The following is a 57,671-nucleotide window of genomic DNA, read 5'->3' as shown; positions in this document are numbered from 1 at the left end:
TCGCACAGATCGATCAGAAATTCTGCTCCGGTCATTTCGCGTCTTTTGACACTTTGGATCTCATCTTTGGCATCTTCTTCCAGTTCTTCAGATAATAAATTGTTGTTGATACACCACGTTAGAAACATACCGATATGGGTAGCTGCATTTTCATTGGATAAATTTTCCGGATATTCTCCGCCATAGTGCCAGGAAGCATCATCATATTTTGCCATCGCCGAATAATTATAGTTTTAAACAGTATCAGCCAAAGATAGAAAAAATCATTTTATGTTGTCGCAGCCGTAGATTTTTACGTCATTTGCAGGACATTTTCTTTCAAGAATTTATATATGGAAAAAGCTGTTCTGATTACTATCGGGGATGAAATCCTTTCCGGAAATACCGTTGATACCAATTCTAATTTTATTGCCACGGAACTTAAAAATATTGGCATACAGGTGACACAGATCTTCACCATATCCGATGAGATCGATATCATTAAAAATACTCTAAAAGCAGCTTTTGAGCTGGGTGATCTGATCATAACGACCGGAGGTTTAGGCCCGACAAGAGATGATAAAACAAAAAAAGCACTGGCTGATTATTTCAATGATGAAATTGCTTTGGACGAGGTGACTTTCAACCATCTTAAAAACTATATGGAAAGACGCGGCCGCGCGGATATCCTTGAAAGAAACAGAGAACAGGCTTTCGTCCCTACAAAATCTGTTGTTTTTCAAAACCACTTTGGAACGGCACCATGCATGATGATGGAGCAGGATGGTAAATTATGTTTCAGCCTTCCGGGTGTTCCTTATGAAGTGAAACCATTGATCAGAGGCCAGATCGTTCCTTATTTAAAAGAAAAATTCAATCTGTATTATATTCATACCAGAATTGTTTCCGTGGTGGGAATTCCTGAGAGTATTCTCGCGGATACCATTGAAGACTGGGAACTGGCACTTCCTGAAAATCTGGCGTTGTCTTATCTTCCGGTAGGAACCCGTGTCAAATTAAGACTAACTGCTTCAGGAGACAATGAAACAGCCCTGAAACAGCAGGCAGAAGAGGAGATCCAGAAACTTCTTCCTTTGGTCAAAGATCATGTGATTGCAGTCACCGAAGATAAAATTGAAAAGATCCTGGCTGAAATTCTTACGGAAAGACAACTGACGATTTCCACGGCAGAAAGCTGTACGGGCGGTGAGCTGGCCAAAATGATTACATCCATTTCCGGAAGTTCAGCCTATTTCCTGGGCGGAATTGTGCCATACGCTACGGAAAAGAAAATTGAGATTTTAAAGGTTTCTAAAGAGACGGTGGATGAGTTCACCGTGGTAAGTGAGCAGGTAGCAAGTGAAATGGCGGAAGGTTGTCAGAAACTGTTTGGAACGGATATTTCCCTTTCTACAACAGGGGTTGCAGGTCCGGGTAAAGGAGAGGATGGTAAAGAAATAGGAACTGTTTTTTACACAATCAGGATTAATGATCAGGAAGTTACTTCAAAATTATATATGCCTCATTTAGACCGACTTGATTTTATGAATTTTGTTTCTCAGAAGATTATTCAGGATCTGGTAGGGCTGCTTATAAATGCTTAGAAATCAGTTGGTTTTTTTAATTTTATTTTAATAAAAATAATTGAGTTTTTCACGCTTTTTGGAATCCATCATATAAATTTCATTACGTGGAAAACTCAAAACAGATTTTTCAGACTGACAATAAAAAACGCTGGAGAAGCGTACAGTGGGGAAGTCGTATCTTTATTTTCGTGGCCGTATTACTCATTCTGGCTTTAGGGCTTATGATGAAGCTGGAAAAAAGTCCGAAAATTCCTTTCAAAGAAGATTATAAAGCGGTTATTACAGCCAGTAAACCTTATCTTCAGGAAAATAAAATATCCAAAGAATACAAAGGTTTCAGGAATTTTATTTCTGAAAAAACCATGCATACCAGCCTTGCGAAAATTCAGCAGGCAAGAGCAGAAAGACTTAAAAATCAAAACCGAAGCTGGTCCATGTTTCCCGGCGGGATCCGTTCTGCATTCTATGTGGCTTGGGATCCGCAGTCGCTGATGTCTCTGAAAAGAAATATCAGACACATCAACCTCGTTTTCCCGGAATGGTTTTTCCTCGATCCCAAAACAGGGGATTTAAAGACCAATATAGATCCGGAAGGCTATAAAATCATCAAAAGAACCGGAGTGGCTGCGATGCCGATTTTAAGTAATAATTCCGATCGCGAGTTCCGTTCCGAAGGACTTGGAAAGGTTTTAAAAGATCCACAGAGAAGAACAAAACTGATTCAAAAGCTTACGCAGCAGTGTCAGAAATTTCACTTTAAAGGAATCAATATTGACTTTGAAGATATGAACCTGGATTCTGATGAATACCTGATTGCTTTTATGAAGGAACTTTCAGACACATTCAAACAGAATAAACTGCTGGTGACCATGGATATCATGACGGATAATGACGATTACAATATCCAGAAACTGAATCCTTATGTAGATTACTTCATCCTGATGGCGTATGATGAATATGCCGCAGATAGTGATGCTGGACCGGTTTCTTCACAAAAATGGATCGAAGCTCAGACTGAGAAAATCCTTAAAAAAACAACGCCTGAAAAGATAATTCTGGGGTTGGGAGCATACGGCTACGACTGGAGTACCAACAAAGAAGATAATACCTCCGTTACTTATATGCAGGCTATTACAAAGGCCAGTGCGAGCAAAGCGGTCATTAATTATGATGACAATACATTCAATTTAAATTACTCCTACACAGATTCTAAAAAAAATACCCACACGGTATTCTTCAACGATGCAGCTTCCATTTTCAACACGATGCGTTTTTCTTCCGAATATCCGCTGGCGGGAACTGCCGTTTGGAGACTGGGAAGTGAAGACAGCAGAATCTGGAATTTTTATGATAAAGATTTGACAACTGCAGGTATGTCAAAGCTTAATTTGAAAATGCTGGAGAATGTAAAAGGGCAAACGATGGTCGATTACATCGGGGACGGGGAAGTTCTGGATGTTTTGAATACGCCTCATGACGGAAAAATAGCTTTGGAAATAGATCCCAAAGAAAAAATAATTACCGATGAGAACTATATCACCTATCCAAGTTCTTATGAAGTTAAAAAATATGGGGAAGCTCCGCAAAAAGAGCTGGTACTAACCTTTGACGATGGTCCGGATGAAACGTATACACCACAGATTTTAGATATCCTTTCAAAATATCACGTTCCTGCCGCATTCTTTCTTGTTGGATTGAATGCTGAAAGAAACCTTCCGCTGGTGAAAAGAATTTACCGGGAGGGTCACGAGATCGGAAACCACACGTTTACGCATGAAAATGTAGCGAAAGTAAGTCCTGAAAGAGCATTAATGGAAATGAAACTGACAAGACTGCTGATCGAATGTATCACAGGGCACAGCACCATTCTCTTCAGAGCACCTTACAACGCAGATTCGGAACCGACCAGTTCTGAGGAAATTATTCCGGTAGCACTGGCGAGACAGCAAAATTATCTCGACATCGGAGAAAGCATTGACCCGGAAGACTGGCAGCCGGGAATCAAATCAGATGAAATTATCAAACGTGTTATGGCAGGCATTAAGCTGCAACGGGGAAATATCATCCTTCTGCACGATGCAGGCGGAGATACGAGAGAAGAAACCGTGAAGGCTCTTAAAATCCTGATCCCGACACTTCAGAAACAAGGCTATCATTTTACGAATCTTGCCAGTATTCTGCACAAAAGCAAAAGCGTGCTGATGCCGGAAGTTCCGAAAACAAGATCCTATTATATCATGCAGCTCAATCTGGTGCTGGCAACCGCGATTTATGGAATCAGTCATTTTCTGGTAGCGCTTTTCACTATATTTATCGGGCTTGGACTGATAAGATTAATACTGATGATGTACTGGGCTTTTAAAGAAAGAAAAAAAGAAAAACGATTGGGTGAGCTTCCGGTTTTGGAAACCTATCCGAAAGTATCCATCATTGTTCCTGCTTATAATGAAGAAGTGAATATTATTTCTTCTCTGAATAATTTATTAAAACAGACTTATCCCAACTTCGATATCATTATGGTAGATGACGGAAGTAAGGATTCAACCTATAAAAAAACCAGTGAAGCATTTCCCAACCACCCGAAACTGAAAATTTTCACAAAATCAAATGGTGGAAAAGCGACTGCACTGAACTTCGGGATTTCCCAGACCGATGCAGAATATGTTGTGTGTATTGACGCAGATACTCAGCTTGAGCATAACGCTGTAAAATATCTGATTGCAAGATTTTTAAACTCAGATCCGGAGGAAAAGATCGTCGCTGTAGCTGGGAATGTGAAAGTAGGAAACACCGTGAACTGGCTTACCAGATGGCAGTCTATAGAATATACAACGAGTCAGAATTTTGATAGATTGGCCTATGCTTATATTAATGCTGTGACGGTAATTCCCGGAGCAATCGGGGCATTTAAAAAGTCCGTGATCATCGAAGCAGGAGGATATTCTACCGATACCTTGGCAGAAGACTGTGATATTACCGTGAAGATTTTAAGAGCAGGATATACAGTGGCCAATGAAAACAGAGCCGTTGCTGTGACCGAAGCTCCCGAAAGTGTAAAACAGTTTTTAAAACAACGTTTCCGCTGGACTTACGGAATCATGCAGATGTTCTGGAAACAGCGTCAGACTTTCCTGAATCCAAAATACAAAGGGCTTGGACTTTGGGCGATGCCGAATATTTTACTGTTTCAGTATATCATTCCGTTCTTTTCGCCAATGGCAGATCTGATTATGTTTTTTGGAATTTTATCTGGAAACGGCGGGAAAATATTCACGTATTATCTGATCTTCCTGTTGGTAGATGCTTCTCTGGCTCTTGCCGCATTTATTATGCAAAGGGAAAAACTAACCGGTTTATTTTATGTGATTCCGCAGCGTTTCGGTTACAGATGGCTGATGTATATTGTATTATTCAGAAGTTTAAGAAAAGCATTGAAAGGAGAAATGCAGTCCTGGGGATTTTTAAAAAGAACAGGAAATGTAAAAGAGATCGTGACTACCTAATATTTGTTTAAATTTGTTTATTGTAACAAAACTTAAAAAAAACAGACTTATCATCTAAAATTTGCTATCATAATGAAAAAACTAACGCTTTCTTTGTTTTTATTGGCAGGTGTTTGCTCACTTAATACAGTGAACGGACAGGCAAAAGCCGTAAAAACAGCAGTTAACAGCACAGATAAAGGCTTGGATATTAGCCTTATGGATACTTCAGTACGTCCGCAGGATGATTTTTATAACTACGTAAGCGGAACTTGGATGAAAACAGCCAAAATTCCGTCCGATAAACCAACTTGGGGTAGTTTCAATAAACTGGCTGAAGATACAGACAACAACTCAATGACTATTTTGAACTCTCTTCTGAAAGACAAATTTGCAGACGGAAGCGAGGGTAAAAAAATTCAGGATCTGTATGCTTCTTACATGAATATGCAGAAGAGAAATGCAGACGGAATCAAGCCTATTCAGGATAATCTGAATAAAATTGACGCGATCAAAAACCTTACTGACCTTCAGAATTATCTGATCTCTGTAACTAAAGACGGCGAAAATACATTGTACGGATGGGGTGTAGATGCAGATCTTAAAGACTCTAAAATGAATGCTGTTTACTTAGGAGATGCTTCTCTAGGGTTAGGAAGAGATTACTATCAGAAAGTAAACGAAAAAAATACGGAAGCTATCGCTGAATATCAGAAATATGTAGCTTCTATGCTTAAAGAATTAGGCTACAAAAATGCTGATGCAGCTGCAAAAGGTATCGTAGACTACGAAAAAAGCATTGCACAGACTTACCTTACCAACGAGCAAAGCCGTGACAACACGCTTCAGTACAACCCAAGAACAATGGCTGAGCTTTCAACATTGGTAAAAGGCGTTGATATTCCTGCTTATCTTAAAAAAGTAGGGGTGAATACAGATAAAGTAATCATCGGGGAAATCGGGTATTATAAGAACTTTGATAAATTGGTGAATGCTCAGAACCTTCCTGTGATCAAGGATTATTTAAAATTCCACATGATCCACGGAAGTGCTTCTTACCTAAGTGAAAAGTTAGGAGATATGAGATTCGGTTTCTATGGCAAATACTTAAGAGGCCAGCAGGAGCAGAGAGCATTGAACAAAAGAGGATTTGAGTTAATCAACGGTTCTCTGGGTGAAGCTTTCGGTAAATTATATGTTGAAAAATATTTCCCGGCTGAAGCAAAAGCTCAGATGGTAGAATTGATCGATTATTTAAAGAAAAGCTTCGCAGTTCACATCAACAACCTGGCGTGGATGTCTTCTACAACGAAGGAAAAAGCAATGACCAAACTGAACAAGTTTACAGTGAAAGTGGCTTATCCGGACAAATGGAAAGACTATTCAAAATTAGAAATTCTTCCGGAAGCTAAAGGCGGAACTTTATACAAGAACCTTCAGAATGTAGCGGCTTGGCAGTATAATAAAGATTTAGCAAAAATCGGTAAAGCTGTAGATAAAACAGAATGGGGTATGACACCACAAACGGTGAATGCTTACTACAACCCGGTAAACAACGAAATCGTATTCCCGGCTGCCATCCTTCAGCCTCCTTTCTTCAATCCTAAAGCTGATGCTGCCGTGAATTTCGGAGGAATCGGTGCCGTTATCGGTCACGAAATGAGCCACGGATTTGATGATTCAGGTGCTCAGTTCGATGCAGACGGAAACCTTGTAGACTGGTGGACTCCTGAAGATAAAGCCAACTTCGAAAAAGCAACAAAAGCTCTTGCTGCTCAGTATGACAAATACGAGCCGGTAAAAGGTACTTTCGTGAACGGTACTTTCACAAACGGTGAAAATATTGCTGACTTAGGTGGAGTAAATATCGCTTACGATGCACTTCAGATGTATTTAAAAGATAAAGGAAATCCAGGGAAAATCAGCGGATTCTCTCAGGATCAGAGATTCTTCCTAAGCTGGGCAACCGTTTGGAGAACTCTTTCCAGTGAAAAATATATGGTAAACCAAGTGAAAACTGACCCGCATTCTCCGGGATATTTCAGAAGCTTTGGTCCATTGATCAACGTTGACGCTTTCTACAAAGCATTCGATGTGAAAAAAGGAGACAAACTATACAAAACGCCGGAAGAAAGAATCAAAATCTGGTAACAATAAACAAACCGTTCAGCAATGAGCGGTTTTTGTTTTTTTAGGTGGCAGGTGGCAGATTTTAGGTGGCAGGTAGCAGGTAGCAGGTGCGGGATACAGGTTCCGGGTTGCCAGCAGCCAATAGCCAGCAGCTAATTCATAGACGTATTTCTTGTTACCCTAAGACTCAAAAACTCTCAAACCCTACAACCCTCAAACTCTCAAACGCTACAACCCTCAAACCCTCAAACTCTAAAACCCTCATACTCTCAAACTCCGCAACTCACTACAAAGTCTTCATCATTTCTCAATTATCATTAATCACTTATCATCAAAGTTCGTATATTTGGTAAGTTTGTATACAATCAAAATTTTTTTTTAATGAAAAAGCTAAATATTGGAATACTTGCCCTTTCAGGCATTGTATTTTTAAACTCATGCGGAACGGCTAAAACTGCTGGTACAGAAAAGAAAACTGAAACTATGGTTGCCGTTGCAGAACCTGTGAAAGAAGAAGCAAAAGAAGAGGGGATCAATTTATCTTATATGGATAAAAGCGTTCGCCCGCAGGATGACTTTTTTAGCTATGTGAACGGAAATTGGGTGAAAACCACTCAGATTCCTTCAGATAAAGCGAGCTGGGGGTCTTTCAATGCTTTGAGAGAAAATGTAGATGATGCTTCTTTGGATATTCTGAACAAGATTTTATCCGAAACATATGCTGAAGGATCAGAAGGACAGAAAATCCAGAATCTGTATGCATCTTTCATGGATGTGAATAAGAGAAATGCAGATGGATTGGCTCCTGTCAAAGGAGATCTGGCAAAAATTGATGCGATCAAAAACCTTAATGATCTGCAGAAATACCTTCTTGAAGCAACCAAATTAGGCGACAATTCTTTCTACGGATGGAGAGTAAGCGCAGATATGAAGAATTCTAAAATGAATGCGGTATATCTGGGCGGTCCGGACCTTGGATTAGGAAGAGACTACTATCAGAAAGTAAATGAAGCCAATACCAAAACTTTAGCAGAATACCAGACTTATGTAGGGAAAATGTTTGGAGTTTTAGGAAATAAAAATGCAGGACAGGCCGCACAGAATGTAGTAACATTTGAAAAACAGCTTGCCAATTATCTTCTGACTCTTGAGCAGAACAGAGATGCCAATTTAAGATACAATCCAAAAAATGTAACTGAACTTTCAGGATTGGTTAAAAACGTTAATCTGGCTAAATACCTTAAGGAGGCAGGAATAAATACAGATAAAGTAATCATCGGCGAACTGAAATATTACCAGAATATGGATCAGTTCATCACGGAAAAGAACCTTCCGCTTCTGAAAGATTATCTGAAATATCATTTGATTAACGGTAACGCCAGCAACCTGAATGACAGTCTGGAGGCGATCAGATTTGATTTCTATTCCAAATATCTTCAGGGACAGAAAGAGCAGCGTCCAATGGACAAAAGAGGACTTGCCCTTGTGAATGGAGTTTTGGGTGAAGCTTTCGGTAAATTATACGTTGAGAAATATTTCACACCTGAAGCAAAAGCTCAGATGGAGACCTATATTGATTATCTCTTAAAATCATTTAAGACCCACATCAATGATATGGACTGGATGTCTCCGGCTACCAAAGTGAAAGCTCAGGAAAAGCTGTCTAAATTTACAGTGAAAATCGCATATCCGGACAAATGGAAAGATTACAGCCAGTTAAAAGTGGGATCTCCAAAACAGGGATCAACATTATATTCCAATCTTCAGAATGTGTCTGCGTGGCAGTACCAGAGAAGTCTTGATAAAGTAGGGAAACCAGTAGACAAAACAGAATGGGGAATGTCTCCACAGACTGTCAATGCTTATTATAACGGTTCAAATAACGAAATCGTTTTCCCTGCAGCCATTCTTCAGCCTCCTTTCTACAACCCTAAAGCTGATGCAGCTGTTAACTTCGGAGGTATCGGAGCCGTTATCGGTCACGAAATCTCTCACGGATTTGATGACAGCGGTTCACGTTTTGATGGGGACGGAAACCTGAACAACTGGTGGACAGACGAAGACCGTAAGAATTTTGACGCCAAAGTAGGACAGCTGGCTGCTCAGTACAGTGCCTACGAACCGGTAAAAGGAAGTTTTGTCAATGGTAAATTTACAAGCGGTGAAAACATCGGTGACCTCGGTGGAGTAGCCGTGGCTTATGACGCCCTTCAGATGTATTTGAAAGATAAAGGAAATCCGGGGAAAATCAGTGGGTTTACTCAGGATCAGAGATTCTTTATGAGCTGGGCAACGGTTTGGAGAACCAAAGCTACCGACCAGTATATGATCAACCAGGTGAAGACAGATCCGCACTCTCCGGGAGTGTTCAGGGCTTTCGGTCCACTGGTGAATCAGGATGCATTCAGCAAAGCATTTGATATAAAGCCTGGAGACAAAATGTATAAAGCTCCTCAGGACAGAATAAAAATTTGGTAAAAACAACCAAAAATTGTTAGAAAAGAAAGAATCCGTCTCCATTCAATGGGAGATGGATTCTCTTTTTAATAGGCTTTTTTATAATTCCGCAGAACGAAATTGATTCCAGTTTCTATAATGTCTCCCATGGTTTTACAATACTTGAAATTGATATCATAAGTGAGTTTCTGCAAAGCTGTTTTAAGCTCTGTAACATTGGCTTCCGGGGCAATATTGTCTTTTTTCATAATAGAAATGAGTTCATCGAATCTGTTTTGGCTGCTGGTCACTCTTTTTACAATTTGTGAACGCACTTCTTTACGATACTGTTCTATAGAATTGGGTTTCAGTTTTTCCAAAACCATATTCACCATGATATTGTTTTCTTTGAAATACTGGGGAAGATACACTTTCAGATTCCCTTCATAACTTTGCTGATCAAAATCGATAGGGCGGATTCTATAAATCACCTGATCGAAATCGTGGATAGGAATAATAACATAATTATAAGAGCGCATATCCCCAAGCAGCCCGATGAGGCAGCGTTCATTGAATTTTACAAATTCCTTGGAAATCTGTGCCTTTTCCGGTTCTGAACAATTGTGTAAATGTTTCTGAATAAAAACATCTCCGGGAATTCCTAAGATATGCTCTTCTATCAGGGTGTTTTTGTAAATCAGAAAGTTGATCCGGTTGGGAGAAAGCAGGTCTTCTATTTCCAGTCCGTAGATCCTTGAAGCATCAGCCTGTTTAATATAAAAATTGGTATAATTGTCATTCAGAATATTTCTTACCCGGATTCGGAAAGGTTTAGAGTTTCCGAAGGTACAGAAGTCGATGGTGTCCACTTTCAGATAAGGCAAAGTCGCCTCATCTCCGTCGGAATGAAGAAGGGTGTAAATCTTATTTAAATTAGCTTCAATTTCTTTAAACTCATACTCAGGATACAGGACACCGAGCCATAAAGTATCCTTGCCTTCCTTATCCAGAATATTCACACTGTCGCTGAATCTTAGCAGGTCTTCATACAGAAACTGAATCTGGGTCGTTCTGTTATGTTTTTCCAGATACTGCTGTAATGCTTCCGAAACAGGATATATGGGTTTTCTGAATGCGATCTTTACATCTTTCATGACTCTTTTACTTTAATTAAATATAGAGAATATTTTTTCCTCATGACCGAGGAATTCCGATTTTAACATGTGTTCGATGCTTTTTTATCAATTCAAAATGCACCCGGATTTTATTTTATCTGTCTTTCACTTTTTTTATTTATTTTTTCATAGTTTAGTGATATCGTAAAGCGATGATTTTACGACATATATATTATGGGTTAAATTAAATATTTCAAGAAAAATCTTGACAAAATTTTGTATGTTACAGTTTTTTTTTAAATTTAAACATTGGATTGGTAATTTATTTGATTCATCGGTAAATTACTCAAAGACAGATCCAAACCAAAATCAAAAATCTCAAAATAATAATAATATGGCAATGTTTAATTATGGTGTTGGCGGTAACGAAGTAAAAGTAGACGCTAATGAAGCTATTCAGGAAATACAGGAAAATAAATCACTGATAGTAAGCCAGCTTACAACTGACGAATCTTATACCCCTGAAATCGTAACAGGATTAAAAACAGTGGATGACGTTTTCAGACATTTTCAACCTTCCGTAGCAGTACAGCACGAAACAGAAGAAGGAAGTGTCGTAGAAGAGGAATTCCGTTTTCAGAATCTTGCAGACTTCACACCCAAAAATCTTACTCAGAAATCCGACTATTTACAACAGCTTAGCATGGAACAGGAGCAGTACAATAAAATCGTACGCCAGCTGAAAACAAATAAGATTCTGCGTAACATGCTTGAGAATGAGCAGACCAGAGCAGCATTCATCGAAGTATTGAAAGATGTGGCACAAGAACTTGAAAAATAATTATTTACACTAAATCAAATCATGGATAGCAAATTACAGGCACAAGAAAGCCAACAGCAGGGTCAGCAGCAACACTCAGGGCAGCCGAAAGGCAACCCGCTTGCAGAACTTAATAAAATAGGAGGGTTTGGCTTTGTTGAATCCGTTGTAGACGGTATCGCCAATATGAACCCTACAAGAAAAGCAAGGAAAGAAATTTTCCTGACAGACAGCAATAAAACCGACGAAAGAAAAGAACTAGCTCAAAAATTAAACCTTTGGGTAAGCCTTTTGGAAGGTAACGAATCTGCAGATAAAATGGCAGATACCTGCAAATCTAAAGCGCAGGCGGCAGACCAAAACTTAAAAACAAACTTAAAAAATACACTTGACGCAGTACGTCTGTTGGAAACCAACTACAGAACTGTAGCCCAATTCTATAAAAATACAGAACTGGATAAAGTGGACAACGTAAGCATCGTAAACGCAAGTCTTGAACAGGTTTCAGATCTTGACAATCCTTTATTTATTGATGCTATTTCCAACGAATTCAAAAACTATTACGACCGTTTGGATCTTAGAGACAACTATTCTATCCTGGCGATACCTGGATACTTAGGCTCGAACAAAGTCATTGAAAAATGGGCAAAGATCTGTAACGAAAACAAAGTAATGATGGTAACCGACTTCGCCAATCTGGATAAGCCGGATGACGTAGTAGACTTATTCCATTCTGCCAACCTTACCGGGGGCGAGCTTCACAGAAGTAACGTTATTATGACGTGTAACTGGCTTGTAGGTAGAGGAAGAGCTGAAGAAGTAGGTGAAGAAGACAACGTAGAACTTCCTCCTTCCACTTCATTGGCAGGAAAAATCCATAAAACACTGATGTCTCAGGTAGCAGCAGGTAAAAAACACGGTAACATCAACGAAGTAGACGCGGTAAAATTCGAATTGAAGAAAAGTGAAATTTCTCAGTTGGAAAAAATGGGTCTTGTTCCAATGGTGAACGAATATGGTAAGATCATGGCATTCTCTGCTAAAACATTGTTTACAGGAGATAACATCGGTCTTCAGACCTATTCCGTAGTACGTGTATTCGACTATGTAACTAAAGTTTTACTTGACTTCCTGAACAGAAGAGCGTTCGAAAACTGGAATGCCAAGAATGAGGACGATTTGAGAAGACAGATTGTAACGTTCCTTGACAATATCAAAGGACCGGATAAATTGATTGAAAAGTTCAAAATTGTTCGTTTCGAGCAGGACAGAGTCAATAAAGACAGAGTATGGCTGGATATCCGTATGACACCTTATTTCCCTACAAAAAGTTTCGTTATTAAACTGGACGGACACAAAGGAGATGATGGCAACGAATGGGATGCACAGTATACTCAGGAATAAGTAAGAACCCAATTTAAAATAATAAAACCGATGCATGAGTACATCGGTTTTTTACTGCCAATTCATATGAAAATTAATGTGATCAAAAAAAGTTTAAGCTTCATTTTGCCTGTACTCCTGCTCATTGTCTTGTCAGGATGTGAAAAAAAATATCAGCGGCCGGATCATTATGAGGTAGATCTTTTTAAAGACGAACGCCAGCAGGGGACAGCTTATATAATGGACCGTGAAGAATGCTTTGACGGCAGTGAACTCGTTATTACAAGTTCAGATGTAAAACTTGCCGACAGCTCAAAAGGAAGAGGAAAGACATTTTTTCTCTATAAAGTAAAATCCGGAAAAACAATGAAAACGATACGGGATTCCAGCGTGGATTATCCTTTCATGTTCCTTTCCCATCAAAGGCTGAAGCTGGAAAATGACTCCATTTATCTCTATCTGAAAAAACTGGATGGCTACCGCTTTATCGCTGCAGACAGAAACCTTAAATATGAATGGCTGAAAGCAGCGCCGGTATACACCGTTAAAAAGGATAATTAATTTATCTTTGCAGAGAAGAATTACAAGTCTGTAAATTCAGATGTTTCGACTCCGTTCAACATGATGTTTCTAACACTTTAGGGTACGATGTCATGCTGAGCGGAGTCGAAGCATCTATAATGAAGAAGAAACCTTTGGAAAAAATAGAAAACGACAACTTCAGACACATAGGAAACAAGCTCCTCAGCTGGTACGGAAAAAATGCACGGGATCTGCCTTTCAGACAGACAAAAGACCCTTATAAAATCTGGATCTGCGAAATTGTTTTTCAGCAGACCAGGATCAGTCAGGGGCTGAATCATTATAATAATTTCATCAAAAGATTTCCGGATGTAAAAACGCTGGCCAATGCTGAGGAAAATGAGGTTTTACTTTATTGGAAAGGACTTGGCTATTATTCCAGAGCCATCAATATTCATAAAGCGTCACAGCAGATCATGAATGATTATCAGGGTTCTTTCCCTGCAGATTATGATGAAATTCTGAAACTGAAAGGAGTAGGAAAGTACACGGCTGCGGCTGTGTCCAGTATCTGCTTCGGAGGTAAAATGCCGGCTGTGGATGGTAATTTTTACCGCGTTTTAAGCCGCATTTTTGCTGATGACTTCGATATTTCCAATTCCAGGGCTTTTTCTTATTTCTCTCAACTTGCGGAATTGGTGATGCCCGAAAATGTAGGTGATTTTAACCAGGCGATGATGGATCTCGGCTCGGAAATTTGTAAGCCTAAAAATCCACTTTGTGGGGAATGTCCGGTCAATGATGACTGTCTTGCATTTTCGCTTGAAAAGACAACGGATTATCCCGTTAAAACAAAGAAAGTTAAAACAGAAGATCTTGCGCTGATCTATTATTTTGTACACAGAAACGGTCAGTTTTTAATTCAACAAAGAAAAGATGATTTTATCTGGAAGAAATTATTTGAGTTTCCACCGACAATTTCTGAGGATCTGGAACCATTTATTAAAAATGTAAAAACAGTTACCCATAAACTTACCCATAAGAATCTGACCATTGAAATTTCAAACGTTGAGGTAGATTCTGAGGCCGTTTGGAACAGCTTTATCGCAGAAAATCAGTACATCATTACAGATTTTGAAGCTTCACATGATAAATCTTTTCCCAAACCTTTGGAAAACTACATTCAAAACTCACTGAAAGACTGAAATTTGTCTCCCAAAATCTGAAATCTAATTTGTACTTTTGCAAAATGATAAAAAACGTCATTTTTATTTTTGTATCACTGCTTTTAATTTCGTGCGGAAAAGATCATGTTCCAAAACCTTACGGGGAGCTTCGTCTGGAGTATCCGGCACCGAAATACCATAAGTTTGAAAATAACTGTGCTTATACCTTTGAATACTCAGATTTTGCATCCATCGCCGATGCCAAAAAGCCTTGCTGGTATTACATTAATTACCCGAAAATGAAAGCCAAGCTTTTTGTGACGTATTATCCCATACAGAATGATCTGGCAGACCATCTCAAAGAAACTGAGAAAATGGTCTACGAGCATACCATCAAAGCAAGCTCTATTGAAACCAAATCATTTGAATATCCTGACAAAAAGGTATATGGGAATTTCTATGAACTGAAAGGCCAGAGCGCTTCCAATCTTCAATTTTACATTACGGACAGCACGAAACACTTCGTGACTGCTTATTTATACTTTAACACAAGACCGAAACCGGATTCTTTGGCACCGGCAGTAAACTATATCAAAAACGATATGAAACACCTGCTGGACACATTTGAATGGAAAAATTAACAGACTTTAAAATACATTGAAAAATATATGAAACTTTTAGTTGTAGGAAGCGTTGCATTTGATGCAATCGAAACACCATTTGGTAAAACTGATAAAATTTTAGGAGGTGCAGCCACTTATATCAGCATCACTTCTTCTATTTTAGGCGTTAAATCTGGTATTGTTTCTGTTGTTGGAGGAGATTTCCCACAGGAGCACCTTGATATGTTCACAGACAGAGATGTAAATATTGAAGGTATTGAGATCGTAAAAGAAGGAAAAACATTCTTCTGGTCCGGAAAATATCACAATGACCTGAACACCAGAGATACTTTGGTTACAGAAGTGAACGTTTTGGAGAACTTCGATCCTAAAATTCCTGATTCTATGCAGGATTCAGAGATCCTTTTATTGGGGAACCTACACCCTGGAGTTCAGTTGTCCGTATTGGAAAAAATGAATAACCGTCCTAAACTGGTCATCCTTGATACGATGAACTTCTGGATGGATTCAGCTTGGGATATCTTAATGGATATGATCGCTAAAACAGACGTTATTACGATCAATGATGAAGAGGCAAGACAGCTTTCAGGAGAATATTCTCTGGTAAAAGCAGCTAAAAAGATTCACACGATGGGTCCTGACTATGTGATCATCAAGAAAGGAGAGCATGGCGCGTTACTTTTCCACGACAGTAAAGTATTTGCTATCCCTGCACTTCCACTGGAAGATGTTTTCGATCCTACCGGAGCGGGAGATACTTTTGCAGGAGGTTTTGCAGCTTATCTTGCTAAAAAAGGAAAGGTAGATTTCGAAACCATGAAGTCTGCTTTGATCGTAGGTTCAGCGATGGCTTCATTCACTGTTGAGAAATTCGGTACAGAAAGAATTGAGGAAGTTACCGAATCTGATATGTTCGAGAGATTGAGACAATTTAAAGAATTAACGACATTCGATGTCGAACTGCAATAAATAAGTCTTTTTAAGAAATATTTATAATAAAAAATTTAGACTAATTCGTTAAGAATTCTAAATTTGCAACTTGTTTAAAATAGTAAAATGACAAATAAACTAAAAATCACTTTTCTTCTTGGGATTTTCATGATGATATTCTCTTCAAACATGAATGCTCAGCTTAAACCGGGAGAATTAGTGGATGGTATTGCTGCTGTTATCGGTGATGAAATTGTTTTGGAATCAGATGTGAATGAGCAGATGAATTATGCCAAACAGCAGGGAGCCTCTGAAACTGACAAATGTGAGTTCCTTGAAAACCTGATCAGCAACAAGCTTCTTGTATACGAAGCAAAAAAAGATACATTGATTGAAAACCGTTCTGCTGCGATTAAGGAGCAGGCCAACGCAAAATACCGTCAGTTACTTTCTCAGTTCCCGGATGAAAAAACAATGCTTACCGCATATAAATTCAGAAACGGATTTGAAATGAAAAATGCTATCGAAAAGATAGACATCGATCAATATTACGGACAGGCTAAATATCAGCGTATTACTGAAAAAGCAGACGTAACACCGAATGAGGTAACAGACTTCTACAACCTGTACAAAATGCAGCTTCCGGAAGTAAAGGATGAAATTTCTTTAGCACAGATCATGATGTACCCTAAGCTTACAGAAGCTCACAAGGAAGATCTTATCAAAAGATTAAAGAAAATCAAGCAGGATATTGCTGGTGGAGAAACGTTCGAAAGCCAGGCAAGAATCTATTCTGAAGACGAAGGATCTGCTGCCAACGGAGGATTGTACAAGAACATCTATAAAGGACAGATGGTAAAGCCATTTGAAGCGGCGGCCTTAAACCTTCAGGAAAATGAGATCTCAGATCCTATTGAATCTGAATTTGGCTACCATATTGTACAGCTGATCAAAAAATCAGGGAAAGTATATGATGCAAGACACATCCTTCTAAAGGCTACGCCTACAGACGAAGAGATTAAAACAGCAAAAGCAAAAATGGACAGTATCAAAGGTCTTATCCTTGAAGGTAAAATGACATTTAAAGATGCTGCTTATAGATTCTCAGACGATAAGAAAACGAAGTTCAATGCAGGAATTATTGCAGGAGCAGACGGTTCTGATAAAATTGAAAGAGAAAGTATTCCGGGATCTATCAGCTACGAACTGGCTGGTCTGAACAAAGGAGACATTACTGCTGCTTTCGAGGATGAAGACAACAAAAGAAAAGTGGTAAAGATGATCAAACAGGAAGATGTGATTCCTGCTCATCAGATCACACTGGAAACGGATTATAACAGAATCAAGCAGATGGCGCTCAACAAAAAGCGTAATGAAATGATTGAAAAGTTTGTCAACGCTCAGTTGCCGACAACCTTTATATCGATCGACGGACGCTATGATAACTGTAAATTCAAAGCCAACTGGAAAAAAGAATCGATCAAAAAATAAATACTAAACCTTCAGAATTTCTGAAGGTTTTTTTTATGCTCTTTCTGAAAAAATGATATATTTAAATCATAAACTTTGAAGCAATGGATGAATCTTTTTACGGACATAAATTTCAGGAAGCTGTCGATACCCTTTCCGGAAAAGAGTTTATAAATTCAGACCTTCGATTGTCTGTAGACACCATTCTTGAATCCGTTGCATTAAAGATATACAAACCCGAGTGGTCCAGTACTCCCGAATCTCCGATGGATGCCCCGGGCCGGATCTTTTTTTCGGTTTGGATTAATGAAAAATCGATTAAAGAAGGAAAGCTGTATTACAACATTCATGCGCTGAAACTGAGAAATCTTAAAGGCTATAAAATACCGGCCAGGAACTTTGCAGAAGACTTTAGAAATCGTTTTGCAGAAAATCAGGAGAATTGGGAAAACGTAAGCGTACAATACGGTCCTTTGACCCTCATGGAAGGCTGGATAGAACTTAGACCAGATCATATTCAGAATGATCTGTGCGCACTGGCCCGGAAATTCTTAAACCTAAGCCCGGTGATAGATGAAGTACTGACTGCATACCGATTGAAGCCATAACCCGTTGCGAGATACAGATTTTTAGAGGTGTAAAGTGAACTGATAATGAAATTGTTTTTATTTTCAACATTCGCACCCCGCCGCACTCACAACTCACAACTCATAACTCATAACTCTTCTCAATATTTTACCCATTTTTTACCCGCTGAAAACCGTTGTTTTTAGTATTTTTACGCATGAGCAATTTTATAGATTTCAATTCAGCAAAAAAACTTCACGAAATGCAGACAAGTCAAAATAGAATTACAGAGCTTTTTAATATACAATACCCTATTATCCAGGCCGGTATGATCTGGCACTCAGGCTGGAAACTGGCTTCGGCGGTTTCAAACTGTGGCGGACTGGGAATTATCGGGGCAGGAAGTATGTACCCGGACATCTTAAGAGAAAATATTCAGAAGTGTAAACTGGCTACAGATAAGCCTTTCGGAGTGAATGTTCCGATGTTATACCCCAATCTTGAGGAGATCATCCAGATTATTCTTGAAGAAGGTGTGAAGATTGTTTTTACTTCTGCCGGAAATCCGAAAACCTATACAGAAACCCTTCAGAAAGAAGGAATAAAAGTAGCACACGTGGTATCTTCCACCAAATTTGCCGTAAAATGTGAAGAAGCCGGAGTAGATGCTGTGGTAGCAGAAGGTTTTGAAGCAGGCGGACACAACGGAAGAGACGAAACCACTACATTCTGTCTTATTCCCAATGTGAAAAACCATATTTCCAAACCATTGATTGCAGCCGGAGGAATTGCTTTGGGTTCACAGATGAAAGCAGCGATGCTCCTTGGAGCAGATGGTGTACAGATTGGCTCACGTTTCGCAGCTACTTTGGAGGCCAGCGCTCATGACAACTGGAAAAAGAAAATTACAGAACTTAATGAAGGAGATACGCATCTTACTTTAAAAGAACTGGCACCTGTAAGGATGGTCAAAAACAGGTTCTTTGGGGAACTGGAATATATCTACCAGTCAGGAAGAGATAAAGAGGCTTTAATCGCATCGTTAGGTCGCGCAAGAGCAAAACGCGGAATGTTTGAAGGCGATATGGAAGATGGCGAGCTTGAAATAGGGCAGGTTTCTGCATTAATCAATGATATACTTCCGGTAGAAACCGTTTTCACTAATTTGTTAAAAGAATTCGAAGCAGCGAAAGTGCCGGTGTTGTAATGGAGGAATGAATGTAATGGAAGAGAGATTAATTGAAGTAAGAGGTCAGAAACTTTATACCGCATATCACCAATCGTCTGAAGGAAAACCGGTTATTGTTTTTCTTCATGATTCCTTAGGCTGTACCCAACTTTGGAGAGATTTTCCGGTGAAACTGGCTGAAGCCACCGGTTATAATATCTTAATGTATGACAGACTGGGTTATGGTAAATCCGGACCTATGCTTACTCATGAAAGACCCGTTAATTATATGGAACTGGAGGCTGATCTTCTTAATGATTTGCTTGCCGAACTAAGCATTAGCAATGTCATTTTGTTTGGTCACAGTGACGGTGGAACTATCGCCTTGATTACAGCTGCAAAATATCCGGAAAAGATACATTCAGTGATCTGTGAAGCAGGACATATTTTCGTAGAAGAAGTTACCCTGAAAGGAGTCTACGATGCCTGGGATGCTTACAAAACCACCAATCTTGCTGAACGTTTACAGAAATACCATGGCGAAAAAGTAGAAATGCTTTTCAAAGCCTGGACCGAAACCTGGACCCGCGAAGACTACAGAAGCTGGAATATCGAATACCTTTTGAAGGATATTCAGTGTCCTTTGCTTTTCATTCAGGGAGAAGCTGATGAATACGGAACTTTGGATCAGGTGGAGAAAACAGTTTCTCAGGTAAGCGGAACCGCAGAAAAATATATCATTCCCGGAATTGGGCATACGCCTCACAAAGAAGTTCCTGATTGGGTTCTCAATAAAGTCACGGATTTTATAAAGCACTACAGCTGATGACAAAATTCGATTTATATAAATGCATCCTGATGATCAGGGTGCTTTTTTTATGTTTTAATGTGTACATATTTTGGATGGGTTTAAAAATTTGTATAAAACCTACATATTATAAATACAATTTCGCCCATTTTTTCGGCAGTATGATCTTTAGTTATAGAATAAATGTATTCTTTTCTGTACAGATTTTAATGAAAAACAAAAATTCAAAAAATGATTTTGGTATTAAATTTTAAAGTCATTTTAATTAATTTTTTAAAATATTTAACTAGAGTTGAAATCTTGATAAGTGCCTGTCATAGCTTTTTTTGGCCAGGATATCAGTTTGAAATTACACAAAATAAACAATTCAAATCACGTATAGGTGATATGTTAATTTATATTTTTACTTCATCAGACAATTGGTAAAAAAGTCATCGAAGATTGGTTTAGTGAATGTGTAAAAGTTGTGTTTGAAATGGATGCTTTTCATGTTGGGGATGCAGTTTTGCTGCATCCCTTTTTTGTTTTAATATTTTCTCTCGCAGATGATACGGATCAAGCAGATGAGCAAAAGTAAAAATCTGCATCATCTGACTAATCTGCGTGAAATTTTAAAATCATGTGGTTTGTATCCATTCTCTTCATCAGAATCAACGTCATTATCTTTGTAAATCCGTGCAATCTGTTACTTCTACAATGTACTTTGCGTGGTAAAATAAGCTTTATTTGCCCCTCAAGTTTTATAGGTTTACAGAAGCTGAAGCTCTGCAGTTAGATTTTGTTTAGCTTTCTGTTCATACCGCTCCCCGAAATCACTAGTTTTAAAAATGCTTTCAAGCTCCAGAAAATGTTTAAGCACTTTCCTCCTTCCCGGTTTATACAGTAGATCCGGATAAATGGAGTATTCCTTTCGGATTTTCCGGGTATAATCCAGATAAGCCTCCAGATCTTTTCCAAGGATAGAAAGATCAGCATCAAGAAGATAATTGGTATCGGAATCGTCAGAAAGTTGATGTGATTTTGTAGCTAAGATCTGTGATGAAACTTTTGAAATCATCTCTGCATTTAAACCCAGCTGTTGAAGCCTTTCTACGGCGCGCAATGCACTTTTTTCTTCATTCGATTTTGAAGCGGCATCATAAATAATATCATGGTAAAATACAGAATATGAAACAGCAACAGGATCTTTAATATATTCTTTTACCGTTTCCAGTTCCAGAAACATATTTTCCAGATGAAAAAGATCATGATAATGCCTGCCTTTTTCAGAATATTTCTTTTCAATTTCCTGCCAAAAGCGGTTGATAAGATCCTGGTCTTTTGAAAACGGAAGACAGAGATCTGTGAATTTTTCTTTCAGATTCATAGTGAATGAAGATAAAAAAAAGGAACTTAAAAAGTTCCTTGATTTGCTTCCAACGCAGCTTTCAGTTCAGCCCAGCCTCCGCCGTTATGACCGTCCTTCAGGCCTTGTCCGTTAAGATATTCCAATGCTTTTCCGCTTCTGTTTCCACTTCTGCAGAATAAAATCACTGGTTTTTCAATAGATAAGATTTCTTCTTTTCTGTCTTCTACTTCACCCAGAGGAATATTCTTGGCTCCGTCTATATTTCCGTCCATTTCAAGCTCCATGGGCTCACGAACGTCAATTAATTCATAATTTCCTGATTGTATTACTTCTATTAAAGACATAACTGTTTAATTTTAGATTAAAAAATAAGAACGAAAATACGCAATTTTTTTCTTAAAAAGATCCCTATCAAAACTTAAATTTTCGAAAGAAAGTCTTAAAACTTCGGGCTTATCCGCTTTAGCATTTAAAAGTATAACATTCGTAAATTAATCTTAATTTTGCAAAGTGAAAATTCTGAATTCCAGTGCCGAAAAACATGCCCAGTTAATTAAGTCCAAAGCAGAACGTTTTGGGTTTCAGAGCTGCGGTATTTCGAAAGCAGATTTTTTAGAAGAAGACGCCCCCAATCTGGAAAAATGGCTTAAAAACAATTTTCATGGCGAAATGAAGTACATGGAAAACCATTTCGACAAAAGATTAGATCCAAGGCTGCTTGTAGAAGGTTCAAAATCCGTTATTTCACTTTCCTATAATTACTTTCCAAAAGAAAAAATTTCCGCTTTAGAGAATTATAAAATCTCAAAATATGCCTACGCAGAAGATTATCATGAAGTGGTCAAAGAAATCCTGCGGGAAATGGTGGCAGAACTTCAGGAAGAGATTGGGGAGTTCGGATTCCGGGTTTTTGTAGATTCTGCACCCATTCTGGAGCGGAGCTGGGCTAAAAAGTCTGGAATAGGCTGGGTAGGAAAAAATGCCAATCTTATTACCAAGCAGAACGGTTCGTTTTACTTTCTGGCGGAAATCATCTGTGATCTGGAGCTGGCTGCCGATCATGCTACGACCGATCATTGCGGAACCTGCAGAAAATGCATTGATGCGTGCCCTACAGACGCCATTGTATCGGAGAAGATCGTTGATGGAAGCCGATGCATCTCTTACGCTACTATAGAGCTTAAAAACGAGATTCCTGATCATTTCAAAAACAAAATGGAAGACTGGATGTTCGGCTGTGATATCTGCCAGGATGTTTGCCCGTGGAACAGATTTTCTGCGCCGAATCTTCAGAGCAGATTTGCGCCTAATGAATCGCTGAAAAATTTTAAAAAAGAAGAATGGAAGGAAATTACTCAGGAAATATTCTCTGAGATCTTTAGGAAATCTCCCGTAAAGAGAACCAAATTTGCTGGTTTGAAGCGGAATATAGAATTTTTGGAACGTTCTTCGGACAAGCTGTAGGATAAATTTTTGGTGACGAATCCTTATCTGGAATTTTTCGGTTCCAAAACTCAGGAGGATAAATCGCCATCCCTTAAGCAGTGCGCCTTAAGGAGGATAAGATTTAATTCAGTAAGAATCTTCGGAAAACCTTTCCTAAAAAGAAAAATTGACCTTCAGGAGACTCATGTCCCACCGAAAATCAACGTTTTTTCTGTACTCTTTTTGGAGCTGTTTTCACTCTTACTTTAAATCTCTTCTGTGATTTTGTATTTTTAAGCATATTTGTGAATATTTCGTAACTAAATTTAATCATTTTTTCGATTAAAACAAATACTTTTACGGAAAATTGAAGATTAAATTTTATTAAAACATGAGCGTGAAAATTGTATTATTATATGTCCTGAAAACAGTAGGTGTTATTTTGGGAATTGTGGTCCTTTACGTTATTTTAGGGCTGGTGCTGCCACTTATAGAAGTTTCCGGTGAGGATGACGGGCAGCCAAAAGAAATACCGATCTATATTTACACCAACGGAGTGCATACAGATATCGTGATGCCTGTAAAAAACGACCTTCAGGATTGGGGAGCAAAAGTTCCGTTTGCCAATACTAAATCAAAAAGTTCAGATTATAACTATATAGGAATAGGGTGGGGTGATAAAGGTTTTTATCTAGATACTCCTACCTGGGACGATCTGAAATTTTCTACAGCTGTAAAAGCGGCATTTTGGCTAAGCGATTCAGCGATGCATTGCACCTACTACAAAACCATGAAAGAAGGGGAAGACTGCAAAATGATTATGATCAGCAAGGATCAATATAAGAATCTGGTAAAATTTGTTGAAGATAAATTCGACAGAGATCAGAACGGGAATTTCATCGTCATTCCTACGGATGCTGTATATGATGTGAACGATGCATTTTATGATGCTAAAGGCACGTACAGCTTCCTTTATACCTGTAATACCTGGGCAAACGATGCTCTGAAAGCTGCCGGACAGAAAGCTGCTCTTTGGACGCCTTCCGATTTCGGAATCTTTAGACATTATAAATAATTTCTGATGAAAATTTTTGCCGTACTTCTAGCCATTCATCTTATAGGGTCATGCAGCAATGAATCGAAAGGAAATCGTCCCATTGCAGCAAATCCCGTGGTTAAAACGGAAAAAAGGCCGGAAGCCGACTTATCTGAAATGAAAGCAAAAGCTGATGAAGCATTGAAATTTTGTGTTTCCAAAAAGCTCAGTACAGATTTTTGCATTCTGATTGATATGAGTCTTCATTCCGGAATTAAAAGGTTTTTTATCTGGGATTTTAAAACGAATTCAGTCGCTAAAAAATATCTTGTAGGCCACGGTTGTGGTGTAAATCCATGGAGTTTGGATGGTTCAAAAGACAATCCGAAGTTCAGTAATGAAGATGGAAGTCATCTTTCAGCTTTGGGAAAATATAAGCTGCAGGGAAGAGGTCGCAGCGAGTGGGGAATTAATATCAAATATCTGATGCATGGCCTGGAAGAAACCAACAGCAATGCTTTAAAAAGATATATCGTTTTTCATTCCTGGGATCAGATGAGTGATGACGAAGTTTTTCCAAAAGGATCTCCGGAAGGATGGGGCTGTCCCACCGTTTCCAACAATGCGATGAAAGAAATTGATCCTATGATTCAGAAAGCTGGGAAACCGGTTCTGATGTGGATTTATCAATAATGTACAGAAAATTATGAAACACCGTCTTTTCCGCGAGCAGCAGCTCAACTGCAATATAGAAACTGCCTGGAAGTTTTTTTCCTCTGCCAATAATCTTTCCGAAATCACCCCGAAAGACATGAATTTTATCGTGCTCACCACCATGGAAAACGATGAAATTTATGAAGGAATGCTCATTGATTACTACGTTTCACCAATCCTCGGAATAAAGATGAAATGGCAGACGGAAATCCTTAAAGTAGATTTTCAAAAAAGTTTTGTAGATCTTCAGAGAAAGGGACCCTACAAACTATGGCATCACCACCATGAATTCATTCCCAATGAAAAAGGTGTCCTCATGAAAGATACCATTGATTATGAGCTTCCCATGGGATTTTTGGGTGAAATAGCCCATCCGATGTTTGTTAAGAAGAAACTGGAACATATTTTCGATTACCGTTATAACGTGTTGGAGAAAATGTTCAATACTAAATAAGTCTAAAATGAAATAAGGTCTTTGAAACGGCTCAGGCTCGAAACTTGTGGAGTAAAATAAATACAATCAAACCTATAAGGTTTCGTTATCTAAAATAAGTCTTTTGATTTTTAAAATGTTTTTTTTAAACATTAAGATCAATGAAGGCTGTAAGGTGAGTTAAGAAAAAATCATTTAATTTTTTTTTAGTTGTACGTCTTAAAGCGAAGCTAAAACTTAATATTCTTAAAAGCTTAACACAAAATCTTAACAGTTTGAATTTTTTCTCTCGCAGATGATACCGATAAAGCAGATGTACAAAAGTAAAAATCTGCATCATCTGATTAATCTGCGTGCAATTTTAAAATCATGTGGGTCTTTGAAACACTTCAAAGACCTTATTTTTTAATGATATAAAGCAGTATTTAAGTTTTTTTAACATTCAGGATACCTTAGAAGCCGTCTAAAATCCATAGTTTCGCGGGACTATCGTTTTTACTAAAAAACCAAAGTTTTTCTTATTGACATGGCAGGTCTGAGGTCACTTATCTTTTTTTATTTCATATTGGTTTTTACCCTTTTCAATTCGAAATGGGCAGAAAAATCAATGGGAAATATTCCTTGTGTCCCGAATGTAGGAAATGTTCTTATTCTCGATTTCTACGAGGAAGCGGATATGAACACCCACGCGCTGCCCGCTGCCTCAAAAATAGTAAAATACTCAGTCCGTAAAGACGGTTATATCCCGGCAGATTTCTCGGCCATTACTAAAATAACGTCCAGAATCAGCCTTCCTGTTATCGCCATATCTATTATCTGTGGCGTAAAATCTTTTCTCCATCTCCTCCAATTGTATTAATTTAAGTTATTGATAACCAGTTTATTTTAACGAAATTCTCATAACTTAAATACTTTAAGATGTATTCTAAAAACGTAATAATTTGCATTTTTGCAATATTATTCGCTGTGTCATGCAGTAAAGACAACCAAAAAAATAAAGCGAAGGACAAAGAAGTTCCTGTGCTTGAAATCAAAGAAAAAGATACGCTCGTCAACAACCAGTTCGTCACCGATATTCAGGCAAAGAAAAATGTCGATATCCGTTCACGGATCGGAGGTATCATTGAACACATATACGTCAATGAAGGGCAGTTTGTTCACCACGGTCAGACCCTCTTTAAAATCAGTGATGCTGAGCTCAGGATGGAACTTTTAAAGGCTGATGCTACTTTAAAGCAGACCGATGCCGACGTACGCGTTGCAGAAGTGGAGCTGAAACAGATCCAGAGTCTGCATACCAAAAAATTTGTTGCGAATAACGAGCTGGAAATGGTCAAAGCCAAACTATCATCCGCCAAAGCAAAACATGCCTTTGCCGATGCTGAAAGAAAAACAGTGCTGCAGAAGATAAGTTTCACAAGGGTTACAGCACCTTTTGACGGTGTGATCGATGTGATTCCCCACAAAGAAGGAAGTCTTGTTGAAAATGGAACCCTGCTGACGACTTTATCCCAGCTGAATGAAGTGTACGCCTATTTTTCCATTCCTGAAAACCTGTACTTTGAACTTTTGGCCAATGATAAGATCGGGAACCATCAGAAAATTGAACTTACTCTCCCGAACGGTGTCAATTATCAGTTTAACGGTGCCCTGAAAACGGCTGAAGGAGAAATAGACAGAACCACCGGCTCCATCAGATATAAGGTGCTTTTCCCGAACCCTGACCGCCTCATCAAACACGGAACTTCAGGAAAACTTATTATTTCCGAGCATCAGGCCAATGCCATTCTGATTCCTCAGAAATCCACATTCTCTATCCAGGATAAAACCTATGTATTTGTCGTAGATAAGCAGAACAAAGTGAAAATGACCGGCATTAAGATCGGAACTACCCTGAGAGATTCTTATGTGGTAGAAGGCGGTCTTAAAAAAGGAGACGTAATCATCTATGAAGGAACGCAGTCTTTAAAAGATGGCGATGTAATTAAAATTAAAAAGAAGTATTAACCTTTCATCATCTTTAAATCAACTGACATGGTAGAAATGTTTATAAGACGAAAGGTGCTTTCGTTGGTGATTTCCATTGTATTTGTACTGCTGGGAATTATGGCATTAATGAAGATGCCCATCACCCAGTTTCCGGATATCGTACCGCCTTCGGTAACCGTAACGGCAAAATACACCGGAGCCAATGCCGAAGTGTCTGCCAATGCGGTAGCGCTTCCTTTGGAACGTGCCATTAATGGAGTTCCCGGAATGACGTATATGTCTACGGTAACCTCTAATGACGGACTTACCTTAATTCAGGTATTCTTCGAAGTAGGAACGGATCCCGATGTGGCTGCAGTAAACGTTCAGAACAGGGTAACGACTATCCTTGATGAACTTCCGGAAGAAGTAATCAGAGCCGGAGTAACCACAGAAAAAGAGGTGAACAGTATGCTGATGTATCTCAATATCACGAGTGCAGATCCGGGCCAGGACGAACAGTTCATCTACAATTTTACAGATATCAACGTTCTTCAGGAGCTGAAGCGTATCGATGGAGTGGGGCGTGCCGAGATTATGGGGCAGAAAGAATATTCTATGAGGATATGGCTGGATCCGCAGAAAATGGCAGCGTACAGTATTTCGGCAGATGAAGTGATCAATTCTTTGCAGAAACAGAATATCTCAGCGGCACCAGGAAAAGTGGGCGAGACATCCGGAAAAACCTCGAGCCAGCTGCAATATGTAATTAAATATAAAGGTAAATTCTTTGAACCCAAACAGTATGAGGAAGTTCCGATCCGATCTGATGTGAACGGAACCATCCTGAAGCTGAAAGATATTGCTAAAGTGGAATTCGGAGCCATGAACTATGGAATGGTTTCCAAAACGGACGGAAGACCTTCAGCATCCATTATGATGAAGCAGCGGCCGGGTTCCAATGCCTCTGAGGTTATTGAAAACGTAAAGGCGAAAATGGAAGAATTAAAAGTCACATCATTTCCTCCCGGAATGGAGTATAATATGGCCTATGATGTTTCCAGATTCCTTGATGCCTCTATCAGTGCGGTATTGGTGACGCTTATCGAGGCGTTTGTTCTGGTGGGAATTGTGGTTTTTATTTTCCTTCAGGACTGGCGTTCCACTTTGATTCCTGTGCTTGCTGTTCCGGTAGCATTGGTAGGAACATTTGCTTTTATGGATATGCTGGATTTCTCAGTGAATCTTTTAACCCTGTTTGCTTTGGTTCTCGCCATTGGAATTGTCGTGGATAACGCGATTGTCGTCGTCGAGGCCGTCCATGTAAAAATGGAGGAGGGTATGAAACCGCTTGAAGCGACCATTAGTGCTACCAAAGAAATAGCAGGAGCCGTTGTAGCAATTACCATTGTGATGTCGGCTGTATTTATTCCGGTAGCCTTTCTGGAAGGCCCCGTAGGTGTGTTTTACCGCCAGTTCTCATTGACATTGGCGATAAGTATTGTCATCTCGGGAGTGAATGCACTGACGCTGACTCCGGCCCTTTGCGCAATTATTTTAAAGCCACATCATCATGACAAAAAGAAAACCATTGTCGACCGGTTTTTCCAGAGCTTCAACAAAGGTTTTGAAAGGCTGACTGAAAGTTATGTAGGGATTTTGTCAAAATTTGCAACAAGAACGGTAGTCATTTTTGGAATTCTGTTTCTGTTTATTGTATTAACTGTCGTCACCAGCAGATTCTTACCAACCGGATTTATCCCGATGGAAGATCAGGGAATGGTATACGTAAGTGTTACTACACCACAGGGAGCTACGGTGGAAAGAACAGAAAAAGTACTGGATGAGGTGACTGTCATTGCGAAGAAAATAAAAGGAGTAGAAAATGTAACCACCCTTGCCGGATACAGCATTGTAACAGAAATTGCGGGCTCTTCTTACGGAATGGCGATGATTAACCTTAAAGACTGGAAAGAAAGAGATCTGTCTGTCAATGATCTGATTGCCGAACTTTCCGATAAGACAAAAAGCATTGCCGATGCACAGATTGAAATCTTTGCTCCGCCTACCGTTCCCGGATTTGGTAATACCAGCGGCTTTGAGCTTCGTCTCCTTGACAGAACAGGCGGATCAATTGAAAATACAGATAAGATCACAAAAGATTTCGTCAAAAAACTGAATGAATCTCCTGAGCTTCAGAACAGTTTTACCAGCTTCGATGCTACTTTCCCGCAGTATATGATCCATATGGATTATGATATGGCAGCGAAAAAAGGAATCTCCGTAGATAATGCGATGTCTACACTTCAAACGATGTTAGGATCTTATTACGCCACTAATTTTATCCGTTTCAGCCAGATGTATAAAGTAATGGTACAGGCAGATCCGGAACACAGAGATACTCCCGAAAGTATTCTGAATCTGTATTTAAAGAATGACAAAGGCGAAATGGTTCCCTTCTCAACCTTTATTACCATTGAAAAAGTATACGGACCTGAAGTTTTAACGAGGTATAATATGTATATGTCTGCAATGATCAACGGAGAACCGGCGGACGGCTACAGTTCGGGGGATGCCATTGCAGCAGTGGAACGTGTAGCGAAAGAAACGCTTCCGAGAGGTTTTGATATAGAATGGTCCGGGATGACCAGGGAAGAGATTTTATCAGGAAATCAAACGGTCTATATTTTTATGATCTGTCTTTTGTTTGTGTACCTTTTATTGGCGGCACAGTATGAAAGTTTCCTTCTTCCGATGCCTGTACTGCTGAGTCTTCCGACCGGAATTTTCGGTTCCTATATAGCCCTAGTGCTTACCGGACTTGATAACAATATCTATGCACAGGTAGCCCTCGTCATGCTGATCGGGCTTTTAGCGAAAAATGCGATCCTTATTGTAGAATTTGCCGTCGCCAGAAACAAACAGGGGTATGATATTGTTCCGGCAGCGATAGAAGGGGCAAGACAACGTCTCCGTCCTATCCTGATGACCTCCTTTGCTTTTATAGCGGGACTTATTCCGCTGTGTATAGCTTCAGGAGCCGGAGCGATAGGAAACCGTTCTATTGGGACTGCAGCTGCAGGGGGAATGCTTATCGGTACTGTTTTCGGACTGGTAGTGATTCCGGGACTGTATATATTCTTTGCAAAACTTGAAAATAAAAAGAAAAATGAAGAGATCAAATCTTAGAAATATAGGGTATGGAATGGCGGTATTGAGCTTAGTATCATGCACCGTTCCAAAAGTGACTGAACTGAAAAAAGCGCAGACACTTCCGGATGAAGTGATAAAAACTGAAAACGCTTCAGATGCAGACCGTTTTCAGCAGATTAATCTCAAAGCCTATTTTACAGATCCATATCTGCTGGATCTTTTTGAGAAGGTGGTAAAAGCTAATCCTGATTTTCAGATTGCGCAGCAGCGGGTTGAAATTGCCAATAGTTTTCTGCAGCGTTCAAAGATGGATTTGCTGCCCTCTCTTGAAATTGGAGCTTCGGCTTCAGGTGACCGATATGGGAAATATACGATGGAAGGTGTGGGAAATTATGATACGAATCTTTCGCCCAACATTACAGAAGATCAGAAGATTAATCGTGATTTCACCCCGAATTACTGGCTGGGAGCAAGAAGCAGCTGGGAAATAGATGCTTGGGGAAAGCTCAAGAATAAAAAACTGGCGGCTCAGAAAAAATACCTGGCATCTACGGAAGGACTTCTGCTGCTGCAGGTAGAGCTGTTTACGGATATTGCTAACCTCTATTATCAGCTGGTTGCACTGGACAACCGGCTGGCGATTTATCAGAAAAACTATAATCTTCAGCAGAGAGCTTTCGAAATTGTACTGGCTCAAAGAGAAGTTGGAAAAGCAACAGAGTTGGCTGTTCAGCAGTTTAAAGCACAGAATAATAACTGGCTGGCTGAAATTGAACATATAAAAGTGGAAATTGTAACAGTGGAACAGGCTATCACAACATTGACAGGTAGTTACGGCGGCGGAGTCAAACGCGGGAATTTACTGATGCCTACTAATATGGATGTTTTAAATAAATCCATTAATGTAGAATCTGTGATTCATTCAAGGCCGGATGTCGCCGCGAATTATTATGTACTGGAGGCCTCACAGGCTGATGCAAAGGCGGCAAGAGCTGCATTTTATCCAAAGATCGATCTTGGAGCCAGTTTCGGGCTGAATTCTTTTTCTGCCGGAAATTTCTTCAGACCCAGTTCTCTGGCGGGGCAGCTGTTGGGAGGATTAATGGTGCCTGTTTTTAATAAAGGACAGTTGAAACATGATTTTAAGGTCGCGGGAAAAGAGCAGGAGATTGCTTTCCTCAATTACCAGAAGAGCATTACCACAGCATTTAATGAACTTCAGTCTATTCTGAAACAAACGAAGATCTATGAAAGGATGCTCCAGCTGAAATCTGAAGAGGTAGGTTTCCTGGACCGTGGTGTGGAAGTTTCCAATGATCTGTATTTAACGGGATATGCCAATTATTTTGAACTGATCAATTCTCAGAAAAGCAAACTGACCGCTGAGCTGGATCTTCTCCAGTTTCAGCATCAGAATACCAGGAATAATGTCTTGCTTTTTAAAGCATTAGGCGGAAAACTGGATTGATTTTTACTTTTTTTTACGATGAAAGCCGCCCCTGAGGGCGGCTTTCTTTATTGTTTCACAAAATCCGTCATTCAACAGATTTGTTATAGTAAAGCTAAACTAAAGCTTTGATTATTTAACCAACTCGATGTTAACTGCAGAGAAGCCTTTCGGAGATTTTTCTTTCTCGAAAGATACTTTGTTCCCCTTTTTTACAGGGTGTGCACAGCTGTTGTTGTGGAAGAAAACATTTTCCTTACTGTTATCTTCAGTAATGAAACCGTATCCTTTTTCACTGTGGAAAGTAATGATACCTGTCTTTCTGATGTCTTCCGCAATAATCGGAGCTGCACCAAGCTGGATCTCATCAATGTTTACTTCCAGTCTTTCTCTGTCTTCAGGAGGTGTAGAAGTCAATCTTCCGAATTCATCTACATACATGAAAACGTCTTCCGCTCCTTTGTTGTTATTCGTTTTACGATCTTCGCGTCTCAGCGCTTTTTCTTTTTGCTTTTGAATTTTTTTCTTGAAATTTTCTTTTTTAGAAAAAGAGTCTGCCATAAATTATTCTAGTATTTAATTTTATATTGTAATATTTGTCTACCTGATCTGCCATATGCTATGAGAGCCTGCAGTCGTCCGTCTGTACTTCTTTGTGAAACGAAACGTCGAAAGCAGTTTTGTTTTGGCCGTTCATCAGTAAAAGAAGTGATTTTTTAAAAAATGAGGCGTCTGAAAAAGCGGGAACTGAAAAGAAAGAATTTCTATACTATAACAGAGGGCAAAGGCAGCGGCCTATTAATTAATATACAAATATACGACAATTAACTGAATAAACCTATTTTAAATCATTGATTATCAAAAATGTATTTTGGCTCCCATAATAGGATATCATTCATTTCATCCTATTATATATAGAATAAAAGTTCGTTTGTATGAGAATTGATACGGTTAATAGTTTGAGACGCAGATATTGCTATTGTATCGGTGATTTTTAATAACTTCTTCGTTCAAAGTTTAGATTAAAATAAAAAAATCCTCAGCAAGCCGAGGATTATGGAAAATAATATATTATAAAAATGAAGTGGTGTATAATACGCTTAACAGAGCTGCAAATGCTGTGCCTAAAAATCACTTATTTTTGATTTCTATTGAAAAAATGTTGAATTTCAGGGCTTTTGAAGAGTGTATCCTGTTGGTACGTAATGTGATATATCCTTAGCGTGGTATCTTAAAAAAAATAATGTTTTTTTTAAATTAATTCGCTTTTTATCATGACTTACGTACGAAATTCTGAATTTATTACAGCTTCCGAAAGATTCACCATGATGAATTGAATGCTATTGTCCATCTTTGTTTGACAACATTTTAAAAAAAATACAATGTCAACACAAGATGTCAAAGGAAAAGTCGTATTAATTGCCGGAGGTGGCAAAAATTTAGGAGGGCTGCTGAGCAGAGGTTTTGCAGCAAAGGGTGCAAAACTGGCCATTCATTATAACAGTGAAAGCTCCAGAGCAGACAGTGAAAAGACACTGGCAGAGGTTCAGGCCCTTGGAGCAGAAGCTTTTTTGTTTCAGGGAGACCTTACAAAAGTAGACAATATAACAAAGCTTTTTGATGAAGCTGTTTCAAAATTCGGAGGAATTGACATCGCGATCAATACCGTAGGAATGGTGTTGAAAAAGCCTTTTGCAGAAACAACGGAAGAGGAGTATGATACTATGTTCAACGTCAATTCAAAATCAGCGTATTTCTTTCTTCAGGAAGCGGGTAAAAAACTGAATGACAACGGTAAAATCTGTACCATTGTTACTTCTCTGTTAGCAGCTTACACAGGTTTATATTCTACGTATGCTGGCGCAAAAGCTCCGGTAGAACATTTTACAAGAGCAGCTTCTAAAGAATTTGGAGAAAGAGGAATTTCTGTGACGGCAGTAGCGCCAGGGCCTATGGATACGCCTTTCTTTTACGGACAGGAATCTGAGGATGCGGTAGCGTATCACAAATCTGCCTCTGCATTGGGAGGACTTACTGATATTAAAGATATCGCTCCACTGGTAGAGTTTCTGGTAACACAGGGCTGGTGGATCACAGGACAGACGATCTTCGCAAACGGGGGGTATACAACAAGATAATTAAGTTGGGAAGCTGGAAGCAGGGAGACGGAAGTTATAAAGCCACTATTATAAATGTGAGGCCTGCTAATAACTTTCTCTTTCCTCTTCTTACTTCCTTTCTTTAATAATCATTTTTACAGAAGTAGAATTTCATCAAGCTATGAACAAAGACTATTATAAATAAACAGTCCTCCAGTAACTTCCATCCTCCCTCTTCCGGCTTCCTTTCCTTCATATACACTTTTAAGCCGTTGATACGCAGTGATTCCCATTCTTTTCCGTGATTTTTTAACTTGGATTCATGAAAAAGAACTTCTATATCCGTTCCGCTTTGTCGGTTATTCTATTGATGCACAGCGTAGTTTCTATTTTTAGTGGTGATGTCAATGATTTTGGACGTCTTTATCTGGATGCTATAGGGTTCAGCCCTTTCGGGATTTATCTGGCCTGGGCCGTTAAACTCATTCATCTTTTTTCTGTATTTCTGATCTGGTCAGACCGGTGTGTAAGAGTAGTGTCCATTCTTAATATGTTTATTTTAACCTTAGGAATTTATTTTTTGCACTGGCAGAATGGCTGGTATGTGGTAGGCGGAGGAGCTAACGGAATAGAGTTCAATGTACTTTTGATATGTTGCTTTTTACAGCTGTTTTTTACAGATTATCATTCTGAAAAAATGCACAAACGCAGTTCGTAGACCGTTGCTTCGGGTTAACCCGGACATATTTTTATTTTCCGTGGAAAGATGGTATTTTGCATAGTAAAACCCGCTACGCCTGATGCCTGACAGAAAATCAAAATTATATGTCCATCTGCTCTTTTGGATCCTGTATTATATGCTGGAAGTTTATCTGGACTTTTACTGGTCGAGATATCAGTTTCCTGATGCAGAATGGCAGACCAGACTTCAGAATACCATTCTTTTGGAACTGGGCTATCTTATGATTAAAATGCCGCTGGCGTATGCGTTGCTGTATGTGTATGAGAAAACGGGAATTAAGAAATTCCTCAGTTATATCCTCTATAGTGTTATTATCGTTGCTGCTGTTCTGGTTCACCGGTTTTTCACCCATTATATTATCTATCCCCAAATTTATGGGGTAGCAGAAACGTTGGATGGAAAGCAGAAGTCCGGATTTATCAACGGATTGGTGGTGTTCAATTCTTTTATGGACCTGATTTTCATGGCGGGTCTGATCTTTGGAGTAGAAATTACACGTCAGAAAAACCTTCTGAAAGAGCAGATTTCCCTCTTAAAATCAGAAAAGCTGGACCAGGAACTGACCATGCTGAAAGCCCAGATCAATCCTCATTTTCTGTTCAATACCCTTAATAATATCTATGGAATGGCCCTTAAAAAAGCAGATGAAACACCTGATGTGATCCTGCAGCTTTCCAAGGTGATGCGGTATAATATTTACGAAGCAGCCGAACGCTATATTTCGATTGATAAAGACCTAGAAAATATCAAAGATTTTCTCCAGATTCAGCAAATCCGGCATCATGATCTGGTGATCCGTTTTAATGAAGAGATCGATCATCCTTCCCAGGAAATTTCACCGCTTATTTTGATCCAGTTTGTAGAAAATGCTTTTAAACATGGGGTTTCTGAAACTTTGGGTGAAAGTTTTATTCATATTGATATTCAGCTTAAAAATGGAGTGCTTCATTACCATATTGAAAATTCAAAAGAAGAAAAACCTCACGGAAATTCCACAAAAATAGGACTGAAAAATATTCGCAGACAACTTGAATTACTTTATCCAAAGCATATTCTTACCGTTGAAAGCACCCAGGACCGTTATATCGTAACCTTAATTATTGATCTTAATGACACCTCCCGTTTCTAAAAAATACAACTGCATCATCGTAGAAGATGAACCTATAGCCGCAGAGATCCTGGAAAATTTTGTTTCAAGGGATGAAGAGTTTCATTTGGTGGCTAAATGTTCCGACGCTGTTTATGCCGGAAGCCTTTTAAACAGACATGAAATTGATCTCATGTTTCTGGATCTGCATCTTCCGGTGGTCAAAGGTTTTGATTTCCTTAAAAAACTGAAAAATCCACCTCTAGTCATTGTAACGACTGCTTATCATCAGTATGCTGTAGAAGGATATGAGCTTGATATTGTAGATTATCTGATGAAACCCATTCCATATGACAGATTTATAAAGGCTGTTGAAAAGTTTAAATACCTTATGAATGCTGAAGAAGCGCTTCTGGAAGCCGCAGACCGTGAGCATATTTTCATCAGCAGCGGAAAAAAACAGATTAAGATCATCCTTCACGATATCTTTTTTATTGAAAGCTTGCGCGAATACATTCATATCCACACCAAAACAGGAACGATTACCGTTAAAATGCCAATCAGCAGGATAGAGGAAAGCCTGGATCCGAAAATGTTCATCAGAATTCATAAATCTTACATTATCTCCAGATCCAAAATTGAAGTACGCTCTGCAAGTATGATACAGGTGAACGGTAAAAAACTTCCGATCGGTAGAACGTATAAGCCTTCTATAGAGTTTTAGGTAAAGGTAAAGGCTGAGAAATGTGAATGGTCAATTTTGCTTCGCAAGTGAATGGTGAATTTAAATTTTGAATTAAAAAGGCACAATGAAAAACCTCAATCACGAAACCCGCACTTCGCATCTCGAAACCAAAACCCGTATCTCTAAAACACTAAAACACTAAAACACTAAAACACTCCGACTCTCAAACTCTCAAACTCTCAAACACTCAAACTCAACCAGTAATAGACTTCAATCCTTATTTGATAGCTGTTTCTTTTATTCCTGCCTTGTTTTGTGCAATTTTGAAGTGTTAAACAAATCAAACGGACTCCACAGGATTGATTAAAGATTTGAAGAAGAAAACGACCGATTGCAATAATTAGAATATATATGTGGATGTAAGTATTCTCACTGAAGAATGCGGATTGGCTTAATGACCTTAAGCCAATTTTTTTATGGATCATAGCTAAAAAACATCTCCGGAATCCATGGATTCCGGAGATGTTTAAGTATATGTCTTTAAGATTAAGAAACTTTTATTTCTCTTTTATCACGAACACTTTTAATAATAAAGAACAGGCCCAGAAACAGGAAAGGGATACTTAAAATCTGTCCCATATTCAGGCTCATTCCTCTTTCAAAATCCACCTGATCTACTTTTATAAATTCTACGAAGAATCTAACAATAAAGATAAGCAGGGTAGTGATGCCGAAGTAAAAGCCTTTTCCCACTTTAAAGATATTTTTCGTGTAAATAAAATACACAACAAGGAAGATCGTAAGGTAAGAAATCGCCTCATACAGCTGCGCAGGATGTCTCGGGATATTGTCTACATGTCTGAATATAAATGCCCAGGGAACATCAGAAGGTGTTCCTATAATCTCAGAATTCATCAGATTTCCAAGCCTGATAAATGCTCCGGCTAAAGGAGTTGCAATAGCGATGACATCCAGAACAGTCATGAACTTGATCGAGAATTTTCTGGCATAAACCAGAAGCATAATGATCAGCCCGATTCCGCCACCATGGCTTGCCAGTCCGGCATATCCTGAAAAATGATACGCTCCGTCAGCTCCTTGTTGGATCGGAAGAAAAATTTCGATCGGATGTTGGGAATAATAATCGAAATCGTAAAACAGGCAGTGTCCTAATCTGGCACCCACTAAAATTCCTATAAATGCATAAGAGAAAAGGGCTTCATGAGCCGGCTGGCTTAGATTTTCTTTTTTATAGATGGTTTTTAAGATCGTGTAGCATAAAACGAGCCCGGCAAGAAATAACATCCCGTAATATTTCAGAGGAAACCCGCCGATATTGAAAATTTCGGGACTTACATCCCAGTTAACGTATAATAAATTCATTGATGATAATTGTAGAATTACTTTTTCGGGGACAAATATAGCAGGATATAGCCGTTTTTAAGGAACGGAAGTCAAACTTTAGGATATTTTGGGGGAATATATCATGTTTTGCGGCAAGAAAGACATAAATTTTTAATGTGAATTTAAGCAGAGATTCTGTTACAACTTATCTCAATTAAGATACAGTTTCATGAGGTGGATTGCGGAACTTTGTCATAGCAAAATCTTCCTGAAACAACTGGAAATAACAAAAAATTATGCAAACAATATTAGGAGCCAACGGACAGATTGGAGAAGAATTAGCAAGAGAACTGAAACGAAATTATACATCAGATATCAGAATCGTGAGCAGAAAACCCGTTAAAGTGAATGATACGGATACTCTGTTTGCGGCAGACCTTTCAAAGCGGGAAGAAGCTATCGAAGCCGTAAAAGGAAGTGAAATTGCCTATTTTACACTAGGAATGCCAATGAATACGGATTTATGGGAGAAACAGTTTGCAGTGATATTGAGAAATGTAATCGATGCCTGTAAAATCAGCGGGACAAAACTGGTGTTTTTTGATAATACGTATATGTACCCTCAGGACAGCAGGGTTTTGACAGAGCAAACTCCTTTTGCACCTGTAGGAAAAAAGGGTAGAGTAAGACAGCAGATGGCTGAAATGCTTCTGAAAGAAATGGAAACCGGACAAATAGAAGCCGTCATTTGCCGTGCTCCCGAATTTTATGGCCCCGGAAAAACGCAGAGTATTACCAATACTTTGGTTTTTAATAATATCAAGGAGGACAAAAAACTGAAAGTTCCATTAAAAGACAACACTCTAAGAAGCCTGATCTGGACACCGGATGCCAGCAGAGCAACAGCACTGATAGGAAATACACCGGACGCATTCGGGCAGACGTGGCATCTTCCGGTAGATGAAAATAAGCTTACCTATAAGCAATTTATAGCCTTAGCTTCACAGGTTTATGGAAGAGAATTAAAATATGCTGTCATTCCGAAGTTTGTATTTAAAATTGGTGCTGTTTTTAACGAAAATATGAAAGAACTTCAGGAACTCCTTCCAAGATATGGGTATGACAATTTATTTGATGACTCAAAATTCAGACAACGATTCCCGGATTTTAAAGTGACTTCTTACAGACAGGGAATAGAACAGATAAAAGAAGAACAGAAAAAATAGTAATTTTAAAGAAGGAAGATGGAAGAAGAAAGGAATCAAATTTAAAAGTAGGAATTGAAAAAAACGCCTACAGTAACTTCCCTCTTCCAGCTCCCATCTTCCTTACTCATTAATTGAAAACCTCATGAAAACACCGGAAAAAATATCTTCTATCAGCTTGTTGCATCGGTATTTGAAACTTAAAAAACCTTCCCATCCACTGATCAGTGTTTTTGATTTTGCAGATGTTTGTGTAGATCCTGCTACTCTGTTGAGTGCTGTAACGACGGATTTTTATGTTGTGGCGCTTAAAAAAGACTGTGCAGGAAAATTTAAATACGGACAGCAGTATTATGATTTTGATAATGGAATTATGTATTTCACGGCACCGCAGCAGGTTATGCAGTTTGAAGATATATTGCTTTCCGAAGTGGAAGGCAGTGTTCTCGCGGTTCATCCTGATTTTTTGCAGGGCTATCCTTTAGCCGGAGAGATCAAAAATTATGGATATTTTTCATATTCCAGCAATGAAGCCCTTCACCTTTCCGAAAGAGAGGAGAAGTCTGTGATGGATATTATTGACAATATCCGAAAAGAAACGGAGAATAATATAGACTCCTTCACCCAGGATCTTTTGGTGTCCAATATAGATCTTTTGCTGAAATACTGCGACCGCTTTTACAGCCGCCAGTTCCTGACCCGGAAAAAAGTGAATAATGACCTTCTGACCCGGCTTGAGAATCTGCTTGATCATTATTTTAAAAGTGATCAGTTGATTATTAACGGAATTCCCACTGTTCAGTTCATGGCGACCGAACTTGGGGTAAGTCCTAATTATCTGAGTGACATGCTTCGGATTCAGACCGGTCAGAGTACACAGCAGCATATTCAGAACAGGCTGATTGAAAAGGCTAAGGAATTGTTATCTACCACCTCATTATCGGTTTCTGAGATCGCTTATCAACTTGGTTTTGAGCATCCTCAGTCTTTTCACAGATTGTTTAAAAACAGGATGTCTGTCTCACCTCTGGAATTCAGGGATTCTTTTAATTAATCTGAGTTTGAGTTGGAGAGTTTGAGCGTCGGAGAGTTTTAGGGTTTGAGAGTAAGAAAGTTGCTGGGTGAGGGTTGCTGGTTCGGAACCCAAAACATATCTAACATCTAGCATCTTGGCTCTCAACTCCAGTATTCACCATTCACTTGCGAAGCAAAATTCACCATTGACATTTGAAAGTCTGAAATCTAAAAATGTCTAAAACAAAAAACCTCTCACATCAAGTAAGAGGTTTTGAACGGACATCGAATGAAAAGTATCGCTACTGATCAGCCAATGTTCGCCTAAACGTTATATTCAAACTATGCTAACTTTACGTTAACTGCATTTAAACCTTTATCGCTTTTTTGTACTTCGAAAACTACTTTATCGTTTTCACGGATAGATCTTGTGTCTAATCCTGAAGAGTGTACAAAAATGTCTTTGCTCCCGTCTGCTGGAGAAATGAATCCGAAACCTTTTGCTTCGTTGAAAAATTTTACTGTGCCTTCTTGCATTGTAATTGTATTAAAAATTGTTGTATTAATTATTTTGTGGACCTTTTCTGAAACGTCTCAGAAATGTCCGGGTATTATATTATTGTGATTTAGTGTATATATTGGAGTTTTCCTACAGGCATGATAAATCCTATCAGCTTTTGGATATTCGTTAAGTCAGAACGTTCTCCTTCGTCACAGAAAGAAACCGCTGTTCCTTTTCCTGTTCTCCCTGCCCTTTTGATTCTGTGAATATAGGTTTCAGGGACATCGGGAAGTTCGTAATTGACTACATAAGGAAGTTCCTCAATATCAATCCCTCTGGCTGCAATATCAGTAGCTACCAGAACACGGATCTTACTGTTTTTGAAATCTTCCACGGCCTGCTGTCTTGCGATCTGGGATTTATTCCCATGAATAGCGGCTGCAAAAATTCCTGTACGTTCCAATTGTTTAACCAGTTTGTCTGCGCCCTGCTTAGTGCGGGTAAAAACCAGTGAACGTAAAATGGATACATCCTGCAGAATATTGATCAACAAATCTGTTTTCTTGGTCTTTTCAACAAAGTAAACGGACTGATTAATGGCCTGAACCGGTGATGAAACCGAATCTACCGTAATTTCTGCCGGGTTATTCAGCATACTGTCCCCAAATTTGCGGACATCCGATGGCATCGTAGCGGAAAAAAATAAGGTCTGTCTTTTTTGAGAGATGAGCTTAAGGATCTTTTTCACATCGTCTGCAAATCCCATATCAAGCATTCTGTCTGCTTCATCCAGAACCAGTATTTCGATTTTGGAAAGATCGATATGTCTCTGGCTTACCAGATTTAACAGTCTTTCGGGAGTTGCAATAAGGATATCCACTCTTTTTCTCAGAGCGGCCAGCTGGCTTCCTGATAAAACGCCTCCAAAGATGGAAAGCTGGGATAAGGGTAAATATTTGCTGTATACTTTAAAACTTTCTTCCAGTTGCAGGACCAGTTCCCGGGTTGGAGTTAATATTAAAGTACGTATTTCTTTATGATCGGGGGTATTTCTTTTTAACAGCTGCAGAATAGGCATGGCAAATGCCGCAGTTTTTCCTGAACCGGTTTGAGCATATCCTATAACATCCCTTCCCGCTAAAATGTGTGGAACAGCCATGTACTGTATCTCTGTGGGCTTGGAATATCCGGCTTCTGTAACGGCGCGGACTATAGGATTTATTAAATTTAAATTTTTAAAACTCATTGTAATCTACCGGACATCCGGTTCTGAGTGGCCAAATCGGTTAAGATCTGAATTGTTGTCTTGTTTAAAAATAATGGCTATCCAACGGATAAGCATTATCTTTATTTATTATTTTACTTTGCATTAACTTTGACAATAAATTCATTTTTGGGAATATATTTGCTGAGCTTTGCAATATCGTATCGTTCTCATTCTTAAAGCAGGATTTGATGAATCCGTACTGTTCTGAATTTTATAACTACTTTTTTTTAACCTGAAAACCAAGGAAGCAGTATTAAAAATTATTTCAAAAAATAAGTTTTAATTGGGCAGCTGAAAAAGCAAAACTGAAAGAGAAAAATGAAGATTTTAAACTATTACAGAATAGCAAAAGGCAGAGGCCTGTTCTTATAAATGCTTTGCAAAACTACAATAAAGAAACTGAATAATAATTAGTTTAAATAATTGATTATCAAAAATTTATTCGTAGCTTCCGCACGTTAACTGAATTGTTTGCACCCGCGGATGATTTTAAATCCGTAGCTATGCAGACTTCCGTTCCTACACCCAGCCCCCGGCCTCAAGTTCTGGAATCTCACTCAGACCAGCATGTGAGAATTGCCTACTTTATTATGGTTCATCATAAGCCGGAAGTTTTCAAAGCCATGTTTCAGAAGATTTATACGAGGGATCAGTTTTACCTGATTCATATCGACCGGAAGGCTAAGGAAGAGATCACCGATGAGATTCAGATGTACCTTGTTCAGTTCCCTAACGTCTATATTCTGGAGAGTATCAACATCGTTTCCGGCGGATTCAGTATGATTCAGGCCGAGCTTGATGCCATGGAGTTTCTGCTTAATGTAAGCCAGGAATGGGACTATTTCGTTAATCTGAGCGGTGAAGACTATCCTTTAAAATCGCAGAATATCATCAGGAGATTCCTTACCGCGAACAAAGGAAGAAATTATCTTTTCTATTATGATCAGAAGTTTTACCGTCCGGATACCCTGCAGAGGATTCAGAATCATTTCACGGAACTTTCCTATAAGATCTCATCTCTTATGTACAAAAGAGAATTTATGAAAGGAGTGACGCCTTATATTGGAGGGAAATGGGTGATTTTCACCAGAGATACCTGCGCTTTTCTCGCCAATAATAAAAGGGTGATGAATTTTGAGGATTATTACCTTCATACATTTCTCCCGGCAGAATCATTTTTTCAGACCGTTCTGATGAATACCTCGTTCAACGATCTTATTGTGAATGATGACAAAAGAGCTGTCATTGAAAAATCGATATTTGGAAAGAAACAGACCTCAAATGAACTCATTGTCTATTTGAAAGCCACGAATCATCTTTTTATCAGAAAAATCAATGATAAAACGGAAGAAGAAGTGCTGAAGTACATCTCAGAAAGCTATGATTTTCCTTTGCCGAACGTCAATGAAGTGGAAAGAGAGCTGAAAATAGACAGAAGACAGGATAATTAATACTGTATGTACTTAAAATATTCCCCGATTTCCTTGCCGATGGCTTTAAACAAAACCTCCTGCTATTAACAAGAGGCTAATGAACATATAAACTGTTCCAACTTAAATGTTCTTTAATCGTACATCAAGACCTTGAAATATCGTTATTTGAAATAATTTCATTAAAATCCCCATGACGGGGATAGTAGAAATATAAAGTATTGTGTTTTTTTATAAGTCCTATTTCTGTATTAAATGTAGGGGATTCAAAATGAATACTATCACAAAAAATCATTTATTTTCAATGGCTTATGGCTTTAAAGTGTCGTAGAACAGAATGCAGATGATTCTTTCTAAAGACAGAATTCCCGGGCACTGATAAATAAACAAGTGATTATTTCAATCCATGAGCAATCCAGGCTACTGTTTAAAGTAACGAGTTTATGAGTTGTCAATGAAAAGTGGGTAAAGTAGTTATTAGATTCCGCCCATCACATACATATTCTCCATGGTAGGAACTGCGCTGCCACCCTCTTTTTCAAGGGTAATAGCGAATGCTTGGGCCTTCGGAATATTCGCGAGCGCTATTTTGCTGTCTTTCTCTTCGGTATACATTCCTGCACTTACAGGTTTGCCATCCGCGATCGCCCACAGCTGATACTGCATTCCTTCAGGAGCTTTCGGAAGACTTTCGGCGTTGAGATAGACTTGTTTCGTCTTTTTGTCCCAGAAAACCATGGCTTTGGAGTCCGTATGCTTTTCTACGCCTTTCAGCATAACCATCTGCATATCAGGATTGGAAACCATATCCATTTTCTGATTCATTTTTTGCATAGCGAGATCCTGAGTTTTTTTCTCGGTCTGCATTTTAGCTATTTCTGATCTTGTTTCAGACTGGCTGTTCATCCAGAAAAGATTTCCTGCCGCACTGACCAGAAATAGGACTGAAGCGGCCACTGCATATGTTTTCCAGCTACTTTTACTCTGAGGTTGAATGTCCTGTTGAGGCGCAATATTCTCTTGAGGTCTCACAGTTGGAATATCTCTAATAACCGCAGGCTGTACTTCTTCCGTAGTCTGTTCCTGCTGGATCTTATTCCATATCTTAGATTTTAAATCGGCTGGCGGTGCCACGGCCTGGCTTGTCGCCAAATCTTCCAAAGTTTGCTGCGCTTCTTCAAAAGCCGCTTTTACTTCAGCATTGTTTTTCATCACACACTCCAAAATGCCTGCCTCCTCAGGAGAAGCAAGACCTAGAATATAAGATTCTATAATTCCGGATGATATGTATTCTTTAGTGTTCAATTTATTGATAATCTTTTAACAAATCCTTTAATTTCATCAGCGCGTTCCGCATTTTGGTTTTCACCGTTCCAAGGGGTATCTTCAGCTTTTCCGATATCTCGTTCTGAGTATAACCCTGGTAGTATGCCAGGTCGATAAGTTCTTGTTTATCAACCTCCAGACCTTTCAGTACATTATTAAATCCAATAAAATCGGATGAATTGTTAGACGTTGAAAGTTCTGCAGAATTATATACGAAATCTGGAAGCGGTTGGTTTTTTAGTTCGTTTTGGAAACCTTTTGATTTTAAATAATCTATCGCCGTATTTCGGGCAATATTGATCATCCAGGTGTAGAATTTGCCTTTTGAAGAATCATACTGATGGATGGCATTCCAGATCTTGACGAAAACATCCTGAATAATCTCTTCAGTGTATTCTTTAGACTGGACGATTCGGAGAACCACCCCATACAGTGCTCCTGCATAGTGGTCGTACAAATAGTGAAAGCCGGACTCGTTTTTTTCCTTAAGTAAAACGATAAGCTCTTCTTCCGAATAGGTTGTTTTAATAGCGTATGATTTTCCTTCCAAATGTAATAAAATAAAAGATATAATAAACAACATCCGAAAAAACTTTTGCATCGTAAATGATTTTAAGTAATCGTTTAAAATTATCGAATATGAAAAGTCTCATCGTAAAAACAGCCCTCGTCTTCTTTTTGGCAGTCACCGCAGAAAGAAGTTTTGCCCAGTCTGGTAATTTTAAAACAAAGAATCCTTACTACTCGCGTACAGTAACCACTCCTTTGAAAGTGAGCAATACGGAATGGAAGAAGATCCTGAAGCCGGAACTGTATCAGGTGGCCAGAGAAGGGGCTACAGAAACGGCCTTCACCGGAAAATATTATGAATTCGATGAGAAAGGAACCTATTTCTGTGCAGTATGTGGAAATCCTCTGTTTTTTTCCACTTCAAAATTTGCGACAACCTGCGGTTGGCCTTCCTTTTATGAGCCGCTTCGTAAAAACAGTGTGGTCTACAGAAAAGATACTTCCCATAACATGACAAGAACTGAGGTATTGTGCGGAAGATGTGATTCCCACCTCGGACATATTTTCGATGACGGCCCGAATCCTACCGGTAAAAGATTTTGTATGAATTCTGTCTGCCTCGATTTTGTCCCGGATTCTAAAAAGAAATAAAGGATTTTGAAATTTTTAATAAAAAATCAATTTTTTTAAATCCAAAACAAAAACCACCTCGTAAATGATTCTAAGAACACAACTTAAATAGATATTAACTTAAAAAATCAACAAAATGAACACAAGCTCAAAAATCGCAGTTTTAGGAATGGTCGCTTTATCATTCGCTTTCAGCGGGAAGGTAACTGCACAAACGATGAAAGAAAAAACAGTAATGGTAGGCGGTGCGCCGATGTATCCATCTAAAAATATCATTGAAAATGCTGTAAACTCTAAAGATCACAAGACTTTGGTAGCAGCAGTAAAAGCGGCAGGTCTGGTAGAGACATTGCAGGGAGCGGGACCTTTCACGGTATTAGCTCCTACAGATGCAGCCTTCGCTAAACTTCCGAAAGGAACGGTGGAAACTCTGGTAAAACCGGAAAACAAAGAAATGCTTACCAAAATCTTAACATATCATGTGCTTGCAGGGAAATACAGTGCTAAAGACATCTGGGCAGCTGTGAAAGCCGGAAACGGTAAAAGTATGATGAAAACAGTAGAAGGTGAAGGATTGACTTTCTGGACAAAAGGAAAAGACCTTTATGTACAGGATGCAAAAGGAAATAGTGCAAAAGTGACGATCGCTGATGTAAATCAGTCAAACGGTGTGATCCACGTGATTGATACGGTGTTGATGCCGTAATGTTTTAGTTTTCAAACAGCATAATTTATTATGCTGTTTTTTTCTCCTCTTTTGAGAATTTAATAACACTCAAACCTATAATATTATGAAAAAAACTATTAATGTTTCTAACCAGGGAGCTACTCTGGATACAGGCAGAAGAAACTTTTTAAAACTGGGCGGTATAGGACTGGCTATGGCAGGACTTACACTGATCGGTTGTGATGATGACAATGATTTCGGAATGACAGACAACGGGCAGGTTTTCGACCTGGGTACCGGAGATGTCGGCGTTCTGAATTACGCCTATGCACTGGAACAGCTGGAAGCTGATTTCTATACCAAAGTAGTTAACAATTTCTACTCCGGAATTTCAAGCGTTGAAAAAGACCTTTTTACAGATCTTTATCACCATGAAGTGATTCACCGCGATTTCTTTAAAGCGGCTATCAGTGGGGTAACTGCGAATGTTTTACCTACGCTTCAGTTCCAGTACGCTAATGTGAATTTTAACGACAGAAATTCTGTTCTGGCCACAGCAAAAGCTTTGGAAGATACAGGAGTGGCAGCATACAACGGTGCAGGAAAATATATTACCAACCCGGCGTATCTGGTGATTGCCGGAAAGATCGTTTCTGTAGAGGCAAGACATGCTTCCGCGATCAGGAATATTATTAATCCAGGATCTGCGGATTTCTCAGGTGATGATGTGATTGATGCCAATGGACTTGACCTTGCCAAAGAACCTAAAGATATCGTCATGGCGGCAGGAGGATTTATAAAAACTCCTTTCACATGGAAAGAAAGAGGAATCAGCTAATTATTCATTTTCAAAATCTACTATTATGAACATTCTTAAATTACTAGATAAGCTTTCTAACGATAAATTTTTTACCACAGAAGCTACAAGATTAGAAACAATTACCAATATGTCAACATTTGGTAAAAAGGCAGCAGTAGCCGCCATTCCATTGGGATTGGGAGCATTAGTGTCTACTCCTGCCAAAGCGGAAACTACAGATCAGTCAACATCCGCGACTTTTTTCAAAAGTGCCTTGACGGATGCCTTACAGCTGGCATTGGTCTTGGAATATCTTGAAAATGAATATTATGCCATAGGTCTTGCAGCGGCCGGATTGATCCCCAATTCAGACCGACCTGTTTTTATGCAGATTTCAAAACATGAATCAGCACATGTAGGTTTTCTTAAAAGTACCCTGACTTCTCTTGGAGAAGCTCCAAAACCAAAACCTACTTTTGATTTTACGGCTGGCGGAAATTTCACGCCTTTCACAGATTATAACCAATTTCTGGTTTTAGCTCAGGCTTTTGAAGACACCGGAGTCCGTGCATATAAAGGACAGGCTGGAAATGTAATGTCTAATAAAGCTGTATTGCAGGCAGCACTTCAGATCCATTCCGTGGAGGCAAGACATGCTTCACAGGTGAGAAGAATGCGTGCCAATAAAGGCTGGATAGAACTGGCCAACGGAGGAAATATGCCTGCTGCCACAAACGCTGTGTACGCAGGAGAAGATAACACAAATCAGGCGGGATTCAATACAGCCACAGCCTTCGGAGCGGCGGCGGGATCTGCAGCTTATGATGAAGTTCTTACAACAAGCGAGGCGCAGACTATTGCAGGTCTGTTCATTGTGGTCTGAAACAATTTTTATTATTTAGGTGAGAGTCCTATCCTTAGAAAATATCTGGGGATGGGATTTTTTTTTGGTTTAAATCTGTCAAAACGAAACCGGAAGCAAAAGATTTTCAAAACTCTCGCCACTGATGAGTGAAATTCTGATTCAATCTTAACTTTGGAGCAAAATAAATAATAAATATAATCAAACCTTATAGGTTTTTAAAACCTATAAGGTTTCGCTACCTAAAATAATAAAATGCTCTTCGAAACAGCATCTTATTAACGATGTCACACTGAGCGAAGTCGAAGTGTGAGATATCACAACTGTAAATGCTTTTACAAAGTCGAAGCCCTGTACACCAAAACCGCATCCATTAAAACCGTCCTGCTTGGTGTTGAGTTGTCTTTTATTTTCTCAAGCATCAGTTCCGCAGCGGTTTCTCCCATTTTCACTAAAGGCTGCTGAACGCTGGTCAGCTGCGGATAAACAATTGTAGATAATTCGGTTCCCGAAAAACTGGCTACTGCTACATCACTGGGAATTTTAATATTGTTTTCAAGGAGAAAATTCATTGCTCCTATCGCCAAAGTATCGCTGAATGCAAAAATACTGTCAAATTCTGTCTTTTTATGGAGCAACTGTTTCACCGCTGCGTTCCCGTAATCAAAGCTCATTCCTTCCGTGCTAATGATCAGATCTTCATCGAAAATATTGTATTTGGTCATAATGCGCTTATACCCGTTGGCTCTTTCCACAGCGTTCCGGATGGTTTGCGGTCCCATGATGTGAGCTATTCTTTTTCTTCCGGTCTTAATCAGGTATTCTATCATCAGGGAGGAATTGATGTAATCATCTACGACCACTTTTGATACGTCTAAAGATTTGCTGGGAATTCTGTCAAAAAAGACCAAAGGCGTTCCCTGATTTATGATTTGATGGTACAGATCATTATTATAGGTCTCATGGCACAAATTAATGATGATCCCGTCTACATTGAATCCTTCCAGAAGCTGCAGGTTTTTTCTTTCAATAAGCGGATTTTCATCAGATTGAGTAATGACAAGCCTGTAACCGAGAGGGTACAGTACATTCTGAATTCCTTCAAGAACCTTTGCGGAAAATGGAGTAATCATCTCCGGAACCACCACGCCTATCGTTTTGGATTGCCCGGATTTTAAATTCAAAGCCGTAAGATTGGGTTTATATCCCAATTGATCCGCAGCATCGAGTACCCGTTTTCTGGTTTCATAGCTTACATTTTTATCATTAAGGAGCGCCCGGGAGATGGTAGACGTCGATAATGACAAAAATTTTGAAAGATCTTTAATGGTTGTACGTTTCATCAGCCCATGTTTTTTGCTAAAATTAATAAAAAAATAAGCAATTGGGAACGTTCCCTGAGTTTCGGGAACGTTCCCAGTGTAAATTTTATAAAAAAAACGAAAGATGAACTGATTGTTAATATAGTTTTAACACAATGACTAACGTATTAATAATCCTTTGCATATGAATACCATTTCTTATCATTATGATGCCGAAAAAATCACCACAGGAATTCTGCACATAGGTGTCGGAAATTTCCACCGGGCGCATCAGCAGTTTTATACCAATGCCATACTGGAATCTGAAGATCAGAAGCAGTGGGGAATCTGTGGAGTCTGTCTGCTCCCTTCCGACGAAAATATAGTTCGTAGTTTAAGAGCTCAGAATCTTGAATATTCCCTCACCGTCTGCGGAAGAAACGGAACCGATGAGGTGTATAAAATAGGATCATTGCGTGAACTCATCTGGGGCGTTGAAGATCCGGAAGCCGTAATCAACAAAATTGCCGATCCTTCTATCAGAATAATTACATTAACCATCACTGAAGGCGGATACAATCTGGATAAAGAAACAGGAGCATTTATTTTGAACGGTGAAAAAATCCAGCATGATGTAAAAAATCCTGCAACTCCTTCAACCATCTTCGGATTTGTTACTGAAGGGCTTCGTCGCAGAAAACTGAATAATAGCGGAGGTATTACCATTCTTTCATGTGATAATCTTCAGCACAATGGAAATACAGCCAAAAGAGCGTTTACAGCATTTGTAGAAGCTCAGGATAAAGAACTGGCGGAGTGGATGAAAACTCATGTTTCATTTCCAAACAGCATGGTAGATCGCATTACGCCTGCCGTATCTCCTGAAGATGTGGAAAGGCTGAACCAAAAAAGTGGAATTGAAGATCTGGCCCCTGTTTATTGCGAAGATTTTATACAATGGGTGATTGAAGATAACTTTATTGCAGGAAGACCTGCGTGGGAAAGAGCCGGGGTAGAATTCACCGATGATGTGACTGCTTTTGAAAATATGAAACTGAGCCTGCTCAATGCATCACACACTTTATTGTCTTATCCTTCTTTTCTGATGGGCTACCGAAAGGTGGATCAGGCCATGGAAGATCAGGATGTGGTAAGATTTGTCCGCAACTTTATGCATACGGATATTACGCCTTTAGTTCCCGCTCCTAAAAACACAGATCTTGAAGACTATAAAAAAACACTGATCGAAAGATTTGCCAACCACAGCGTCAGCGATCAGGTGAGCAGACTGTGTTTCGATGGGATTTCAAAATTTCCGGTGTATATCATTCCTAATCTGATTATTATGATTAAAGCAGGCATGGATCTTACCCGAGTTGCTTTTCTTACCGCTTCCTATAGACATTATCTCAAATACAGAACAGACGACCACGGACACTCTTATGAAATAGGAGAGCCTTGGCTGAATGCTGAAGATCAGAAGCTGATTGATGATGAAGATGTTCTTGCTTTCCTTGAACTATCTGCTTTTAAAGGTGCTGATTTAAAAGGTTCAGTCAAATTTGTTGAACTGTATACGGAGTTTGCCAACCAGATTAAAAACAAAGGAACCGGTCCGGTTTTAAAATCAATCATAAAATAATTGACCATGATTATAAATTCTGATATCCAGCCTTCAGGATCAAAGGCGAATAACCCGATCCTGCCATTCGTTATTATCACATTCATCTACTTTATCGTAGGGTTTCTGACCACTGTCAATGAACAGTTGCAGGCTCCTTTGAAATTCACATTTCTGAGCCAGGCCGGAGGGCTTAAAAATACGTTCACCACGCTGATCTCTTTTTTCTTTTTTCTGGGCTATCTACTGAATGGAACTTTAGGAAGTAAATGGGTGAATGCTTTCGGATACAAAAACACAATTCTCCGCGGACTTTTCTTTATGATCTCAGGATTGTTTATGTACCTGTGTTCATCATGGTTCGGGTATCAATATCCGGATATGAAATTCAGTATCAAAGATGCGGTGATTCCTTTCGGTTTTGTGATTTTTGTGATCGGGTCTTACTTAATGGGAACTGCAGCGGCTGTTATTCAGGTAGTTGTGAATCCCTACGCAGCTTCCTATGAATTAAAAGGAACTCAGCCGGTACAGCGCTTAAATATTTTAACGGCTATTAATTCAATAGGAACTACGTCTGCACCGTTTTTCGTTACGGTAATCATGTTCAGCGGAATTTCAATTGAAAAAATAGAGATCAAGCAATTGCTGTTGCCACTTGCAATACTTATTCTGTGCATCCTGATTATTATCGTGATCACGAAAAGACTTCATCTTCCTGATATTGCCCATACCAGAGCGGTAGCAGGAGAAAAACTGGAAAGAAGCATCTGGTCTTTCAGACATTTTGTACTCGGTGTTCTTGCGATTTTCTTTTACGTAGGAACTGAAGTGGCCATCGGAGCAAATATCAATTTATATGCTTTTGAACTGATGGATTCCGGACATCCGATCACTTTTTTTGGAAAGACAGATATTATCATCGGCGGGATGGATCTCGGAATTCATGCTTTATTATCAACATTATATTGGGGAGGATTTCTTGTAGGCAGAGCGGTATCAAGCTTTTTGAGCAATATTTCAGCCAGAACACAGCTGGCAGTGACGACGGTTTTAGCAACAATACTTGCCCTGGTTTCAATGATTACACAGAATCTGTGGTTTCTCGTAGCGATCGGTCTTCTGCATTCTTCCATGTGGAGCTGCATTTATTCCCTGTCTATAAAAGGGTTGAATAAATATACTTCAAAAGCGTCAGGAATTTTTATTTCTGCGGTATTTGGAGGAGCTGTTTTTACCCTTGTACAGGGAGGTCTGGCGGATATTTTAGGCTCATGGAGATGGACGTGGTCCCTTACGGTGATCTGCGAATTATTAATGCTGGCTTATGCGCTGTTCGGATCCCGTGTCCGCGAGAAAGATCTTATTATCTAACTGATTTTCATAAAAAAAACACAATATGCTTAAATATAATCTGTTACTCTTTTTCTCGGCAGTCATAGGAAATATATCATTGAACGCACAGGAGCTGCATTCTGCCTTGCAGCTTAGGAACAGTCACTTGTGGAGAGGGCTTGAAGTATCTGCAGGAGCTATTTATACCGGGGATGTACATCTGGATTTTAAAAATTTCTACGGAGGTTTTTGGGCAGGGGGTAATTTCGATGGTTCCTACAAGGAATTTAATCATTATGTAGGATATAAAAACAAAAAACTCGTTTTGGAGTTATGGGATATTTATAATTTCTCTCCCGGTGCCACCTATAACAATAAGGAGTATTTTAATTATTCTGCCCGCGAGACCGGTCGTTTCTGGGATTTCAGATCCTATTACACCATGAGTGAGCAGTTTCCCTTGGTGCTCAGCTGGAATACGGTTGTTTTTGGGAGAGACCGGAACAGCATTAATACAGAAAATAAATATTCAACTTTCGTTTCGGGAGAATATCCTGTGTACAAAAAAGAAAGTCTGGAAGTAAGGGGAAGGGTAGGCTATAGTTTCGCGCTGAACAACAGCAACGGAGAGAAGAACAATTTCTTTGCAAAAGATGCAGGATTCAATGAGATAAGCCTTATCCTTTCAAAGAGTTTTACCATTGAAGGTTATAAAATTCCCGTTGGAATATGGGCGATGTGGAATCCTGTGAATAACAATGCGTTTCTTCAGTTCTCAGTTCAGGCGTATTCATTTTAATAGTAAAGATTTTGAGGGAGTTATGAGTTTTGAATGATGAGTTATGATTTTTAGGGGTAGTTTTGTTGCTGGTTGCTGGTTTATGAGTTGCTGGTTGGCAGTAATTAAGATGGGGAATTATCGTCTGAAATCTTAATTCCGGCGTTAAGCATTCACGGTTGAGAGCGTTGAAATATGACGGACTTTGAATTATGGATGTTGAATTATGAATTTTCTCCGTCATCAATTGACCATTCACTTGCGAAGCAAAATTCACCATTGACATTTTTACTCCCAGTTGAAAGTCTGATGTCTGAAATCTGAAATCTAATATCTAAAAATGTTTTATCCCGAACTCAGGTCAATACATATAAACAGATAAGAAAGTGAAATTTTCATTAAAAAAAACATGATTCACAACCCATTTTGTTTATCCGAATAGAATTTTTAGTAATTTACTGATAGATAACGGAACATAAGGATCCGTATGTCTGAAATACAATTTAATTAATCATGCAAGAAAAAAAATATAAAGCAGTCTGCTTTGGAGAGGTTCTTTGGGATATTTTTCCGGGTGAACAGAGAAGGATTGGCGGAGCACCGTTCAATGTGGCGTATCATCTTTTTAAAATGGGCCTTGATGTAGAAATGATAAGCAGTGTTGGCGATGATGAGCTTGGTCATGAGCTGCTGCAGAAAATTAAAAACTGGCAGATTCCTACGGATCATATTCAGGTTACAGAAGAACATCCTACGAGTACAGTGATTGCTTCAGTAGATGAAAACAATGATGCTCATTACGATATTGTAGAAAATGTAGCCTGGGATTTTATTGAGCCGACTCAGGAAAATCAAAAAGTTCTCAGTACAGCTGATGCATTGGTTTTCGGAACACTGGCTGCCCGAAATGAAAAGTCGAAAAGCACTTTGTTTCAGCTGCTGGAAGTGAGTTCTTATAATGTTTTTGATATCAATTTGAGAGAACCTTATTATGACATCAGGATTATTAATGAGTTACTGCACAAGACACATTTAGCCAAATTTAATAAAGCTGAACTCCGTATGGTCCTTGATTTTTTCAAGAAAGAATATAAGGATGAAAAAGACAGCATCAGATACCTGCAGGATCAATTTGAAATCCGGGAAATCATTGTATCTAAAGGAAGTAAAGGTGCGCTTTATGCCCAAGAAGACCATTTTTATCTCTACCCAACCATTCCTGTTGAGGTTAAAGATACCGTGGGTAGTGGGGATTCATTTTTAGCCGGATTTTTATCAAAAAGACTGCAAAAGGAAGCTTCTGCCCATGAAATCATGGCTCAGGCTGTGTCATTAGGGGCTTTCATTACCTCACAGGAAGGAGCGTGTCCGGAGTATACACAGGAAGATTTCTTTAAGTTTAAAGGGAAACATGAATTGTCTGCTTTGAGTTTTTAAAGGTACGGGATGCGGGTTTCGGGTATGAGAGTCGGAGAGTTTGAGAGTTTGAGAGTTTAGGGATGAAAAGTTCGTGTTTCGGGGTATAAAGATAGTCTGCAGCAGCCACACGCAAAATCATTGATGCGCTAGTAACCGTTAAGGATTCATGGAGCAGTTCAGTTGATTTTCTATATTATTTTTGCGGTATTCTTCAATGCCGGCTTTCTTTAGAAAATATCCTCTTTTCTGTTTGAAATCAGAATGGGAGCAGATACAGCAGAAACTCCTTAAAATCAACATCTGTATTTTGAAACTGGACCAGGTTCAGCTCTTCGGTTTTGAATTCATCAATCAACTGAAAAATATCATCGTTACCTTCCTCGCTGCTTCATTTGTGGAACAGGGAAGTATGACTTTGTGAGCTTTACTGAGCGTTTCCTGATATTATCGGACAGATGAATTATCCGGTGAATCAACTGATCTCTTTTTTCCGCTCTTTACAGGATGCAAAACTGAGTGTAGTCAGATTAAATGAAGTACAGAATCATTCTGAAGGAGAACACCTGAGCACATTTCGCTGATGAGCTGGAGTTGGGAAATTAACCCCTATTTATTTTTAAAATTATATCACATTCTATAGAAAGGCTTCTGAAAATTTATAATTTCAGAGGCCTTTTATGTTAGTTTAAGTAACGATTAAAATTTCGTTAATTTTTAACTTTTTTTGAAATTATTTTAACAGATTTAAGGGGGTAAATCTTTGTATTTATCATAATGTAGTGAATATTTTAAAATTTATTTGTAATATTTACTTTTTAATTACTTTTGTATTTTATTGACAATCAGTTGTTTGTTTGTTTTGTGGAATGGTTTTTACTTAATGTTAACAATAATTTTTTTTACTAAATATCATTTCGGAGTGATTTTTTTTTTACTTTAGCAAAAAAACTAAGGACTAAAAACACAATCGAAATTCTCAACATTTCCAGTAATTTTTTTCTTTTTTTTTAATTATAATTTTTTTCGCCTTGATGTGATTTAAGAGGCGAAGCTATAAATAACCGTTTTGAAAGATATGATTTTTACTAAAGAGTGGTATGCCTATACCCAATCTCGTTTTGAAAAGAAAGTTACTAATAAGCTTATTGAAATTAAGTTCGAAGTCTGTCTTCCTGTTAGTAAAATGATCACTCAATGGACCGCACGAAAAAAGAAGTCGGAGAGTCTTTATGCAATTCATATGTTTTTGTTTATTTAAAAGCTATCAAAGATTACTTAAATGCATGAAAAAGAAATTGTTACAGTAGAAATATTTCTTTATCAATATTCTGAAGTGGAACTTAAATGCTTGATGAACTTAATGTGGGAGAAAGGAAATAATAACTTCGGGACCATTTGAATCTTACCAATGTGACATCTTGAACATTATTAATAAGCAAAAAATTGGGTAAGAACACATTTCTTACAACAACGTCTAATTGCTGAAACCCCCTTATCATTCAATCTAATGTTAAATACATCATCTTTATCTAATATTTTTTGGCTAAACAGGACAAAAAATAAGGAAACTATTATTTCATCAGACGAAAAATTAAAGCATTTAAAAAAAGAGATATCGAAACAGGAGTTAGGAGGTTATCTGAAAATTTCAAAAGCCGGTTCATTATCTAAACTGAGTATTGTTTCATCAGTTTTTTCCTTTCTTATTGATAGGTATTTTGATGACTCTCAGAGTAGTATCAGAATTTGTCCTTCTGATTCAATTGATCTGGAAAACAGTGTGTTATTGGATGTTACAGATGAAAAAAATATAACATTTAAGGATTTACTGAAATTGACGGCGAATGATATTAAAGAAATTATTTTTCATTCCCAATATGATGCGCCGGATCTTGATTTGAGTGGATTCTCTCAATATTCTATTCAATTCGGTCGGGAGGCTGAATCTCCAAAAGAGAATCTTTGCCTTGTTTATAATGAATCAGAAGAAAATGTTGACTTAACTATCAGCTATAAAGCATTCTATCCCGATTATGTCATTGAAAGCATGATGAAAAATTTGATCATTATTCTTTCTGATTATGACACATTATTGGATAGTAATCTTATGGATTACCCTCTGGTAGATTCTCAGACAGCCAAAGATATTCTTACTCATTTTAATGTAAAAGCTGAGTATTCTTCAGATAAAACAATTTTGGATTTATTTGAATCACAGGTAGAAAATACGCCATCAGCCATAGCTGTTACCTATGAAGGTGTAATATTGAGTTATGAAGATTTAAATAATGAAGCCAACAGGCTTGCCCATTATCTTAGAACTGAATGCGATATTCTTGCCGGTGATTTGGTCTGTGTTCAGCTACCCCGCAGTGAGAAAATGCTTATATCAATCTTTGGGATTTTAAAGTCCGGTGGTGCCTATGTTCCTATTGATGTAGATTATCCTCAGGAAAGAATAGATTTTATTCTGAACGATACCCGGGCTAAAGTCAATATCGATGAGGCTTTCTTATCAGAATTTGAAATTGTAAAACATAGTTATTCTATACAAAATCCTTATTCTGTCGTACAATCAGATGATTTAGCCTATGTGATTTATACATCAGGAACGACAGGAAATCCAAAAGGGGTAATGATTGAACATCAGGGTTTGTTTCATTCTACTATAAACAGAATCAGTTTCTATTCGATTGAAAGTATGTTATTGGTTCCATCTTTTTCTTTTGATTCTTCAGTAGCTGTTATTTTTGGAATTTTATGCAGCGGAGGAAGGCTGTTCGTTGAAAAAAATATGAATATAAAAGATGTGGAGTATATTTCGCATCAGATTATAAAATATAACATACAGGGATTATTGTGTGTACCGAATTACTATTCGGGTTTACTTTCTTATTTTCAGGATGTTAAAGATGGAGGAAATCCGCTGCAACATATCATTGTTGCCGGAGAAGAACTGAGTAAAAACTTAGTCCTAAATCATCTAAAATACAGCAGTGCAGCATTATATAATGAATATGGACCCACGGAATGTACTGTCTGGTCATCTGTTTCTATTGTAGATAATACGAATGTAAATATCGGCAAGCCCATCTCCAATACAGAGATCTACATTTTAGATTCAAATAAACATTTAGTTCCTATCGGCGTAAGCGGTGAACTTTATATCGCAGGTTCCGGTTTGGCTCGAGGTTATTTAAACAGAGAAGACCTTACTGCTGAGAAGTTTGTAGCCAATCCTTTTGTGGAAGGCACCAAAATGTACCGCACGGGAGATCTTGGAAAATGGCTTCCCGATGGCAATATCGAGTATTTGGGAAGAATCGACCACCAGGTGAA

The 57,671-nt window shown here is 38.7% G+C and carries 50 protein-coding genes and 1 pseudogene (1 of these 51 running past the window's edge); 40 read left to right on the top strand and 11 right to left on the bottom strand.

Annotated elements, in window-relative coordinates; translation table 11 throughout:
• Positions 1–215 carry the 5' end (the start) of a hypothetical protein gene (locus tag IW22_RS21280; protein ID WP_034730918.1) on the bottom strand. The gene continues 259 nt to the left of window position 1, outside the view, so 215 of the gene's 474 nt are visible here — the first part of the coding sequence; the start codon lies at positions 213–215; the stop codon falls past the left edge of the window.
• A 117-nt stretch (positions 216–332) separates the two neighbouring features.
• On the opposite strand from IW22_RS21280, the gene IW22_RS21275 reads away from it, so the two are divergent.
• The 4 genes from IW22_RS21275 (at position 333) to IW22_RS21260 (ending at position 9,655) form a co-directional block, all read left to right on the top strand.
• Complete coding sequence (locus tag IW22_RS21275; RefSeq protein WP_034730913.1) at positions 333–1,583, top strand: CinA family nicotinamide mononucleotide deamidase-related protein; 1,251 nt, start codon at positions 333–335, stop codon at positions 1,581–1,583.
• Positions 1,584–1,669: 86 nt separating this feature from the next.
• Positions 1,670–5,068, top strand: coding sequence for a polysaccharide deacetylase family protein (locus tag IW22_RS21270; protein ID WP_034730910.1), 3,399 nt, complete (start codon positions 1,670–1,672; stop codon positions 5,066–5,068).
• Positions 5,069–5,140: 72 nt separating this feature from the next.
• Positions 5,141–7,198, top strand: coding sequence for a M13 family metallopeptidase (locus IW22_RS21265; RefSeq protein WP_034730906.1), 2,058 nt, complete (start codon positions 5,141–5,143; stop codon positions 7,196–7,198).
• A 360-nt stretch (positions 7,199–7,558) separates the two neighbouring features.
• Positions 7,559–9,655 (top strand): M13 family metallopeptidase, encoded by a 2,097-nt coding sequence (locus tag IW22_RS21260; RefSeq protein ID WP_034730903.1) that lies wholly within the window; start codon positions 7,559–7,561, stop codon positions 9,653–9,655.
• A gap of 65 nt (positions 9,656–9,720) precedes the next feature.
• On the opposite strand, the gene IW22_RS21255 is transcribed toward IW22_RS21260, so the two are convergent.
• Positions 9,721–10,767: a hypothetical protein gene (locus tag IW22_RS21255; RefSeq protein ID WP_034730899.1), complete on the bottom strand. Its 1,047-nt coding sequence runs from the start codon at positions 10,765–10,767 to the stop codon at positions 9,721–9,723.
• Positions 10,768–11,122: 355 nt separating this feature from the next.
• Between IW22_RS21255 and IW22_RS21250 the strand changes: the two genes are divergently transcribed.
• The 10 genes from IW22_RS21250 to IW22_RS21205 all read left to right on the top strand — a co-directional run bounded on the left by IW22_RS21250 (position 11,123) and on the right by IW22_RS21205 (position 20,203).
• A complete protein-coding gene (locus IW22_RS21250; protein WP_034730993.1) occupies positions 11,123–11,569 on the top strand; it encodes a type VI secretion system contractile sheath small subunit in 447 nt (148 codons plus the stop codon).
• A 21-nt stretch (positions 11,570–11,590) separates the two neighbouring features.
• Positions 11,591–12,952 carry a DUF5458 family protein gene (locus IW22_RS21245; RefSeq protein WP_034730895.1) on the top strand — a complete coding sequence of 454 codons (1,362 nt, stop codon included), beginning with the start codon at positions 11,591–11,593 and terminating at the stop codon, positions 12,950–12,952.
• A gap of 30 nt (positions 12,953–12,982) precedes the next feature.
• Positions 12,983–13,492, top strand: coding sequence for a hypothetical protein (locus tag IW22_RS21240; RefSeq protein WP_034730891.1), 510 nt, complete (start codon positions 12,983–12,985; stop codon positions 13,490–13,492).
• Positions 13,493–13,611: 119 nt separating this feature from the next.
• On the top strand, positions 13,612–14,658 hold the full coding sequence (mutY, locus tag IW22_RS21235) for an A/G-specific adenine glycosylase (RefSeq protein ID WP_034730991.1): 1,047 nt from the start codon (positions 13,612–13,614) through the stop codon (positions 14,656–14,658).
• 44 nt (positions 14,659–14,702) lie between these two features.
• Positions 14,703–15,260, top strand: coding sequence for a gliding motility lipoprotein GldD (gene gldD, locus IW22_RS21230; protein ID WP_034730888.1), 558 nt, complete (start codon positions 14,703–14,705; stop codon positions 15,258–15,260).
• 27 nt (positions 15,261–15,287) lie between these two features.
• Positions 15,288–16,211 (top strand): PfkB family carbohydrate kinase, encoded by a 924-nt coding sequence (locus IW22_RS21225; protein WP_034730885.1) that lies wholly within the window; start codon positions 15,288–15,290, stop codon positions 16,209–16,211.
• 87 nt (positions 16,212–16,298) lie between these two features.
• On the top strand, positions 16,299–17,663 hold the full coding sequence (locus IW22_RS21220) for a peptidylprolyl isomerase (RefSeq protein WP_034730884.1): 1,365 nt from the start codon (positions 16,299–16,301) through the stop codon (positions 17,661–17,663).
• Between the two features lie 83 nt (positions 17,664–17,746).
• A complete protein-coding gene (locus IW22_RS21215; RefSeq protein WP_034730882.1) occupies positions 17,747–18,250 on the top strand; it encodes a hypothetical protein in 504 nt (167 codons plus the stop codon).
• 221 nt (positions 18,251–18,471) lie between these two features.
• Positions 18,472–19,416 (top strand): NAD(P)H-dependent flavin oxidoreductase, encoded by a 945-nt coding sequence (locus IW22_RS21210; protein WP_034730988.1) that lies wholly within the window; start codon positions 18,472–18,474, stop codon positions 19,414–19,416.
• Between the two features lie 16 nt (positions 19,417–19,432).
• The gene (locus IW22_RS21205) at positions 19,433–20,203 is read left to right on the top strand and encodes an alpha/beta fold hydrolase (RefSeq protein ID WP_051891343.1); all 771 of its coding nucleotides are present in this window, start codon (positions 19,433–19,435) and stop codon (positions 20,201–20,203) included.
• 730 nt (positions 20,204–20,933) lie between these two features.
• Here the strand turns inward: IW22_RS21205 and IW22_RS21190 are convergent.
• Both IW22_RS21190 and IW22_RS21185 read right to left on the bottom strand, forming a co-directional pair.
• On the bottom strand, positions 20,934–21,551 hold the full coding sequence (locus IW22_RS21190) for a hypothetical protein (protein WP_034730873.1): 618 nt from the start codon (positions 21,549–21,551) through the stop codon (positions 20,934–20,936).
• Between the two features lie 26 nt (positions 21,552–21,577).
• A complete protein-coding gene (locus tag IW22_RS21185) occupies positions 21,578–21,877 on the bottom strand; it encodes a rhodanese-like domain-containing protein (RefSeq protein WP_034730870.1) in 300 nt (99 codons plus the stop codon).
• A gap of 175 nt (positions 21,878–22,052) precedes the next feature.
• On the opposite strand from IW22_RS21185, the gene queG reads away from it, so the two are divergent.
• The 8 genes from queG (at position 22,053) to IW22_RS21145 (ending at position 31,730) form a co-directional block, all read left to right on the top strand.
• A complete protein-coding gene (queG, locus tag IW22_RS21180; protein WP_034730981.1) occupies positions 22,053–22,997 on the top strand; it encodes a tRNA epoxyqueuosine(34) reductase QueG in 945 nt (314 codons plus the stop codon).
• 358 nt (positions 22,998–23,355) lie between these two features.
• Positions 23,356–24,033 (top strand): TIGR02117 family protein, encoded by a 678-nt coding sequence (locus IW22_RS21175; protein WP_034730977.1) that lies wholly within the window; start codon positions 23,356–23,358, stop codon positions 24,031–24,033.
• Positions 24,034–24,039: 6 nt separating this feature from the next.
• Positions 24,040–24,687, top strand: a complete 648-nt coding sequence (locus IW22_RS21170) for a murein L,D-transpeptidase catalytic domain-containing protein (RefSeq protein WP_034730866.1) — start codon at positions 24,040–24,042, stop codon at positions 24,685–24,687.
• A gap of 13 nt (positions 24,688–24,700) precedes the next feature.
• Positions 24,701–25,162, top strand: a complete 462-nt coding sequence (locus IW22_RS21165; RefSeq protein ID WP_034730863.1) for an SRPBCC family protein — start codon at positions 24,701–24,703, stop codon at positions 25,160–25,162.
• A gap of 586 nt (positions 25,163–25,748) precedes the next feature.
• A complete protein-coding gene (locus IW22_RS21160; RefSeq protein WP_131401774.1) occupies positions 25,749–26,000 on the top strand; it encodes a hypothetical protein in 252 nt (83 codons plus the stop codon).
• Between the two features lie 107 nt (positions 26,001–26,107).
• The gene (locus IW22_RS21155; RefSeq protein ID WP_228384086.1) at positions 26,108–27,148 is read left to right on the top strand and encodes an efflux RND transporter periplasmic adaptor subunit; all 1,041 of its coding nucleotides are present in this window, start codon (positions 26,108–26,110) and stop codon (positions 27,146–27,148) included.
• Between the two features lie 27 nt (positions 27,149–27,175).
• Complete coding sequence (locus IW22_RS21150; protein WP_034730854.1) at positions 27,176–30,298, top strand: efflux RND transporter permease subunit; 3,123 nt, start codon at positions 27,176–27,178, stop codon at positions 30,296–30,298.
• Complete coding sequence (locus IW22_RS21145; RefSeq protein WP_034730974.1) at positions 30,279–31,730, top strand: TolC family protein; 1,452 nt, start codon at positions 30,279–30,281, stop codon at positions 31,728–31,730. The genes IW22_RS21150 and IW22_RS21145 overlap by 20 nt, the downstream gene beginning before the upstream one ends.
• 111 nt (positions 31,731–31,841) lie before the next feature.
• Here IW22_RS21145 and IW22_RS21140 read toward each other — a convergent pair whose 3' ends face one another.
• On the bottom strand, positions 31,842–32,270 hold the full coding sequence (locus IW22_RS21140; protein ID WP_034730852.1) for a cold-shock protein: 429 nt from the start codon (positions 32,268–32,270) through the stop codon (positions 31,842–31,844).
• An 821-nt stretch (positions 32,271–33,091) separates the two neighbouring features.
• Between IW22_RS21140 and IW22_RS21135 the strand changes: the two genes are divergently transcribed.
• The 4 genes from IW22_RS21135 (at position 33,092) to IW22_RS21120 (ending at position 36,361) form a co-directional block, all read left to right on the top strand.
• Complete coding sequence (locus tag IW22_RS21135; RefSeq protein WP_034730849.1) at positions 33,092–33,847, top strand: SDR family oxidoreductase; 756 nt, start codon at positions 33,092–33,094, stop codon at positions 33,845–33,847.
• Positions 33,848–34,130: 283 nt separating this feature from the next.
• Complete coding sequence (locus IW22_RS21130) at positions 34,131–34,526, top strand: DoxX family protein (RefSeq protein ID WP_034730848.1); 396 nt, start codon at positions 34,131–34,133, stop codon at positions 34,524–34,526.
• Between the two features lie 82 nt (positions 34,527–34,608).
• Complete coding sequence (locus tag IW22_RS21125) at positions 34,609–35,679, top strand: sensor histidine kinase (protein WP_034730847.1); 1,071 nt, start codon at positions 34,609–34,611, stop codon at positions 35,677–35,679.
• Positions 35,660–36,361, top strand: a complete 702-nt coding sequence (locus IW22_RS21120; RefSeq protein WP_034730846.1) for a LytR/AlgR family response regulator transcription factor — start codon at positions 35,660–35,662, stop codon at positions 36,359–36,361. Before IW22_RS21125 ends, IW22_RS21120 begins: the two co-directional genes overlap by 20 nt.
• 507 nt (positions 36,362–36,868) lie before the next feature.
• On the opposite strand, the gene lgt is transcribed toward IW22_RS21120, so the two are convergent.
• Positions 36,869–37,705 carry a prolipoprotein diacylglyceryl transferase gene (gene lgt / locus IW22_RS21115; protein WP_034730845.1) on the bottom strand — a complete coding sequence of 279 codons (837 nt, stop codon included), beginning with the start codon at positions 37,703–37,705 and terminating at the stop codon, positions 36,869–36,871.
• 257 nt (positions 37,706–37,962) lie between these two features.
• Here lgt and IW22_RS21110 point away from each other — a divergent pair, with 257 nt between their 5' ends.
• On the top strand, positions 37,963–38,892 hold the full coding sequence (locus IW22_RS21110) for an NAD-dependent epimerase/dehydratase family protein (protein ID WP_034730843.1): 930 nt from the start codon (positions 37,963–37,965) through the stop codon (positions 38,890–38,892).
• Between the two features lie 124 nt (positions 38,893–39,016).
• Positions 39,017–39,925 carry a helix-turn-helix domain-containing protein gene (locus tag IW22_RS21105; protein ID WP_034730842.1) on the top strand — a complete coding sequence of 303 codons (909 nt, stop codon included), beginning with the start codon at positions 39,017–39,019 and terminating at the stop codon, positions 39,923–39,925.
• Positions 39,926–40,227: 302 nt separating this feature from the next.
• On the opposite strand, the gene IW22_RS21100 is transcribed toward IW22_RS21105, so the two are convergent.
• Positions 40,228–40,422 (bottom strand): cold-shock protein, encoded by a 195-nt coding sequence (locus IW22_RS21100; RefSeq protein ID WP_034730837.1) that lies wholly within the window; start codon positions 40,420–40,422, stop codon positions 40,228–40,230.
• An 89-nt stretch (positions 40,423–40,511) separates the two neighbouring features.
• Entirely contained in the window at positions 40,512–41,633 is a 1,122-nt protein-coding gene (locus IW22_RS21095; protein WP_034730834.1) for a DEAD/DEAH box helicase, read from the bottom strand.
• Between the two features lie 524 nt (positions 41,634–42,157).
• On the opposite strand from IW22_RS21095, the gene IW22_RS21090 reads away from it, so the two are divergent.
• Entirely contained in the window at positions 42,158–43,105 is a 948-nt protein-coding gene (locus IW22_RS21090; RefSeq protein ID WP_034730972.1) for a beta-1,6-N-acetylglucosaminyltransferase, read from the top strand.
• 456 nt (positions 43,106–43,561) lie between these two features.
• Here IW22_RS21090 and IW22_RS21085 read toward each other — a convergent pair whose 3' ends face one another.
• Both IW22_RS21085 and IW22_RS21080 read right to left on the bottom strand, forming a co-directional pair.
• Positions 43,562–44,389 (bottom strand): anti-sigma factor domain-containing protein, encoded by an 828-nt coding sequence (locus IW22_RS21085; protein ID WP_034730826.1) that lies wholly within the window; start codon positions 44,387–44,389, stop codon positions 43,562–43,564.
• Between the two features lies 1 nt (position 44,390).
• The gene (locus IW22_RS21080) at positions 44,391–45,011 is read right to left on the bottom strand and encodes an RNA polymerase sigma factor (protein WP_228384085.1); all 621 of its coding nucleotides are present in this window, start codon (positions 45,009–45,011) and stop codon (positions 44,391–44,393) included.
• 38 nt (positions 45,012–45,049) lie between these two features.
• Here IW22_RS21080 and msrB point away from each other — a divergent pair, with 38 nt between their 5' ends.
• The 4 genes from msrB (at position 45,050) to IW22_RS21060 (ending at position 47,899) form a co-directional block, all read left to right on the top strand.
• A complete protein-coding gene (gene msrB / locus IW22_RS21075; protein WP_034730819.1) occupies positions 45,050–45,571 on the top strand; it encodes a peptide-methionine (R)-S-oxide reductase MsrB in 522 nt (173 codons plus the stop codon).
• Positions 45,572–45,686: 115 nt separating this feature from the next.
• Positions 45,687–46,256, top strand: a complete 570-nt coding sequence (locus tag IW22_RS21070) for a fasciclin domain-containing protein (RefSeq protein ID WP_034730815.1) — start codon at positions 45,687–45,689, stop codon at positions 46,254–46,256.
• A gap of 85 nt (positions 46,257–46,341) precedes the next feature.
• Positions 46,342–47,055, top strand: a complete 714-nt coding sequence (locus tag IW22_RS21065) for a ferritin-like domain-containing protein (protein ID WP_034730812.1) — start codon at positions 46,342–46,344, stop codon at positions 47,053–47,055.
• 25 nt (positions 47,056–47,080) lie between these two features.
• Positions 47,081–47,899 (top strand): ferritin-like domain-containing protein, encoded by an 819-nt coding sequence (locus tag IW22_RS21060; RefSeq protein ID WP_034730808.1) that lies wholly within the window; start codon positions 47,081–47,083, stop codon positions 47,897–47,899.
• A 314-nt stretch (positions 47,900–48,213) separates the two neighbouring features.
• Here the strand turns inward: IW22_RS21060 and IW22_RS21055 are convergent, their stop codons facing one another.
• The gene (locus IW22_RS21055) at positions 48,214–49,221 is read right to left on the bottom strand and encodes a LacI family DNA-binding transcriptional regulator (protein ID WP_034730807.1); all 1,008 of its coding nucleotides are present in this window, start codon (positions 49,219–49,221) and stop codon (positions 48,214–48,216) included.
• Between the two features lie 163 nt (positions 49,222–49,384).
• Here IW22_RS21055 and IW22_RS21050 point away from each other — a divergent pair, with 163 nt between their 5' ends.
• The 7 genes and pseudogenes from IW22_RS21050 to IW22_RS21020 form a co-directional block, all read left to right on the top strand.
• The gene (locus tag IW22_RS21050; protein ID WP_034730806.1) at positions 49,385–50,821 is read left to right on the top strand and encodes a mannitol dehydrogenase family protein; all 1,437 of its coding nucleotides are present in this window, start codon (positions 49,385–49,387) and stop codon (positions 50,819–50,821) included.
• 6 nt (positions 50,822–50,827) lie between these two features.
• Positions 50,828–52,174 carry an MFS transporter gene (locus IW22_RS21045; protein WP_034730805.1) on the top strand — a complete coding sequence of 449 codons (1,347 nt, stop codon included), beginning with the start codon at positions 50,828–50,830 and terminating at the stop codon, positions 52,172–52,174.
• Between the two features lie 25 nt (positions 52,175–52,199).
• Entirely contained in the window at positions 52,200–52,934 is a 735-nt protein-coding gene (locus IW22_RS21040) for a hypothetical protein (RefSeq protein ID WP_034730801.1), read from the top strand.
• Between the two features lie 492 nt (positions 52,935–53,426).
• Positions 53,427–54,350, top strand: a complete 924-nt coding sequence (locus tag IW22_RS21035; protein ID WP_034730797.1) for a carbohydrate kinase family protein — start codon at positions 53,427–53,429, stop codon at positions 54,348–54,350.
• A gap of 235 nt (positions 54,351–54,585) precedes the next feature.
• A pseudogene (locus IW22_RS24670) lies at positions 54,586–54,892 on the top strand (peptidase domain-containing ABC transporter); the annotation flags it as partial.
• 515 nt (positions 54,893–55,407) lie between these two features.
• On the top strand, positions 55,408–55,590 hold the full coding sequence (locus IW22_RS24835; protein ID WP_034730795.1) for a transcription termination/antitermination NusG family protein: 183 nt from the start codon (positions 55,408–55,410) through the stop codon (positions 55,588–55,590).
• A 249-nt stretch (positions 55,591–55,839) separates the two neighbouring features.
• On the top strand, positions 55,840–57,671 hold a 1,832-nt coding region (locus IW22_RS21020), incomplete at its 3' end, for a non-ribosomal peptide synthetase (RefSeq protein WP_117616598.1).

The sequence above is a fragment of the Chryseobacterium sp. JM1 genome (assembly GCF_000737715.1).
GTDB lineage: Bacteria > Bacteroidota > Bacteroidia > Flavobacteriales > Weeksellaceae > Chryseobacterium.
The sequence above is the reverse complement of the archived record's forward strand: the minus strand, read 5'-3'. Positions and strand labels throughout refer to the sequence as shown.

Excerpts from the sequence above, each read along its gene's own strand:
- IW22_RS21245 (WP_034730895.1), top strand. The coding sequence starts at position 11,591 with ATGGATAGCAAATTACAGGCACAAGAAAGCCAACAGCAGGGTCAGCAG.
- IW22_RS21145 (WP_034730974.1), top strand. The coding sequence starts at position 30,279 with ATGAAGAGATCAAATCTTAGAAATATAGGGTATGGAATGGCGGTATTG.
- IW22_RS21190 (WP_034730873.1), bottom strand. The coding sequence starts at position 21,551 with ATGAATCTGAAAGAAAAATTCACAGATCTCTGTCTTCCGTTTTCAAAA.
- msrB (WP_034730819.1), top strand. The coding sequence starts at position 45,050 with ATGAAAAGTCTCATCGTAAAAACAGCCCTCGTCTTCTTTTTGGCAGTC.
- IW22_RS21130 (WP_034730848.1), top strand. The coding sequence starts at position 34,131 with ATGAAAAAGAACTTCTATATCCGTTCCGCTTTGTCGGTTATTCTATTG.
- IW22_RS21185 (WP_034730870.1), bottom strand. The coding sequence starts at position 21,877 with ATGTCTTTAATAGAAGTAATACAATCAGGAAATTATGAATTAATTGAC.
- IW22_RS21275 (WP_034730913.1), top strand. The coding sequence starts at position 333 with ATGGAAAAAGCTGTTCTGATTACTATCGGGGATGAAATCCTTTCCGGA.
- mutY (WP_034730991.1), top strand. The coding sequence starts at position 13,612 with ATGAAGAAGAAACCTTTGGAAAAAATAGAAAACGACAACTTCAGACAC.
- IW22_RS21165 (WP_034730863.1), top strand. The coding sequence starts at position 24,701 with ATGAAACACCGTCTTTTCCGCGAGCAGCAGCTCAACTGCAATATAGAA.
- IW22_RS24835 (WP_034730795.1), top strand. The coding sequence starts at position 55,408 with ATGATTTTTACTAAAGAGTGGTATGCCTATACCCAATCTCGTTTTGAA.
- IW22_RS21040 (WP_034730801.1), top strand. The coding sequence starts at position 52,200 with ATGCTTAAATATAATCTGTTACTCTTTTTCTCGGCAGTCATAGGAAAT.
- IW22_RS21110 (WP_034730843.1), top strand. The coding sequence starts at position 37,963 with ATGCAAACAATATTAGGAGCCAACGGACAGATTGGAGAAGAATTAGCA.
- IW22_RS21050 (WP_034730806.1), top strand. The coding sequence starts at position 49,385 with ATGAATACCATTTCTTATCATTATGATGCCGAAAAAATCACCACAGGA.
- IW22_RS21035 (WP_034730797.1), top strand. The coding sequence starts at position 53,427 with ATGCAAGAAAAAAAATATAAAGCAGTCTGCTTTGGAGAGGTTCTTTGG.
- IW22_RS21140 (WP_034730852.1), bottom strand. The coding sequence starts at position 32,270 with ATGGCAGACTCTTTTTCTAAAAAAGAAAATTTCAAGAAAAAAATTCAA.
- IW22_RS21225 (WP_034730885.1), top strand. The coding sequence starts at position 15,288 with ATGAAACTTTTAGTTGTAGGAAGCGTTGCATTTGATGCAATCGAAACA.
- IW22_RS21135 (WP_034730849.1), top strand. The coding sequence starts at position 33,092 with ATGTCAACACAAGATGTCAAAGGAAAAGTCGTATTAATTGCCGGAGGT.
- IW22_RS21055 (WP_034730807.1), bottom strand. The coding sequence starts at position 49,221 with ATGAAACGTACAACCATTAAAGATCTTTCAAAATTTTTGTCATTATCG.
- IW22_RS21080 (WP_228384085.1), bottom strand. The coding sequence starts at position 45,011 with ATGCAAAAGTTTTTTCGGATGTTGTTTATTATATCTTTTATTTTATTA.
- IW22_RS21100 (WP_034730837.1), bottom strand. The coding sequence starts at position 40,422 with ATGCAAGAAGGCACAGTAAAATTTTTCAACGAAGCAAAAGGTTTCGGA.
- IW22_RS21125 (WP_034730847.1), top strand. The coding sequence starts at position 34,609 with ATGCCTGACAGAAAATCAAAATTATATGTCCATCTGCTCTTTTGGATC.
- IW22_RS21045 (WP_034730805.1), top strand. The coding sequence starts at position 50,828 with ATGATTATAAATTCTGATATCCAGCCTTCAGGATCAAAGGCGAATAAC.
- IW22_RS21220 (WP_034730884.1), top strand. The coding sequence starts at position 16,299 with ATGACAAATAAACTAAAAATCACTTTTCTTCTTGGGATTTTCATGATG.
- IW22_RS21255 (WP_034730899.1), bottom strand. The coding sequence starts at position 10,767 with ATGAAAGATGTAAAGATCGCATTCAGAAAACCCATATATCCTGTTTCG.
- IW22_RS21090 (WP_034730972.1), top strand. The coding sequence starts at position 42,158 with ATGCAGACTTCCGTTCCTACACCCAGCCCCCGGCCTCAAGTTCTGGAA.
- IW22_RS21260 (WP_034730903.1), top strand. The coding sequence starts at position 7,559 with ATGAAAAAGCTAAATATTGGAATACTTGCCCTTTCAGGCATTGTATTT.
- IW22_RS21120 (WP_034730846.1), top strand. The coding sequence starts at position 35,660 with ATGACACCTCCCGTTTCTAAAAAATACAACTGCATCATCGTAGAAGAT.
- IW22_RS21265 (WP_034730906.1), top strand. The coding sequence starts at position 5,141 with ATGAAAAAACTAACGCTTTCTTTGTTTTTATTGGCAGGTGTTTGCTCA.
- IW22_RS21105 (WP_034730842.1), top strand. The coding sequence starts at position 39,017 with ATGAAAACACCGGAAAAAATATCTTCTATCAGCTTGTTGCATCGGTAT.
- IW22_RS21205 (WP_051891343.1), top strand. The coding sequence starts at position 19,433 with ATGGAAGAGAGATTAATTGAAGTAAGAGGTCAGAAACTTTATACCGCA.
- IW22_RS21095 (WP_034730834.1), bottom strand. The coding sequence starts at position 41,633 with ATGAGTTTTAAAAATTTAAATTTAATAAATCCTATAGTCCGCGCCGTT.
- gldD (WP_034730888.1), top strand. The coding sequence starts at position 14,703 with ATGATAAAAAACGTCATTTTTATTTTTGTATCACTGCTTTTAATTTCG.
- IW22_RS21250 (WP_034730993.1), top strand. The coding sequence starts at position 11,123 with ATGGCAATGTTTAATTATGGTGTTGGCGGTAACGAAGTAAAAGTAGAC.
- IW22_RS21215 (WP_034730882.1), top strand. The coding sequence starts at position 17,747 with ATGGATGAATCTTTTTACGGACATAAATTTCAGGAAGCTGTCGATACC.
- IW22_RS21210 (WP_034730988.1), top strand. The coding sequence starts at position 18,472 with ATGCAGACAAGTCAAAATAGAATTACAGAGCTTTTTAATATACAATAC.
- IW22_RS21065 (WP_034730812.1), top strand. The coding sequence starts at position 46,342 with ATGAAAAAAACTATTAATGTTTCTAACCAGGGAGCTACTCTGGATACA.
- IW22_RS21150 (WP_034730854.1), top strand. The coding sequence starts at position 27,176 with ATGGTAGAAATGTTTATAAGACGAAAGGTGCTTTCGTTGGTGATTTCC.
- lgt (WP_034730845.1), bottom strand. The coding sequence starts at position 37,705 with ATGAATTTATTATACGTTAACTGGGATGTAAGTCCCGAAATTTTCAAT.
- IW22_RS21240 (WP_034730891.1), top strand. The coding sequence starts at position 12,983 with ATGCATGAGTACATCGGTTTTTTACTGCCAATTCATATGAAAATTAAT.
- IW22_RS21170 (WP_034730866.1), top strand. The coding sequence starts at position 24,040 with ATGAAAATTTTTGCCGTACTTCTAGCCATTCATCTTATAGGGTCATGC.
- IW22_RS21060 (WP_034730808.1), top strand. The coding sequence starts at position 47,081 with ATGAACATTCTTAAATTACTAGATAAGCTTTCTAACGATAAATTTTTT.
- IW22_RS21160 (WP_131401774.1), top strand. The coding sequence starts at position 25,749 with ATGGGAAATATTCCTTGTGTCCCGAATGTAGGAAATGTTCTTATTCTC.
- IW22_RS21070 (WP_034730815.1), top strand. The coding sequence starts at position 45,687 with ATGAACACAAGCTCAAAAATCGCAGTTTTAGGAATGGTCGCTTTATCA.